Origin of the sequence: Flavobacterium sp., assembly GCF_032153895.1 — a bacterium.
In the GTDB taxonomy this organism is placed as follows: Bacteria; Bacteroidota; Bacteroidia; order Flavobacteriales; family Flavobacteriaceae; genus Flavobacterium.
Genome location: NZ_JALDYN010000004.1, coordinates 1 through 57,671 on the forward strand (window position 1 = coordinate 1; position 57,671 = coordinate 57,671).

At 36.9% G+C, this 57,671-nt stretch carries 58 protein-coding genes and 2 tRNA genes (1 of these 60 running past the window's edge); 29 read left to right on the forward strand and 31 right to left on the reverse strand.

What is annotated here, in order from left to right; translation table 11 throughout:
- The first annotated feature begins 112 nt into the window (after positions 1-112).
- From rpmB to ftsY, 4 genes are all read left to right on the forward strand, one after another.
- Positions 113-349: a 50S ribosomal protein L28 gene (gene rpmB, locus RUH60_RS02745; RefSeq protein ID WP_026981159.1), complete on the forward strand. Its 237-nt coding sequence runs from the start codon at positions 113-115 to the stop codon at positions 347-349.
- Between the two features lie 28 nt (positions 350-377).
- Positions 378-560, forward strand: coding sequence for a 50S ribosomal protein L33 (gene rpmG, locus RUH60_RS02750; RefSeq protein WP_026981158.1), 183 nt, complete (start codon positions 378-380; stop codon positions 558-560).
- A gap of 44 nt (positions 561-604) precedes the next feature.
- Positions 605-757, forward strand: coding sequence for a DUF4295 domain-containing protein (locus RUH60_RS02755; protein ID WP_023570098.1), 153 nt, complete (start codon positions 605-607; stop codon positions 755-757).
- A 331-nt stretch (positions 758-1,088) separates the two neighbouring features.
- Positions 1,089-2,042, forward strand: a complete 954-nt coding sequence (ftsY, locus tag RUH60_RS02760) for a signal recognition particle-docking protein FtsY (protein WP_313805074.1) — start codon at positions 1,089-1,091, stop codon at positions 2,040-2,042.
- Between the two features lie 30 nt (positions 2,043-2,072).
- Here ftsY and RUH60_RS02765 read toward each other — a convergent pair whose 3' ends face one another.
- Positions 2,073-3,149 (reverse strand): serine hydrolase, encoded by a 1,077-nt coding sequence (locus tag RUH60_RS02765; protein ID WP_313805077.1) that lies wholly within the window; start codon positions 3,147-3,149, stop codon positions 2,073-2,075.
- Between the two features lie 108 nt (positions 3,150-3,257).
- Here RUH60_RS02765 and RUH60_RS02770 point away from each other — a divergent pair, with 108 nt between their 5' ends.
- From RUH60_RS02770 to RUH60_RS02780, 3 genes are all read left to right on the forward strand, one after another.
- Complete coding sequence (locus tag RUH60_RS02770) at positions 3,258-3,677, forward strand: hypothetical protein (protein WP_313805080.1); 420 nt, start codon at positions 3,258-3,260, stop codon at positions 3,675-3,677.
- Positions 3,677-3,973, forward strand: coding sequence for a DUF721 domain-containing protein (locus tag RUH60_RS02775; RefSeq protein ID WP_313805083.1), 297 nt, complete (start codon positions 3,677-3,679; stop codon positions 3,971-3,973). The genes RUH60_RS02770 and RUH60_RS02775 overlap by 1 nt, the downstream gene beginning before the upstream one ends.
- 154 nt (positions 3,974-4,127) lie before the next feature.
- The gene (locus RUH60_RS02780) at positions 4,128-4,682 is read left to right on the forward strand and encodes a PepSY-associated TM helix domain-containing protein (protein ID WP_313805086.1); all 555 of its coding nucleotides are present in this window, start codon (positions 4,128-4,130) and stop codon (positions 4,680-4,682) included.
- Between the two features lie 67 nt (positions 4,683-4,749).
- Here RUH60_RS02780 and RUH60_RS02785 read toward each other — a convergent pair whose 3' ends face one another.
- The 3 genes from RUH60_RS02785 to bshC form a co-directional block, all read right to left on the reverse strand.
- Positions 4,750-5,169 (reverse strand): nucleoside-diphosphate kinase, encoded by a 420-nt coding sequence (locus tag RUH60_RS02785; protein WP_313805089.1) that lies wholly within the window; start codon positions 5,167-5,169, stop codon positions 4,750-4,752.
- A gap of 68 nt (positions 5,170-5,237) precedes the next feature.
- Entirely contained in the window at positions 5,238-6,077 is an 840-nt protein-coding gene (locus RUH60_RS02790; RefSeq protein ID WP_313805091.1) for an SUMF1/EgtB/PvdO family nonheme iron enzyme, read from the reverse strand.
- Between the two features lie 139 nt (positions 6,078-6,216).
- A complete protein-coding gene (gene bshC, locus RUH60_RS02795; protein ID WP_313805094.1) occupies positions 6,217-7,809 on the reverse strand; it encodes a bacillithiol biosynthesis cysteine-adding enzyme BshC in 1,593 nt (530 codons plus the stop codon).
- 113 nt (positions 7,810-7,922) lie between these two features.
- On the opposite strand from bshC, the gene RUH60_RS02800 reads away from it, so the two are divergent.
- On the forward strand, positions 7,923-10,112 hold the full coding sequence (locus tag RUH60_RS02800) for a B12-binding domain-containing radical SAM protein (RefSeq protein ID WP_313805097.1): 2,190 nt from the start codon (positions 7,923-7,925) through the stop codon (positions 10,110-10,112).
- Between the two features lie 105 nt (positions 10,113-10,217).
- Positions 10,218-12,317, forward strand: a complete 2,100-nt coding sequence (locus RUH60_RS02805; protein ID WP_313805100.1) for a response regulator — start codon at positions 10,218-10,220, stop codon at positions 12,315-12,317.
- 71 nt (positions 12,318-12,388) lie between these two features.
- Here RUH60_RS02805 and RUH60_RS02810 read toward each other — a convergent pair whose 3' ends face one another.
- Complete coding sequence (locus RUH60_RS02810) at positions 12,389-12,922, reverse strand: YfbU family protein (RefSeq protein WP_313805103.1); 534 nt, start codon at positions 12,920-12,922, stop codon at positions 12,389-12,391.
- Between the two features lie 129 nt (positions 12,923-13,051).
- Here RUH60_RS02810 and RUH60_RS02815 point away from each other — a divergent pair, with 129 nt between their 5' ends.
- From RUH60_RS02815 to RUH60_RS02825, 3 genes are read left to right on the forward strand one after another with little or no spacing between them, the layout of a single operon-like run.
- A complete protein-coding gene (locus tag RUH60_RS02815) occupies positions 13,052-13,537 on the forward strand; it encodes an acetyl-CoA carboxylase biotin carboxyl carrier protein subunit (protein ID WP_313805106.1) in 486 nt (161 codons plus the stop codon).
- Between the two features lie 2 nt (positions 13,538-13,539).
- Positions 13,540-14,985 (forward strand): acetyl-CoA carboxylase biotin carboxylase subunit, encoded by a 1,446-nt coding sequence (gene accC / locus RUH60_RS02820; RefSeq protein ID WP_313805109.1) that lies wholly within the window; start codon positions 13,540-13,542, stop codon positions 14,983-14,985.
- A gap of 2 nt (positions 14,986-14,987) precedes the next feature.
- The gene (locus RUH60_RS02825; protein WP_313805112.1) at positions 14,988-16,532 is read left to right on the forward strand and encodes an acyl-CoA carboxylase subunit beta; all 1,545 of its coding nucleotides are present in this window, start codon (positions 14,988-14,990) and stop codon (positions 16,530-16,532) included.
- A gap of 51 nt (positions 16,533-16,583) precedes the next feature.
- Here the strand turns inward: RUH60_RS02825 and rimO are convergent, their stop codons facing one another.
- From rimO to RUH60_RS02840, 3 genes are all read right to left on the reverse strand, one after another.
- Positions 16,584-17,888 carry a 30S ribosomal protein S12 methylthiotransferase RimO gene (rimO, locus tag RUH60_RS02830; RefSeq protein ID WP_313805115.1) on the reverse strand — a complete coding sequence of 435 codons (1,305 nt, stop codon included), beginning with the start codon at positions 17,886-17,888 and terminating at the stop codon, positions 16,584-16,586.
- A 247-nt stretch (positions 17,889-18,135) separates the two neighbouring features.
- On the reverse strand, positions 18,136-19,698 hold the full coding sequence (locus RUH60_RS02835; protein ID WP_313805118.1) for an outer membrane protein transport protein: 1,563 nt from the start codon (positions 19,696-19,698) through the stop codon (positions 18,136-18,138).
- Between the two features lie 68 nt (positions 19,699-19,766).
- Positions 19,767-20,792 (reverse strand): hypothetical protein, encoded by a 1,026-nt coding sequence (locus RUH60_RS02840; protein WP_313805121.1) that lies wholly within the window; start codon positions 20,790-20,792, stop codon positions 19,767-19,769.
- Positions 20,793-20,893: 101 nt separating this feature from the next.
- On the opposite strand from RUH60_RS02840, the gene proS reads away from it, so the two are divergent.
- From proS to typA, 5 genes are all read left to right on the forward strand, one after another.
- A complete protein-coding gene (gene proS, locus RUH60_RS02845; protein WP_313805124.1) occupies positions 20,894-22,372 on the forward strand; it encodes a proline--tRNA ligase in 1,479 nt (492 codons plus the stop codon).
- 79 nt (positions 22,373-22,451) lie between these two features.
- A tRNA-Glu gene (locus RUH60_RS02850) sits at positions 22,452-22,523 on the forward strand.
- A gap of 23 nt (positions 22,524-22,546) precedes the next feature.
- A tRNA-Glu gene (locus RUH60_RS02855) sits at positions 22,547-22,618 on the forward strand.
- Between the two features lie 158 nt (positions 22,619-22,776).
- Positions 22,777-23,028 (forward strand): 30S ribosomal protein S20, encoded by a 252-nt coding sequence (rpsT, locus tag RUH60_RS02860; RefSeq protein ID WP_313805127.1) that lies wholly within the window; start codon positions 22,777-22,779, stop codon positions 23,026-23,028.
- A gap of 143 nt (positions 23,029-23,171) precedes the next feature.
- On the forward strand, positions 23,172-24,971 hold the full coding sequence (typA, locus tag RUH60_RS02865) for a translational GTPase TypA (RefSeq protein WP_313805129.1): 1,800 nt from the start codon (positions 23,172-23,174) through the stop codon (positions 24,969-24,971).
- 29 nt (positions 24,972-25,000) lie between these two features.
- Here the strand turns inward: typA and RUH60_RS02870 are convergent, their stop codons facing one another.
- From RUH60_RS02870 to RUH60_RS02930, 13 genes are all read right to left on the reverse strand, one after another.
- Positions 25,001-25,249: a GlsB/YeaQ/YmgE family stress response membrane protein gene (locus tag RUH60_RS02870; protein WP_313805131.1), complete on the reverse strand. Its 249-nt coding sequence runs from the start codon at positions 25,247-25,249 to the stop codon at positions 25,001-25,003.
- 82 nt (positions 25,250-25,331) lie between these two features.
- The gene (locus tag RUH60_RS02875; protein WP_313805134.1) at positions 25,332-27,626 is read right to left on the reverse strand and encodes a choice-of-anchor L domain-containing protein; all 2,295 of its coding nucleotides are present in this window, start codon (positions 27,624-27,626) and stop codon (positions 25,332-25,334) included.
- Positions 27,627-27,689: 63 nt separating this feature from the next.
- Entirely contained in the window at positions 27,690-28,529 is an 840-nt protein-coding gene (locus tag RUH60_RS02880; protein ID WP_313805137.1) for an ABC transporter permease, read from the reverse strand.
- 25 nt (positions 28,530-28,554) lie between these two features.
- Positions 28,555-29,451 carry an ABC transporter ATP-binding protein gene (locus RUH60_RS02885; protein ID WP_313805139.1) on the reverse strand — a complete coding sequence of 299 codons (897 nt, stop codon included), beginning with the start codon at positions 29,449-29,451 and terminating at the stop codon, positions 28,555-28,557.
- Between the two features lie 58 nt (positions 29,452-29,509).
- Positions 29,510-31,339 (reverse strand): hypothetical protein, encoded by a 1,830-nt coding sequence (locus RUH60_RS02890; RefSeq protein WP_313805141.1) that lies wholly within the window; start codon positions 31,337-31,339, stop codon positions 29,510-29,512.
- A gap of 104 nt (positions 31,340-31,443) precedes the next feature.
- Positions 31,444-32,502 carry a nucleoid-associated protein gene (locus RUH60_RS02895; protein ID WP_313805144.1) on the reverse strand — a complete coding sequence of 353 codons (1,059 nt, stop codon included), beginning with the start codon at positions 32,500-32,502 and terminating at the stop codon, positions 31,444-31,446.
- A gap of 78 nt (positions 32,503-32,580) precedes the next feature.
- Positions 32,581-33,135, reverse strand: a complete 555-nt coding sequence (locus tag RUH60_RS02900) for an IS1096 element passenger TnpR family protein (RefSeq protein ID WP_313805147.1) — start codon at positions 33,133-33,135, stop codon at positions 32,581-32,583.
- An 85-nt stretch (positions 33,136-33,220) separates the two neighbouring features.
- A complete protein-coding gene (locus tag RUH60_RS02905; RefSeq protein ID WP_313805148.1) occupies positions 33,221-33,610 on the reverse strand; it encodes a VOC family protein in 390 nt (129 codons plus the stop codon).
- Complete coding sequence (locus RUH60_RS02910; RefSeq protein ID WP_313805150.1) at positions 33,610-34,239, reverse strand: DUF998 domain-containing protein; 630 nt, start codon at positions 34,237-34,239, stop codon at positions 33,610-33,612. Before RUH60_RS02910 ends, RUH60_RS02905 begins: the two co-directional genes overlap by 1 nt.
- Positions 34,240-34,287: 48 nt before the next feature.
- On the reverse strand, positions 34,288-34,896 hold the full coding sequence (locus RUH60_RS02915; RefSeq protein WP_313805153.1) for an HPP family protein: 609 nt from the start codon (positions 34,894-34,896) through the stop codon (positions 34,288-34,290).
- Positions 34,897-36,177: a chloride channel protein gene (locus RUH60_RS02920; protein WP_313805155.1), complete on the reverse strand. Its 1,281-nt coding sequence runs from the start codon at positions 36,175-36,177 to the stop codon at positions 34,897-34,899.
- An 87-nt stretch (positions 36,178-36,264) separates the two neighbouring features.
- Complete coding sequence (locus RUH60_RS02925; protein WP_313805158.1) at positions 36,265-36,615, reverse strand: MmcQ/YjbR family DNA-binding protein; 351 nt, start codon at positions 36,613-36,615, stop codon at positions 36,265-36,267.
- A gap of 2 nt (positions 36,616-36,617) precedes the next feature.
- Positions 36,618-37,067, reverse strand: coding sequence for a YciI family protein (locus tag RUH60_RS02930; RefSeq protein WP_313805161.1), 450 nt, complete (start codon positions 37,065-37,067; stop codon positions 36,618-36,620).
- Between the two features lie 145 nt (positions 37,068-37,212).
- Between RUH60_RS02930 and RUH60_RS02935 the strand changes: the two genes are divergently transcribed.
- The 7 genes from RUH60_RS02935 (at position 37,213) to RUH60_RS02965 (ending at position 43,099) form a co-directional block, all read left to right on the forward strand.
- Positions 37,213-39,366, forward strand: a complete 2,154-nt coding sequence (locus RUH60_RS02935) for a TonB-dependent receptor (protein WP_313805164.1) — start codon at positions 37,213-37,215, stop codon at positions 39,364-39,366.
- A gap of 145 nt (positions 39,367-39,511) precedes the next feature.
- Positions 39,512-40,141, forward strand: a complete 630-nt coding sequence (locus tag RUH60_RS02940) for a hypothetical protein (RefSeq protein WP_313805166.1) — start codon at positions 39,512-39,514, stop codon at positions 40,139-40,141.
- 28 nt (positions 40,142-40,169) lie between these two features.
- Complete coding sequence (locus RUH60_RS02945; RefSeq protein ID WP_313805169.1) at positions 40,170-40,337, forward strand: hypothetical protein; 168 nt, start codon at positions 40,170-40,172, stop codon at positions 40,335-40,337.
- 10 nt (positions 40,338-40,347) lie between these two features.
- Positions 40,348-41,685: a histidine kinase gene (locus RUH60_RS02950; RefSeq protein ID WP_313805172.1), complete on the forward strand. Its 1,338-nt coding sequence runs from the start codon at positions 40,348-40,350 to the stop codon at positions 41,683-41,685.
- 1 nt (position 41,686) lies between these two features.
- Entirely contained in the window at positions 41,687-41,992 is a 306-nt protein-coding gene (locus RUH60_RS02955) for a 2TM domain-containing protein (protein WP_313805174.1), read from the forward strand.
- A 2-nt stretch (positions 41,993-41,994) separates the two neighbouring features.
- Positions 41,995-42,318: a 2TM domain-containing protein gene (locus RUH60_RS02960; protein ID WP_313805177.1), complete on the forward strand. Its 324-nt coding sequence runs from the start codon at positions 41,995-41,997 to the stop codon at positions 42,316-42,318.
- A gap of 28 nt (positions 42,319-42,346) precedes the next feature.
- Positions 42,347-43,099, forward strand: coding sequence for a LytTR family DNA-binding domain-containing protein (locus RUH60_RS02965; protein ID WP_313805179.1), 753 nt, complete (start codon positions 42,347-42,349; stop codon positions 43,097-43,099).
- Here the strand turns inward: RUH60_RS02965 and RUH60_RS02970 are convergent.
- Genes RUH60_RS02970 through RUH60_RS02985 form a run of 4 tightly spaced genes read right to left on the reverse strand, consistent with a single transcriptional unit; the run spans position 43,080 to position 47,950 of the window.
- Positions 43,080-44,855 (reverse strand): ABC transporter ATP-binding protein, encoded by a 1,776-nt coding sequence (locus RUH60_RS02970; RefSeq protein WP_313805184.1) that lies wholly within the window; start codon positions 44,853-44,855, stop codon positions 43,080-43,082. The genes RUH60_RS02965 and RUH60_RS02970 overlap by 20 nt on opposite strands.
- A gap of 36 nt (positions 44,856-44,891) precedes the next feature.
- Complete coding sequence (locus RUH60_RS02975) at positions 44,892-45,896, reverse strand: COX15/CtaA family protein (protein ID WP_313805187.1); 1,005 nt, start codon at positions 45,894-45,896, stop codon at positions 44,892-44,894.
- 60 nt (positions 45,897-45,956) lie between these two features.
- Positions 45,957-47,375 (reverse strand): HD domain-containing protein, encoded by a 1,419-nt coding sequence (locus RUH60_RS02980; protein WP_313805190.1) that lies wholly within the window; start codon positions 47,373-47,375, stop codon positions 45,957-45,959.
- Between the two features lie 14 nt (positions 47,376-47,389).
- Positions 47,390-47,950 (reverse strand): L-threonylcarbamoyladenylate synthase, encoded by a 561-nt coding sequence (locus RUH60_RS02985; RefSeq protein WP_313805193.1) that lies wholly within the window; start codon positions 47,948-47,950, stop codon positions 47,390-47,392.
- Positions 47,951-48,116: 166 nt separating this feature from the next.
- Here RUH60_RS02985 and RUH60_RS02990 point away from each other — a divergent pair, with 166 nt between their 5' ends.
- A complete protein-coding gene (locus tag RUH60_RS02990; RefSeq protein WP_313805196.1) occupies positions 48,117-49,190 on the forward strand; it encodes a glycosyltransferase in 1,074 nt (357 codons plus the stop codon).
- Positions 49,187-50,119: a hypothetical protein gene (locus RUH60_RS02995; protein ID WP_313805199.1), complete on the forward strand. Its 933-nt coding sequence runs from the start codon at positions 49,187-49,189 to the stop codon at positions 50,117-50,119. Before RUH60_RS02990 ends, RUH60_RS02995 begins: the two co-directional genes overlap by 4 nt.
- Here RUH60_RS02995 and RUH60_RS03000 read toward each other — a convergent pair.
- The 3 genes from RUH60_RS03000 to RUH60_RS03010 are packed head-to-tail and all read right to left on the reverse strand — an operon-like array spanning position 50,112 to position 52,658.
- The gene (locus tag RUH60_RS03000; RefSeq protein ID WP_313805202.1) at positions 50,112-51,053 is read right to left on the reverse strand and encodes a glycosyltransferase family 2 protein; all 942 of its coding nucleotides are present in this window, start codon (positions 51,051-51,053) and stop codon (positions 50,112-50,114) included. The two genes, RUH60_RS02995 and RUH60_RS03000, sit on opposite strands and share 8 nt — an antisense overlap.
- Entirely contained in the window at positions 51,050-51,847 is a 798-nt protein-coding gene (locus tag RUH60_RS03005) for a glycosyltransferase family 2 protein (RefSeq protein WP_313805205.1), read from the reverse strand. The genes RUH60_RS03000 and RUH60_RS03005 overlap by 4 nt, the downstream gene beginning before the upstream one ends.
- A gap of 58 nt (positions 51,848-51,905) precedes the next feature.
- Positions 51,906-52,658 carry a glycosyltransferase family 2 protein gene (locus RUH60_RS03010; RefSeq protein ID WP_313805208.1) on the reverse strand — a complete coding sequence of 251 codons (753 nt, stop codon included), beginning with the start codon at positions 52,656-52,658 and terminating at the stop codon, positions 51,906-51,908.
- Between the two features lie 78 nt (positions 52,659-52,736).
- On the opposite strand from RUH60_RS03010, the gene RUH60_RS03015 reads away from it, so the two are divergent.
- A complete protein-coding gene (locus RUH60_RS03015; RefSeq protein ID WP_313805211.1) occupies positions 52,737-53,444 on the forward strand; it encodes a polysaccharide deacetylase family protein in 708 nt (235 codons plus the stop codon).
- Here the strand turns inward: RUH60_RS03015 and RUH60_RS03020 are convergent.
- Positions 53,436-54,173, reverse strand: coding sequence for a glycosyltransferase family 2 protein (locus tag RUH60_RS03020; protein ID WP_313805214.1), 738 nt, complete (start codon positions 54,171-54,173; stop codon positions 53,436-53,438). The genes RUH60_RS03015 and RUH60_RS03020 overlap by 9 nt on opposite strands.
- A 54-nt stretch (positions 54,174-54,227) precedes the next feature.
- On the opposite strand from RUH60_RS03020, the gene RUH60_RS03025 reads away from it, so the two are divergent.
- The gene (locus RUH60_RS03025) at positions 54,228-55,046 is read left to right on the forward strand and encodes a glycosyltransferase family 2 protein (RefSeq protein WP_313805217.1); all 819 of its coding nucleotides are present in this window, start codon (positions 54,228-54,230) and stop codon (positions 55,044-55,046) included.
- Between the two features lie 26 nt (positions 55,047-55,072).
- Here RUH60_RS03025 and RUH60_RS03030 read toward each other — a convergent pair whose 3' ends face one another.
- On the reverse strand, positions 55,073-56,134 hold the full coding sequence (locus tag RUH60_RS03030; RefSeq protein ID WP_313805220.1) for a glycosyltransferase family 9 protein: 1,062 nt from the start codon (positions 56,132-56,134) through the stop codon (positions 55,073-55,075).
- A gap of 64 nt (positions 56,135-56,198) precedes the next feature.
- On the opposite strand from RUH60_RS03030, the gene RUH60_RS03035 reads away from it, so the two are divergent.
- The gene (locus RUH60_RS03035) at positions 56,199-56,957 is read left to right on the forward strand and encodes a lipopolysaccharide kinase InaA family protein (RefSeq protein ID WP_313805223.1); all 759 of its coding nucleotides are present in this window, start codon (positions 56,199-56,201) and stop codon (positions 56,955-56,957) included.
- Between the two features lie 60 nt (positions 56,958-57,017).
- Here RUH60_RS03035 and RUH60_RS03040 read toward each other — a convergent pair whose 3' ends face one another.
- Positions 57,018-57,671 carry the 3' portion of a 2,3,4,5-tetrahydropyridine-2,6-dicarboxylate N-succinyltransferase gene (locus RUH60_RS03040; protein ID WP_313805226.1) on the reverse strand. Its footprint extends 162 nt past the window's final position, so only the last 654 of its 816 coding nucleotides appear in the window; the start codon falls outside the window, past its right edge; its stop codon occupies positions 57,018-57,020.

Here is a 57,671-nt window from a genome sequence, read left to right on the forward strand (position 1 = left end):
GAAAAAATTTACAAAGAAATTTTAAAAAACTAATCAGAATAGTTTGTGTATTAGGTTTCTTTTTTGTTACTTTGCACCCTGATTTTGAATAACGAATATAAAGATAAGTATAATGTCAAGAGTTTGTGAACTTACAGGTAAGAGAGCAATGGTTGGAAACAATGTTTCTCACGCTATGAACAAAACTAAAAGAAAATTTAGTGTTAACTTAGTAAAGAAACGTTTCTACATTCCTGAAGAAGACAGATGGGTAACTTTAAGAATTTCTACATCTGCATTGAAAACTATTAACAAAAACGGTATTGCTGCAGTTTTGAAAGAAGCTAAAGCTAACGGATTAGTAAAATAATTCGACACCTATTTAATATATATCAGAGATGGCAAAGAAAGGTAATAGAATCCAGGTTATTTTAGAATGTACTGAGCACAAAGCTTCTGGTGTTCCAGGAACTTCTCGTTACATTACTACGAAAAATAAAAAGAATACTCCAGACAGATTAGAGATTAAAAAATTTAATCCAATTTTGAAGAGAGTAACTGTTCATAAAGAAATTAAATAATTAGAGGTTTTTATTTTAATAAAAATTTCAAATACTTTTGAAAAATGGCAAAGAAAACCGTAGCAACGTTACAGACAGCTTCAAAAAGATTAACTAAAGCTATCAAGATGGTAAAATCACCTAAAACTGGTGCTTATACTTTCGTTGAGTCAGTTATGTCTCCTGAAGAAGTGGATGCATTCTTAAGCAAGAAATAATTCCGTTATACAAGATATAGGAAAGCTACTTTCGTTAGGAAGTAGCTTTTTTATTTTTATATTTTTTTCTTTAGCATTATTTAGCCTAAGGAAGAAAAGAACCTCATAAAAAATTTATATTTTTGAACTGAAATAAAAATTTATTTCGGTTTGTTGATTGTTTAGAAGCCAGTCGTTTGGGCTTTTTTTAGATGTAATTCCTGCTGTCCGCTATATCTTTTTAGGAGGCTTCGAGAGCCTCAGCCACCTAAAAAGGATGCCGCTTCCATCAGGGCTAGAGAAAACTATAGGCTTCTTTTAAACTTGTAAATACTAAGTCATACTTTAAAGAATGAGCTTTTTTAAAAAATTATTTTCTTCCGAAAAGAAGGAAACGTTAGATAAAGGTCTTGAGAAATCAAGTTCATCGTTTTTGTCAAAATTGACCAAGGCTGTTGCCGGAAAGTCCAAAGTTGATGATGATGTTCTCGATAATCTGGAAGAAGTTTTGGTTTCTTCCGATGTTGGGGTGAACACCACTTTGAAAATCATTGAGCGCATCGAAAAGCGTGTTTCCGAAGACAAATACTTAGGAACGGATGAATTGAATAAAATCCTTCGCGAAGAAATTGCTGGATTATTATCTGAAACCAATTCCGGAGAAGCCACTGAGTTTGAAATCCCGGCCAACAAAAAACCATACGTTATCATGGTAGTTGGTGTTAATGGTGTTGGAAAAACCACAACTATCGGGAAATTAGCCTATCAGTTCAAAAAAGCTGGCAAAAATGTCGTGCTTGGAGCAGCTGATACGTTCCGCGCCGCCGCTATCGACCAATTACAGATTTGGGCGGATCGAGTAGGCGTGCCAATCGTACGTCAGCAAATGGGAAGTGATCCGGCTTCCGTTGCTTTTGATACTTTGCAATCTGCCGTGGCACAAAACGCCGACGTGGTTATTATTGACACAGCCGGTCGTTTGCACAATAAAGTAGGTTTAATGAATGAGCTTACCAAAGTGAAACGTGTGATGCAAAAAGTAGTTGAAGATGCACCACATGATGTTTTATTAGTGTTAGATGGTTCAACTGGACAAAATGCCTTCGAACAAGCCAAGCAATTTACGGCTGCGACAGAAGTTTCCTGTTTAGCCGTAACCAAATTAGACGGAACCGCAAAAGGAGGAGTAGTAATAGGGATTTCAGATCAATTCCAGATTCCGGTGAAATATATCGGTGTTGGAGAAGGCATCGAAGATTTACAAGTATTCAATAAATACGAGTTTGTGGATTCCTTTTTTAAATAATAAAAATATCTTTTCAATATTACAAAAGCGCTATTCGTATAGCGCTTTTATTTTTTGCCAAAGTATGTCGTCGAAATCGGATAAAGCAAAATTGCTTCCATCGGCAGCATCACCCATGCGAATGATTACCATTTTTTTACTAGGAACGACATAAATCTTCTGATCGTTTTTCCCTAATGCACAATACATATCATTTGGAGCAGACGGAATTAAACTTCCTGAAAACTGAATTTGGGTTTGCGGCATATGATAGGATGTTTTTCCGTTCAACCACCACAAATAGCCATAAGCCAAATTGATGTTTTGTGAAGTTGTTGTCGCTTCCGTATGATAGCTGGAATTGATAATTTGTGTTCCGTTCCAGTTGCCGTTGTTTAGTGCTAATAAGCCAAAACGAGCCATACTTCTGGTGTTACTCCAATACACACTCAGATCACCATTTGGAATCCAAGCGCCATTCATTCCGATTTTATCTCTTAATTTGGTGTTGAAGTAATTGTTCCATGTCTGATTGGTAGCTTCGGCAACCACATCCTGCAATTTTACATAAGCGTTGTGATACGCCCATCTCGTTCCGGCATCAGCTACATATTGAAGGTTTGTTGGGGAAACATCGTCACCTAGACTATCATCTAAGCCAGATGTCATCGTTAAAAGATGTTTACTTGTAATAAGATTTTCTTTGGCGATTGTGGCACTTGTCCATCCATCACCTAAATAATCAGAAACGGGATTGTTGATGTTTAAATAGCCTTCCTGCTGTGCAATTCCTGTGGTTGTTGCGGTAAGTGTTTTTCCGGCACTGGCCCAATACCAATTGGATGAAGCGGTATGGCCGTTAAAATATTCTTCCAAAACAATTCTCCCATTGACCAAAATAATAAAGCCTTTGGTGTGTTTTTCTTCCAAATAGGACAATAGAGGAGTGACAGCTGTTCCATCCCATCCTAGTGAATTTATGGATTTTGTTTCCCATGTCGATCCGGTTAAGGGTGGAAAGTACATGGCTTCAGGATTGGGCTGCGGTGTTGTAATGGCATCTGATTCGGAACTGCAACCACAACAAATTCCGATAAAAAGTACAAGGGCTGGGAATAGCTTTTTCATGATGTGATTTTCTACTTTGACTTTAAAACTACAAAATAGTTTAACGGCAATTATTTTTTAAGAATGGATTTTCAGAGTACATTTGTGAGACTAATCTAGGAAGTAATTATGAAAAGAATCGCACTTGTTCTTTTACTGGCAATTTTGAGCGTAGGCTGTAAAAAAGAAATCAATGAGCAAGAATTGACAAAACTCAACGGTTATTGGGAAATTGAAAAAGCCGAATTGCCGGACGGAAGTCATAAAGATTACACTATAAATCCAACAGTAGATTTTTTTCAGATTAAGGATAAAAAAGGTTTCCGAAAAAAAGTCATGCCGCAGTTAGACGGTAAATACCTGATGAATGATTTAAGCGAAACAGTTGAAATTACTTCAGACAACGGTACAACCTTTCTTTCTTATAAAACACCATATGCGAAATGGAAAGAAGAACTTGTAGCGCTTTCAGACGACAAAATGGTGGTTAAAAACGAACAGGATATCGAATATTATTACAAACGCCCTCAAAAATTTTCTGTAAAATAATGGCAAAGCGTTTTAGCGATGAACAATCCATCAAACAAGTTTTAGGACAGTTTATTGATGATAATAAATTGCAATCCGGAATGGATAAAATCCATGTAGCAGAAGCGTGGAAGAATTTGATGGGGCCAGGAGTCAGTAATTATACAACCGAGATTTTGTTAAAAGGGACAACGCTTTATGTAGCGCTATCGTCGGCTGTTTTGAGGGAAGAATTGGCTTATGGTAAAGAAAAAATCATTCAAATGCTAAACGACGAATTGCGAAAAGATATCATCAAAGAGCTGGTTTTACGATAAATGTTAAATAATTTTTATTTATTCTAAATAAATTGGTTTTCTAAAAAGGCTTATTTAGTTTTGCAGTTCAAATTTGAAGTTAAAAAAATACTTCCTTTTGTTTTTAATTAAACAGAAGGATTTTTTTTTGAGCTATTTTAATTTTATAAATCAGATGAAAAAAAGAAACAAAAACATCAGAGCCATTCACCGCGAATTTGGATATTTTTATTTGGGATTAATCATTTCGTTTGCCTTTTCAGGGATTCTTATGAACCATAGAGATAGTTGGCATCCTGAAAAATATACCACACAAACAAAAGAGATTACTGTTCAATTGCCATCGGAAGATGCAATTAGTGAAAAATTTGCCGAAAATCTAGGGAAAGAGTTGGGCGTGGAAGACAAATTCCGTCGTCACAGTATCAAAAAAGGAGCTTTGCGAATTTCATATGAAAATACCGATGTTGAAATTGACTTAGAAAGCGGTAAAGGTGAAATAGTTTCCTTTTTAAAAACACCAATTATCAGCCAGACGATGAAATTGCATAAAAACACTTCGAATTGGTGGATATATTATTCCGATGTTTTTGGATTGTCGCTTATCACAATTGCTGTAACTGGAGCCATGATGATTACAGCCGGAAAGAATACGTTTAAACGAAGAGGCTGGAAATTAGCATTAGCAGGAATTATTTTCCCGTTAATTTTCTTGTTGTTTTTGGCTTAGTCAATTGATTGTATAAAAAAAACCGATTCACGTGAATCGGTTTTTTTTATTTATTATGATGTTCGGATTAGAACTGCTCTCTTCCTGCAAAGTGGAATGCACCTTCGATAGCTGCATTTTCATCACTGTCAGAACCGTGAACTGCATTTTCTCCGATAGAAGTTGCATATCTTTTACGGATAGTTCCCTCAGCTGCTTCAGCCGGGTTTGTAGCACCGATTAAAGTTCTGAAATCCTCAACAGCATTGTTTTTTTCTAAAATAGCAGCAACGATTGGACCTCTTGTCATGAATTCTACTAATTCTCCGAAGAAAGGTCTTTCACTGTGCACAGCGTAAAATTTTTGAGCATCCGCTACAGTTAATTGCGTCAATTTCATTGAAACAATTCTGAAACCAGCTTCAGTAATCATATTTAAAATTCCCCCGATGTTCCCTTTTTCAACCGCATCAGGCTTAATCATTGTAAATGTTCTGTTAGTTGCCATTTTCCTTAGTTTAAATTTCGCGCAAAATTAAGGCTTTCTTATTGAAAAACAAGTTACTTAACAGAAAATTATTTTACAGTTCTAACCAATCTGAATCCGAAAAATTCATTAGTCGTTTTAGGATTCCAGTTCAATTGGTTTTTTGCTGGATTTAAATAATCCAATTTACTGCTGTCCCAAGATCCTCCACGAACGCAACGTTTTTCACCACGGTCCGGTCCAGATGGATTGTTTCTTTTTTCTACTTTGTGATAAATAGGGCTGTAGTAGTCCCAACACCATTCCCAAACGTTTCCGCTCATGTCATAAAGACCAAGCTCGTTAGCTAATTTGGTTCCGATTTCTTTAGGTGCTTTTTCACTATTTGTTGCATACCAAGCAATTAGGTCTAAGTCGTTTCCGCCAGAATAAGAATATCCTTTTGAAGCATTTCCACCTTTTGCGGCAAATTCCCACTCAGCATCGGTTGGTAAACGGTATCCGTCAGCCGTGAAATCACAAATGTATTTGTCTCCTTTTTTAGTGTAAGCCGGTTTTAAGTTATTTACTTTACTTAACCAGTTACAATAGTCAATTGCTTGTACCCAAGTGATATTTGTAATCGGGAATTCATCTTTCCAACCCCAAACTGGTCTAGCTGGCATGTTGATTTTGTTTGCAGAGGTGTATGATTTCCAATCCGCAACGGTAACTTCATATTGCGCCATTTCGAATGAAGAAACGGTTACATCATAAACAATTTTCTTTTTGGTTTTAGCATCAACTGCATTTTCTTTTGGGGTCATTTTTACTGTTCCACCTTCTACCATAACCATTTTAGGTTTGGTGTTTGCAGCCTGATAGAATGAGAAAGAGCATAAAAAAAGTGCCAAAGCACTCAAACTAAGCATTACGTAATTTTTCTTCATGGAGATAATTTTAACGTTTTATTAATTTTATGTTGCGAAAATAACAATTTAAAGTTACCAACCTAATTTAAAACAAAAAATGTTAGACGAAACGCTTAAAAAAATCGACAAAATGCAATAATTTATATTTGATTATATATTATTGTAGGGGAATTATGCTAAAATCTGATGATAAAGGATTTAAGCTTCCATATAAAGTTGTAAATAAACTCTCTCCTTCCGTAAGAAAAAATTCTGAAAAGTTAGCTTTTCGTTCCTGAAGTGATTGATTTGGAAAGAGTTGCTCCTGAATTTCAATAATTCGTTTGAGCTGCTCCTGATGTTTTTTCTTCTCCGCTTTTAAGAGTCTTTTTTCAAGATTTTCCAATCCTTTGAGTTGTTTGGCTTCCTGTGCTTTTACTGCTCCTGAAAAGGAAGCGTCGGTTTTGGAAGCAATGTCGCGAAGTTTGTTGAATTGATTGGTTAAAAACTTTTTTTGTTCCGTGAAATCTAGGTTGAATTCGGATAGCTCTTTAGTCTTTTTGGAAATAAGATTGGATTGTTTTGAAAATAAATCAGCCCAACTTAAACCTAATTTATCAATTTTAGCCGCTTGTTTTTCGGAAACCAATAACACAGAATTTCGAACCAATACCATAGGGAAAGTAATCTCATATGCTTCAAAGTTGGATTTCAACTCCAGCCAATAAGCAATTTCGCCGCCGCCGCCGATGTAACATAAATTTGGTAAAATTACTTCCTGGTACAAAGGTCGTAAAATGACATTCGGGCTGAATTTCTCCGGATGATTATCAACTTCCTGTAAAAGTTCTGCTTCCGAAAATTGAAGCGTAGTGTTGTTTACCAGAAATTTTCCGTTTTCATAAACAATTCGTTCCCGCAAAGTATTTTCAATGTAAAACAAATTGATTTCACGAGGATTTACCTGAACAGCATAATCACCAAAATTAGTAACGGTTTCAGAAACGGTTTTAAACGATTTTTGCTCAAGCAACTCCTGTTTTATATAAGGAATGAAAAGTTTTTTCAAATCTGAATCATCACCATCAATAATAATCAAACCTTCATTTTTGAACAATTCATTAGCGATAAAACGAGTTGCATCAGCCAGGTTTTGATGTTCTAAATACGCTTTTTTGAAAAGATTCTTTAGGAAATCAGCATTTTGTCCAGGGCCAAGTTCTATTGAAAAAGCGTTGAAAACAGCTTCTAATCCTTCAGTGGAATATCGTCCAATCGGACCATTACTTTCGCGATTCCAAACAATTTTTTTGTCTTTGAACTGAAAATGATTGATTTCCTCAAAGTCATGATCTTCCGTAGCCATCCAATAAACTGGTACAAAATTAAAATCTGGATAAGATTTTTTTAGTTCTTTCGCCAGATTAATGGTGTTGATGATTTTGTATAAAAAGTACAACGGTCCGGTAAATAAATTCAGTTGATGTCCGGTCGTTATTGTAAACGTATTTGCTTCGTTTAAAAGTTCGATGTGACTTAGGGTAGAATCAGACATATCGAAATTCTGATACTGATTTTTTAAAGATGCGACCAGCGTTTTTCTATGTTCTGAAGGAAAATTGACGTTTTTCTCCGCAATCTGATCCTTGAAATTTTCGATGGAAGGAAACCGATGGTAAAACGACTGTACTTCAGGACTTTGATTCAAATAATCCACAATTAATTTTGAAAAATATCCCGAATTTTGATAACTGATACAGTCTGATGGCATAACGATTCTTTTCTTTCTGCTAAAGTAGCAAAAATAAAGGTAGGGAAAATCGGTTTAACAAAGGCTTAGGATTTTGATTTTTCGCGTTACTTTTGTAGTCAAATTGCAAGGCTTTGAAAAACATCTTCTTAATCACACCACCCTTCACCCAACTGAATACTCCGTATCCGGCAACAGCCTATTTAAAAGGCTTTCTGAATACGAAAAACATCAGCTCGTTTCAGATGGATTTGGGCATCGAAGTGATTTTAGAATTGTTTTCAAAAGAAGGTTTAATGAAAATTTTCAGAGAATCTGAAAGTTATAAAAGTGACTTTTCAGAGAACTCACAACGCATTTATGCACTTCAGAACGACTACATAAAAACCATTGATTCGGTTATCGCTTTTCTGCAAAGTAAAAATCCAACCTTGGCACGACAGATTTGTCTGGACGGTTTTCTGCCCGAAGCGTCCCGTTTTGCACAATTGGAAGACATGGATTGGGCGTTTGGTTCCATGGGATTGCAGGACAAAGCAAAGCATTTGGCTACGTTGTATTTAGAGGATTTATCCGATTTTATTGTCGAAAACATTGATGAAAATTTCGGTTTCAGCCGTTATGCGGAGCGATTGGGAAGAAGTGCGAATTCTTTTGATGAATTATACGATTATCTGCAATCGGAGCCAACTTATATAGACAAAATCACTCTTGAACTTTTAGAAGAAAGGCTGAAAGAAATCAATCCGAGATTAGTTTGTTTTTCCGTACCGTTTCCAGGGAATTTGTACAGTGCATTTCGATGTACTCAGTTTGTTAAAGCGAATTATCCTCAAATTAAAGTGTCGATGGGTGGCGGTTTTCCCAATACGGAATTACGCGACTTAAAAGATAAACGTGTTTTTGAGTTTTTCGATTTTATCACTTTAGACGATGGCGAATTACCGGTTGAATTGTTGAATTCGCATGTAAATAATCCGGAACATCACGAATATAAAAGAACCTTTCTTCTTGAAAATGAAGCAGTAATTTACAGAAACAATACGCTGCGTCACGATTACAAACAAAGCGAAGTCGGAACACCGGATTACACCGATTTGCTTTTAGAAAATTACATTTCGGTTATAGAAATTGCCAACCCGATGCACAGTTTATGGAGCGATGGTCGTTGGAACAAACTGACGATGGCGCACGGCTGTTATTGGGGAAAGTGTACGTTTTGTGATATTTCCCTCGATTATATCAAAGTTTACGAACCTATTCATGCCAAAACTTTGGTGGATAGGATGGAAGAACTTATTGCGCAAACCGGTCACAACGGATTCCATTTTGTAGATGAAGCTGCACCGCCGGCTTTGATGCGAGAAGTGGCTTTGGAAATTCTGCGAAGAAACTTGACTGTTACTTGGTGGACGAACATCCGTTTTGAAAAAAGTTTCACGGCTGATTTATGTGTTTTACTGAAAGCTTCCGGTTGTATTGCGGTTTCCGGAGGTTTGGAAGTTGCATCCGACCGATTGCTAGAGCTCATTAAAAAAGGTGTAACTGTAGAACAAGTAGCCAAAGTAACCCGAAATTTCACCGAAGCGGGAATTATGGTGCACGCCTATTTAATGTACGGTTATCCGACACAAACTATTCAGGAAACGGTTGATAGTTTAGAAATGGTGCGTCAGATGTTTGAATTAGGAATTTTGCAATCGGGATTTTGGCATCAGTTTGCCATGACAGCGCACAGTCCGGTTGGTCTGCATCCGGAAGAATTTGGTGTGATTCCGCAGTTAAATGAAATTACGTTTGCTAACAACGACATTCAGTTTAAGGACAAAACCGGAATCAATCATGAAAAATTCAGTTTCGGGTTGAAAAAATCGCTTTTCAATTACATGCACGGCATTTGTTTTGATTACCCGTTGCAGGATTGGTTCGATTTCAAGATTCCGAATACTAAGGTGAATTCAGACTTCATTTACAATTGTCTTCAAGACGAAAATCATCTGGAAACTAAGGCTAATGCGAAAATAGTCTGGTTGGGAGGAGTACCTTTTTCAGAAGTCTATACGAAATCAAAAAAAGGGAATTCCTGGGAAATGATGCGACTTTCTTTTCATACCAAATTAGATGCTTTTGAAATTAATTTGGAAGCCGATAAAGGAAAGTGGTTGTTTTCCATTTTGCAGAAAATAGAATCGTCTTCTGAGAAATGTTTAAGTTACAATCAAGTCAAAGCTGATTATGAAACTTTCGGATTGGAAGATTTTGAACTTTTCTGGTATTCTAAAAGCATCGAAAAACTCAGAAAGAACGGACTTTTAGTGCTTTAATCTAAAAATTAAAATTATTTGCTTAAAAATGTATTGTGGTTAGAGATAAGTTGTTAAATTTAGTAAAAGATTAAAAATCAATTTGCTATCTGAAAAACAACTACTTTGAAGCAATTATTTTTTAAGAAAAAAGTTTCTACCTTTTCGAAGGTTATTGCCTTGCTTTCTTCGGTAACAATAGGACTGCTCTTGTTAGTGTTATCGCTGTATTTCTATACAAGATATCAGGAAAAACAAATCTTCAAATCGAGTAAGGAACTGTATACGAATGAAATCAATTCGTTGTTAAAACTTAATTCAGAATCTTACGCTTCTGTAATCACGGATGTAACTTATTGGGATGAATTTGTCGATTTTACCAAGACAAAAAATTTAAAATGGTTCAACACTTCGGTAGCTAATATTTTAGATGCGTATAAAGTGGAATACTTGTGTGCCTATTCGGTTGATGGAGAGTTTATTACTAAGGTTTCCTCAAACAAAATTCAAACGAAAGAGTTTATTCCTAAAGAAGTTTTTTCAAAATTATATGAGAAACGTTTCGATCGTTTTTTTCTGAAAACACCGGAAGGAATTGTTGATGTTTATGCCGCAACGATTCATCCGTCTGACGATCCCTTTAAAAATAAAGCGAAGCCTTCCGGATACTTTTTTATGGCTCGTCTTTTAGATTCGGATTATTTCAACAATATTGAAGAAATCTGTAGCTCCAAAATTAAATTTTACACCGGAAAAGAAACAGCTGAAAAAACGGTATTTACCACTGTTCCGTTGCTCGATTATAAGGGTGAGGAAGTGTCGACTTTGTATTTCAAAAGGGCGTATGATATTGATTTTTCCATTACCAAAAGAATTTTACTGATAACCGCGTTAGCATTGATATTGTCGTGTCTGATTTACTTCTATTACGCGAACAAATGGTCCCGATTACCGATAAGTTTTATCAAAAAAATCTTAGTCAATCAAGACGAAAGCGCGATTAATTCTTTGAAAAATATTAAAGGAGAGTTTCGTTATATCGGTAAATTATTTGAAGAAAATAAAAAGAAAACCGAAGAACTCGCAATCGCCAAAAATAAAGCCGAAGAAAGCGATAAACTGAAATCGGCGTTTTTGATGAATTTGTCGCACGAGATTCGGACGCCGATGAATGCAATCATTGGTTTTTCGGATTTACTGTCCAATACGAAGCTAAGTGAGAAAGAACAGCAGGATTATATTCGGATAATTCAGCAAAGCGGCAAAAGCCTCATTGCGATTATTGATGACTTAGTGGAAATGTCTAAGATTGATTCCCAACTTATTAAGCCGAATTTATCTTCAGTTAATTTAAATCAGTTAGTTCAGGAAGTATACGATTCGTACAAAATTATTCAGAAACCAAAAGTCACTTTTAAATATGTTGGTCCGGAGCAGCCTATTAAAGCCAATGTGATTACTGACAGTACGAAGTTGAGAGAAATTCTAACGAATCTTATTGATAATGCGTTTAAGTTCACAGACGAAGGTTACATCCTTTTGGAATTTATGGTCAATGAGAAGGCTAAAAAAATTGAATTTCAGGTAAAAGATTCTGGGATTGGGATTGAAGAAAAATTTCAGAAAAAGATTTTTCAGCGTTTCAGTAAATTGAATTTCAAAGGAATTTCCGCTAACGAAGGGTTAGGTTTGGGATTAGCAATTTCCAAAGCATATCTGGAAATGTTAGGTGGAGATATTAGCTTCCAGTCGCAGGTTGGAGTTGGTACCGCATTTACGTTTACTGTTCCTTTGGAATATGATTCAGACAAAATTGTAGTTGAGAAAGAAGCAAAATCAATCCAAATTACAACTGATTTAGGCAATGAAAAACTGATTTTGGTTGCCGAAGACGATAACATCAATTTTATTCTGATTGAACGAATTCTTAAAATGATAGGTTTTAATGTTTTAAGAGCAAAAGATGGTGTGGAAGCTGTTCAGTTTTTCAAAGAAAACAGTGAAATTGACTTAATTTTTATGGATATTAAAATGCCGAATATGGACGGATATGAGGCTTTTGAAGCGATTAGAAAGTTCAATTCAGGAATACCGATAATTGCACACACTTCATATTCTTTTCCGGAAGAAATTCAGAAAATAAAGGACATAGGTTTTACAGATTATATTTCAAAACCACTGAGTAAAGAAGCAGTTGTAAGTATGGTGAATAAGTACTTTGCTTAAAAACAAAATCCGGCTTAGCCGGATTTTCCCCAAATTCAAATTACTACTAAATCTATGTGGCGTGTATTCCTTTACGCAAGTAAAGTTTCTTTTTCAAGCATAATAACTAACTTTTTTAAATCGTCGTTTGTAATGTCGTATTGGTCGTTTTCCAGTAAAAACTCTTGATATTCAAGCATTTTTCGGTATTTTGATAAGGCGTTTTTGCTCTTGTTTTCTAAATCAAAAAAGCGGTATTCACGCCATAAATTCATTTTTTCAATCATGAAAGTCATGTATTGATTGTGCAGATATCCGTTAGCTCCAAAACCTTCAAAGGCAATTGCGCTAAGATTTAATGTGTTTTTTTCGCTTTCCGAAAGTTTTTTAATGCAGTTGTTTATACGACGGTACATGTTGAGAATTTGCGTTGTTTCTTCGCAAACTTCTAATGGTACTTCTTCTGTACTTACATCAAATACTTCATAATACTGCTCCGTAAAACCACTTTCTAAAATTTCGATTTTAGTTTCATACTCCGGATTGTCGCTTTCCAGTTTGGAAAGAATGCGGTACTGATTGGTCAAGATCTGACGTTCAATAATGGATAAACTTTCTGGTATCATAGCCTTTCTAATTTGATAGAGCAATATTATTGACAACAAAAAAAAGACTGTTGCGGAAAATCCTCAACAAATGTTAAAATAAAGTTTCCGATTAATTACTTAAATTTACGACCGAGAAAAACTAACCAAATGAGTGCAAACTATAAAATTACGGTAAATAAGAATGTTACTGTTGATGTGTCAGAAGCAGATGCGGCTTCTTTTGACGCTTTGTCACTGGGAAATTCGAAGTACCATGTGCTGAAAGAAAGTGTCCCGTACAATGCTGAAATCATTGATGCAGATTTCAACGCCAAAAAATACACAGTTCGAATCAATAACACTGATTATGTGGTTGATATCGCCAATCCGTTAGACCAATTGATCAAAGAAATGGGATTTGCTGTTGGAGCCACCAAACAAGTAAATTCCATCAAAGCACCAATGCCGGGACTTATTCTGGAAATTAACGTGGAAGTTGGTCAGGAAGTAAAAGAAAACGACCCAATCCTAATCTTGGGAGCGATGAAAATGGAAAACAGTTTTCTTTCGCCAAGAGACGGAGTTATCAAAGCTATTGCTGTTTCGAAAGATCAAGCTGTAGATAAAGGTCAATTGTTAATCGAATTCGAATAATCATGAAGAAAATATTAGTAGCCAACCGTGGGGAAATTGCCCTACGTGTCATGAAAACGGCTCGTAAAATGGGAATCAAAACGGTAGCGGTTTATTCGGTTGCCGACAGAAATGCACCTCACGTTAAATTTGCCGATGAAGCCGTTTGTATCGGGGAAGCACCATCAAATCAGTCTTATTTATTAGGCGATAAAATCATCGAAGTCGCTAAATCACTTAATGTAGACGGAATCCACCCGGGTTACGGTTTCTTAAGTGAAAATGCCGATTTCGCAGAATTAGCAGAAAAGAATAACATCACCTTCATCGGACCAAAATCCAAAGCGATTCACATCATGGGAAGCAAATTAGCAGCGAAAGATGCTGTTAAAGCTTATGATATTCCAATGGTTCCCGGTGTAGATAAAGCCATTACCGATATTGAAGAAGCGAAACAAGTAGCCAAGCAAATCGGTTTTCCTATTTTGATTAAAGCTTCTGCCGGTGGTGGTGGAAAAGGAATGCGCGTTGTAGAAAACGAAGCCGAATTTGAATCGCAAATGAATCGTGCCATCAGTGAGGCGGTTTCTGCTTTCGGAGACGGTTCGGTTTTTATTGAAAAATATGTGGGTTCGCCGCGTCACATCGAAATTCAGGTGATGGCTGACAGCCACGGAAATATTTTGTACTTGTTTGAAAGAGAATGTTCAATCCAGCGTCGTCACCAGAAGGTGGTTGAAGAAGCGCCTTCAGCAGTTCTAACTCCGGAAATTCGTAAAGCCATGGGAGAAGCTGCTGTGAAAGTGGCACAATCGTGTGATTATTTAGGAGCCGGAACGGTAGAATTCCTTTTGGATGAAAACAAAAACTTCTATTTCCTTGAGATGAATACGCGTTTGCAGGTAGAACATCCTGTAACCGAAATGATTACCGGTATGGATTTGGTGGAAATGCAAATTCGTGTGGCTCGTGGCGAAGCGTTAAGCATCAAACAGGAAGATTTAAAAATCAACGGTCATGCGATGGAATTGCGTGTGTACTGTGAAGATCCGCTAAACGATTTCCTTCCGAATGTGGGAACTTTGGATGTTTATCAAGTGCCACAGGGAGAAGGTATTCGTGTGGACGACGGTTTCGAAGAAGGAATGGAAGTGCCGATTTATTACGATCCGATGTTGTCAAAACTAATCACTTACGGAAAAACCCGCGAAGAATCCATCCAAAAAATGATTGAAGCGATTCAGGCGTATAAGATTGAAGGCGTTCATACGACGTTACCATTCGGAACTTTCGTAATGGAACACGAAGCGTTTAGAAGCGGTAATTTTGATACCCATTTCGTGAAAAAATATTACGACAGCGAAGTTTTGAAAGCGCAAATGGACAAAGAAGCTGAAGTAGCAGCTTATGTAGCTTTGAAACAATATTTAGAAGATCAGAAAATCTTACGCTTACCAACACAGTTATAATCATGGAAACCAATAAATTCGACATATTAAATAAGAAAATAGCCGAATCCAAATTAGGAGGCGGTGAAAAAAGAATTGCAACCCAGCACGCCAAAAAGAAATTAACGGCTCGTGAGCGCATCGAGTACTTCTTTGACGAAGGTTCGTTTGAAGAAATCGGCGCTTTTGTAACCCACCGTACGAAAGATTTTGGTATGGACAAAGAACATTATCTAGGCGATGGTGTAATCACAGGTTACGGAACAGTTAACGGTCGTTTAGTGTATGCCTTTGCTCAGGATTTTACCGTTTTTGGTGGTGCATTGTCCGAAACACACGCGGAGAAAATCTGCAAAGTGATGGACATGGCTTTGAAAGTGGGTGCGCCAATGATTGGGTTAAATGATTCTGGTGGAGCTCGTATTCAGGAAGGTGTTCGTTCGTTGGGAGGTTATGCGGATATTTTCTTCAGAAATGTTCAGGCTTCTGGAGTGATTCCACAAATTTCTGCAATTATGGGGCCTTGTGCCGGTGGAGCAGTTTATTCTCCGGCGATGACCGATTTTACCATGATGGTGGAAAATACTTCGTATATGTTCGTAACCGGGCCAAACGTTGCAAAAACAGTTACCAATGAAGAAGTAACTTCGGAAGAATTAGGAGGCGCTTCAACACATTCATCTAAATCGGGAGTTGCTCATACTACTTCTGCCAATGATGTAGAATGTTTGGAAGATGTAAAACGTTTGTTGAGCTATCTTCCGCAAAACAATACAGAAGTTGTAGAAGATTTACCATACGAATTAGGTTCTGAACTTCGCGACCAATTGAATTCGATTGTTCCGGATAATCCGAACAAACCTTACGATATGCACGATGTGGTTAATGCCATTATCGATGAGGAAAGTTTCTTCGAAATCCATAAAAACTGGGCGGAAAACATCATTGTAGGTTTTGCCCGAATCGGAGGAAAAAGCGTTGGAGTAGTAGCAAACAACCCAATGTTTCTTGCCGGATGTTTAGACGTAAACAGTTCGATTAAAGCGGCACGTTTTACCCGTTTTTGTGATGCGTTCAACATTCCTTTGCTAGTTTTAGTTGATGTACCAGGTTTCTTACCGGGAACTGACCAAGAGTGGAACGGAATTATCGTTCACGGAGCAAAATTATTGTACGCTTTATCCGAAGCAACCGTTCCGAAAGTGACTGTAATTACACGAAAAGCTTACGGTGGTGCTTACGACGTAATGAACTCGAAACACATCGGAGCAGACATGAACTTTGCATGGCCGGGAGCGGAAATCGCGGTTATGGGAGCGAAAGGTGCATCGGAAATCATCTTCAAAAAAGAAATTGCAGAAGCCTCTGATCCAGCAGCTAAATTGTTGGAAAAGGAAACCGAATACGCTGAAAAATTTGCAAATCCGTATAGAGCAGCACAACGAGGATTCATTGATGAGGTGATTTTCCCACAAGACACGCGCAGAAAGTTAATCAAAGCCTTCAAAATGTTAGAGAATAAAGTCGTGGACACGCCAAAACGTAAACACGGAAATATTCCTTTATAAAATTAAAAAACCGCCTTTTTAGGCGGTCTTTTTATAATAGTTTTTTGAATGTTATTGAACTGGTTCTCCGTAAAGATCAAATTCCGTAGCATCCGTAATCGTAACATTTACAAAATCGCCTGTTTTTAAGTAGAATTTCGCCGCATCAATCAGTACTTCATTGTCTACATCTGGGCTGTCAAATTCAGTTCTTCCGATGAAATATTGCCCTTCTTTTCTATCAATGATACATTTAAAAGTCTGACCGATTTTCTCCTGATTCAAATCCCAAGAAATCTGCGCCTGAATGTCCATGATTTCAGCAGCACGTGCTTTCTTCACTTCATCCGGAACATCATCCACCAAACTGTAAGCATGCGTGTTTTCTTCGTGAGAATAGGTAAAACATCCCAAACGCTCAAAACGCATTTCTTCTACCCAGTTTTTCAGAATTTGGAAATCTTCTTCGGTTTCGCCCGGATAACCTACAATCAAAGTCGTACGAATCGCCATTTCTGGAACCGCCGCACGGAATTCTTTCAACAACTTCGTAGTTTTCTCGTAAGTGGTTCCACGACGCATCGATTTCAATACGTTATCAGCAATATGCTGTAATGGAATGTCTAAATAGTTACAAATTTTCGGCTCGCGCTTCATCAAGTCCAAAACTTCCATCGGGAAACCTGTTGGGAAGGCGTAATGCAAACGAATCCACTCGATGCCTTCCACTTTTACCAAAGCTTCTAAAAGCTCGGCTAAGTTTCTTTTCTTGTATAAATCTAAACCGTAATATGTTAAATCCTGAGCGATAAGAATCAATTCTTTAACGCCATTTTTCGCTAATTTCTCCGCTTCAATTACCAAATGTTCAATTGGAGTCGAAACGTGTTTTCCTCTCATCAAAGGAATTGCACAGAAACTACAAGGCCGGTCACAACCTTCCGAAATTTTTAAATAAGCGTAGTTTTTCGGTGTAGTCGTCAAACGTTCTCCGATTAACTCGTGTTTGTAATCGGCACCTAATGCTTTTAACAACAAAGGTAGTTCCGTAGTTCCGAAATATTGGTCAACATTCGGAATTTCTTTCTCTAAGTCCGGACGGTAACGCTCGCTCAAACAACCAGTTACGAAAACTTTGTCTACGATTCCCTGTTCTTTTTTATCGGCATATTCCAAAATCGTATTCACCGATTCTTCTTTAGCGTTGTCAATAAAACCACAAGTGTTAATCACCACGATATTTCCTTCCTGCTCGTGTACAACCTCTTTGCCATTGGCTTTCAGTTGTCCCATCAATACTTCACTGTCGTAGGTGTTTTTGGAACAGCCTAACGTAATCACATTAATTTTATTCTTCTTTAACGACTTGGTTCTCATATGTTTACGAAACTTATTTTAAGAAAGTGTGCAAAATTACGGTTTTTATAATTAGGAGCACCATCGTTTGGGATTTTTTTAAGGGTTCGGTCCCGCCATCCGTTATATCTTTTCAAAATGGACATTTCGAGAGCCTCAACGTCCGTTTAGAAAAGGATGCCACTACTGTCGGGGCTGGGAGCGAGGTTCGGGAATAAAAAAACCGCTCATTGCTGAACGGTTGATTTAGTATTTGAAAACCAGATTTTTAAAAATCAATAGTATAGGAAACTAAAATATTGTTGTTCTTAGAACTGATTTTAGCAGCATCCGTCATACCGGAAGAAACAAACTGCATTTCCGAATCACGTTTTGAGAACGAATACGCCAAATCCAAGCGAGAACCTTTAAAGTTATATCCTAAGCCAGCGGTATATCCGGTTAAATCACCAATAGTTCTTCCGTTTTTGTATGGGCTTTCTTCATAACGATATCCAGCGCGTAAACTAGCTTGTTTAATACGGTATTCAGCTCCAATTCGGTATTCGCTTGCTGTTGTAAGCTGGTCAGACATTAAAGAGTTTAAATCTCTGAAGGCTTGTTCTCTTTTTGGTCTAAACTGTGTATTACTGTAATCTTTAACCGCATAATCAAAACTGATTAAACCATTTTTACCGAAAATATAAGCTAAACTTCCAGTAAATTTCCCTGGAGTCTGAATTTTATAAGGTTCGTATATATTGATTACGCCTGGATCTGCAGCGTCTGTATAAACATCCGTTCCATCTGTACTAACAGCTATTAGTCTTTGTGATAATTCGTCATTCAAACGGTACCAAGTTGGAGATTCATAAGCTAAACCAGCTCTGAATTCTTTCGTAAGATTAGCGATTAAACCCAGGTTAAATGAAAATCCACCGCCATACGTATATAATTCGTTGTCAAACTGTATTTCCTGAACTCCTAATGCAGGATTATTGGTGTTTCTTTCGTAAACCGATGAACTCTTTCTGAAATCTGTAAAATGAGCATTTAAGTTAATTCCTAAATACAATTTGTCATTATACTGTGTAGCGACATTTGCAGTGATTTTTCCGTTGTAACCCGTTGTCATTACGTTGTTTTCCTGATAGAAAGTTCCGGGAGGAATATTGGAAGTGTAAATATTATTAACATTGTCGTAATCGTACAAAAAAGCCTGATAACCTAACATTGCTTGTTGCGCATTGAAACCGTTAATATTAGGATAACTTCCGTTAGGTAAAGTAGCAAGATAGGAGTATAGCTCTGAGATGGTTTCTCCAGGTTGTGTTTCTACTAGCTCTACCGGAATGGCATTGCCACTATTTGCTCCATTGGCAAACCCTAAGAAATAATTTCCAATTGATGTGTCCGGATTGGTTCCTCTGGAATAGAAGCTATTGTCAAAATTATTATTCATTTCGTAGTTGATGGCTACGGCAATTTTTTTCCAATCGGTTTTCTGACTGTTGTCGTTGAAAACAAAAACGGCTCCTAATTGATTGATGTCGAAGATGCTTTCTGAATCTGAAGAAGACGTACCGAAATAATTGGAGTTGTTCTTTGTGTTGAAAAGACCAACTGTCCCAGTTCCGGAATTGTGGCTAAAAATTGCAGATCCCGCCGGATTTATGTTGATGGCTGATAAATCACCACCAACCGCACCGAAAGCACCGCTCATTCCTCGAAAACGTGCTGTTCCGTTCAAATCGGTAATTGCAAGACGCAAAGCATCTGCAGGCGTGGTTTGTTGGGCAAAAGAAGCAAGTCCGATTGCCATAAATATCGTTGAAAGTAGTTGTTTTTTCATGATGTGTTTATTTCAAATGAGCAATAAAAATCCCAAGCGAAGTAATTGCGACTTGGGAAAATTATGTTTTATCGTCTTCCGCCACCGCCACCAGAGCGACCGCCTCCGCCAAAACTACCGCCTGATGAACCTGAACTTCTTGGGCTAGAGTAGCTTCCTGAACTTGGAGCGCTGTAGCTTCTAGGTGAAGAGCTTCTTGGTTCGCTATATGTTCTAGGAGTTGTAGTTCTAGGCTCGCTGTAATTTCTTGACGGGCGAGGTGTTGATGTACCGTTTTCGTTTCTCGGATTAGAGAATGTTCCTCTAGGTCTTGGTGTACTTCCTTGGTTTAAAGTGCTGTTTGAATTGCTTCTCGGTGTATTTGTATTTGAGAATGTGTTTCTTGGTTGTCCAGTTCGAGGTGTTACCGCAGATCCGTTTCTTCCTGAGTTGTAATTGTTTCTTCCGCCTACAGTATAACCTGATGCATAACGACCTCTGGTTCCGTTATTGTAGGCATAGTTGTTATAGTATCCGTGATAATGGTTATGCCATCCCCAACCCGGACCATAGTATCCATAGTAAGGAGAATTCCATCCCCAACCCCAATAAGGTGAGTTCCATCCCCAGCCAACATTCCAATAGCTACCGTAGTAGGAGTTCCAACCCCATCCCCAGTTCCAGCCCGGAGAATACCAGTTGTTCCAACCCCAGCCAGAGTTCCATCCGCCCCAGTAATCGTTACTGTACACATTGATGGTTACATTATCGGTGTTGTCTCCCCATCCAGCATAATTCTGTCTGTTGTTAACAGTATAAGTAGAATCGTTATTCTGAGAAGAATAATTTTCTACATCCGTAAAAGTTTCAGTGTTATCAGGATATTCGTTTCGGTACGATCCGAAATATTCTTTGTATTTGTTGGATTGAGCGACATTTTCTTCGCTGTACTTGTTTTCAACCTCATTTCGTGGTCTTTCAGAAGAACCGTACACGCCATCATTATCATAATACGACGAATTCTGGTACGAACCGCACGATGAGACTAAAAGTCCTACTAGTCCAAATAGAGTATAAATGGATAAATTTCGGCCGGATAGGTAATTAGTTTTCATATCACTGGTATTTTTATTGTTGGACATAACAAAAATAGTTAGTTTTGTCGAACTATTTTATCAAAGATAAGTTAAACAATATTTGTGCCAAACTTTTAGAAATGAGCAAGAATTTGACAAAAAGATCAGAAGATTATTCCAAATGGTATAATGAACTGGTTGTGAAAGCCGATTTAGCGGAGAATTCAGGTGTGCGTGGTTGTATGGTAATCAAGCCGTACGGATATGCAATCTGGGAAAAAATGCAGAAAGAATTAGACAGAATGTTTAAAGAAACTGGTCATAGCAATGCGTATTTCCCCTTGTTTGTGCCCAAAAGCATGTTCGAAGCTGAAGAGAAAAATGCAGAAGGATTTGCAAAAGAATGTGCCATTGTTACCCATTATCGTCTAAAAAATGATGAAGAAAACAAAGGAAAACTTATCGTTGATCCGAATGCGAAGTTAGAAGAAGAATTAATTGTACGTCCAACCAGTGAGGCGATTATCTGGTCTACTTATAAAGGTTGGGTACAATCCTATAGAGATTTACCGCTATTAATTAACCAATGGGCGAATGTTGTGCGTTGGGAAATGCGTACGCGTTTGTTTTTAAGAACTGCGGAATTTTTATGGCAGGAAGGACATACTGCTCACGCAACTAAAGCAGAAGCAATTGAGGAATCAGTGCAAATGATGGATGTGTATGCGGATTTCGTAGAAAACTTCATGGCAATTCCGGTTGTAAAAGGTGTTAAAACTGAAACCGAGCGTTTTGCTGGAGCTGAAGAAACCTATTGTATTGAAGCTTTAATGCAAGACGGAAAAGCGCTTCAGGCAGGAACTTCACACTTTTTAGGGCAAAATTTTGCCAAAGCTTTTGATGTGAAATTTGCTAACAAAGAAGGAAAACAAGAACATGTTTGGGGGACTTCTTGGGGTGTTTCAACTCGTTTGATGGGAGCATTGGTGATGACACATTCTGATGATAACGGTTTAGTGTTGCCTCCAAATTTAGCGCCAATTCAAGTGGTGATTGTTCCTATTCACAGAACTGACGAGCAATTGGAAGCAATTTCAGCTCAGGTAAAAGAGTTGATGAAAGAATTGCGTAAAGTAGGTGTTTCGGTTAAATATGATGATAGAGATACTCAGAAACCAGGTTTCAAATTCGCGGAATACGAATTAAAAGGTGTGCCGGTTCGTTTGGCTATCGGTCCGAATGATTTGGAGAATGGAACGTATGAAGTAGCTCGTCGCGATACATTAACCAAAGAAACAGTTTCCAAAGACGGAATTGTGGGTTATTTACAAAGTTTATTAGAGCAAATTCAGAACGATTTGTTTAATAAAGCCTTGGATTACAGAAACTCACACATCACAGAAGTAAATTCGTTTGAAGAATTTAAAGATGTTTTGGAGAATAAGACAGGTTTTGTATCTGCACATTGGGACGGAACTCCGGAAACAGAAGAAAAGATAAAAGAGCTTACAAAAGCGACCATTCGTTGTATTGCATTAGACCGAAAAGAAGAGGCGGGAAGCTGTGTTTTTACAGGGAAACCTTCTTCCGGAAGAGTGCTTTTTGCTAAGGCTTACTAAGAAAAATATATTTTTTTTCTCAGAGTATTGTGGGAATAAAAAATAGTTGTATTTTTGCAACCGCAATTAGAGAAAAGAAGGCCCGTTCGTCTATCGGTTAGGACGCCAGGTTTTCATCCTGGTAAGAGGGGTTCGATTCCCCTACGGGCTACAAATCTTCTTTCGCTCTAATATGGCCCGTTCGTCTATCGGTTAGGACGCCAGGTTTTCATCCTGGTAAGAGGGGTTCGATTCCCCTACGGGCTACAAAATTAGTTGTGAAATAGTTTTATGAAATAAAAGTTCAGTGTCTCGAATTTTTGTTTTATTAGTTAAAACCAAAGTGATTGCTTTAGTAATTGTGGGAGGTTTTTCTTTTTTAACTAATAGTTTAAAATAATTATTACAATTAAAAAAAGAGTAAAATGGCAAATCATAAGTCAGCTTTAAAAAGAATCAGAAGCAACGAAAAGAAAAGAGTATTAAACAGATACCAACACAAAACTACGCGTAATGCTATTAAAGCAATCCGTATGGCTACTGATAAGTCTGAGGCAACTGCAAAATTATCAACAGTTATCTCTATGATTGATAAATTAGCGAAGAAAAACATCATTCACGCTAATAAGGCATCAAACTTGAAATCAAAATTAACAAGACACGTAGCTGCTTTATAGTAGTCGTTTCCTGAAAAATAAGAAGCTCTCAGTTACTGGGAGCTTTTTTTATATTATAAAATGATTAAAATTTGCTAACCACTTCATAATTAGTCTTTTTAATCTAAAAAATAGTTGTACTTTTGCACCTTCAAAATTTGTATATGACTTCAATTAGAAACATCGCGATTATTGCCCACGTTGACCACGGTAAAACGACATTGGTTGACAAAATCATGTATCATTGCCAATTGTTCCGTGACAACGAGAACACTGGTGATTTAATATTAGACAACAACGATCTTGAGAGAGAACGTGGAATTACTATTGTTTCCAAGAACGTTTCCGTAACGTACAAAGGGACTAAAATTAATATTATTGATACTCCGGGTCACGCCGATTTCGGTGGAGAAGTAGAGCGTGTTTTGAACATGGCTGACGGTGTTTTATTGTTAGTTGACGCTTTTGAAGGACCAATGCCGCAAACCCGTTTCGTGTTGCAAAAAGCAATCGATTTAGGATTAAAGCCTTGCGTAGTTGTAAATAAAGTGGATAAAGAAAACTGTACTCCGGAAGAAGTTCACGAGAAAGTTTTCGACTTAATGTTCGAATTAGGTGCAGAAGAGTGGCAGTTGGATTTCCCAACAGTTTACGGTTCCGCTAAAAACAACTGGATGTCTACAGATTGGAAAAACCAAACAGACAACATCGAGCCGTTATTAGATATGGTATTGGAGCACATTCCAGCACCAAAAGTATCAGAAGGGACACCTCAAATGTTGATTACTTCTTTGGATTTCTCATCGTTTACAGGACGTATCGCTATCGGTCGTTTACAAAGAGGAGAGTTGAACGAAGGTCAGAACATTTCGTTGGTAAAACGTGATGGGAAAATCATCAAATCTAAAATTAAAGAATTGCACACTTTTGACGGTTTAGGTCGTAAAAAAGTAGAAAGTGTAAAAGCTGGAGATATTTGTGCGATTGTTGGATTGGAAGGTTTTGAAATCGGTGATACGGTTGCAGATTTCGAAAATCCGGAAGCATTAGCATCTATTGCTATTGACGAGCCAACAATGAGTATGTTGTTCACGATTAACGATTCGCCTTTCTTTGGTAAAGAAGGTAAATTTGTAACGTCTCGTCACGTAAAAGATCGTTTAACCAAAGAGTTAGAGAAAAACTTAGCATTACGAGTTAACGAAACAGATTCTGCGGATAAATTCATGGTTTTCGGACGTGGAGTATTGCACTTATCGGTTTTAATTGAGACCATGCGTCGTGAAGGATATGAATTGCAAATCGGTCAGCCACAGGTAATCATCAAAGAAATCAATGGTGTGAAATGTGAGCCAATCGAGGAATTAACTATCGATTTACCAGAAAATGTTTCCGGTAGAGCTGTTGAATTCGTAACGGTTCGTAAAGGTGAAATGTTGAGCATGGAACCAAGAGGTGAGCGTATGATTATCAAATTCAACATTCCATCTCGTGGAATTATTGGTTTGAGAAATCAGTTGTTGACTGCTACGGCAGGTGAGGCTATTATGGCGCACCGTTTCTTGGAATACCAACCATACAAAGGAGAAATTGCAGGTCGTATCAACGGTTCGTTAATTTCTATGGAAAACGGAAAAGCGATTCCTTATTCAATCAACAAATTACAGGATAGAGGTAAATTCTTCGTAGATCCAAATGAAGATGTGTACGAAGGTCAGGTTGTAGGTGAAAACTCTCGTGGTGATGATATGGTAATCAACATTACTAAAACCAAACAGTTGACTAACTTCCGTTCGGCTGGAGCTGATGATAAGACGAGAATTGTACCGGCTATCAAATTCTCTTTAGAGGAAGCGTTGGAATACATTCAGAAAGATGAATATGTTGAAGTAACACCAAAATCGTTGCGTTTACGTAAAATCTACTTGAATGAAAACGACAGAAAACGTTATAAAATAGACTAAGAAAAAAGCCGCTTTTAAAGCGGCTTTTTTTATTTTGATCTGAATATTAAATTGATGAGGGCGAGAATTACTATAGCGCCAATTGCTCCGGTAAGTATCGAACCAACTATTCCGGTGCCTAAACTGACCCCAAGTTTCCCCAGCAGCCAGTAACCGACGAAACTGCCTAGAATTCCAACAATAATGTTTCCGATTAAACCCAGACTGCTTCCTCTGAAAATCTGACTTCCTAACCAGCCGGCTACGGCTCCAATAATTAATGTGATTACAATTTCCATAAATGATTGTTTTATAGGTTGATACTTTTAAAAGTACGAATCTATTTTCAAAAAATGGAATTTGTAGTCGAATAATTATCAACTATCGTTTTAAAGAAAAGTGACCTTTGACTGTTCTTCCATTCTTCAAATCAAGCACAAACCAGTAATCAGTAGAAGGAAATTGTTGTCCAGCAATTTGTCCATCCCAGCCAATTCCTGAAGGAGAAAGCTGTTTTAAAAGACGTCCGTAACGGTCGAAAATGAACAGTTCTGAATTGGGATAATCGATATCTAAATTCTTAATCATCCAGCGGTCGTTGAAGCCATCACCGTTTGGCGTAAAGAAATTAGGATAGTCTAAAACATAAGCGTATCCTGGAGGTGCCATTCCACAACCATTTTTATCCCGAACATAAATAGTATATTCTCCGGCAAAGACACCGTAAAAAACATTACTGTCCTGATAGGTTACATTGTCTAAGGAATATTCATAATCACCGTTTCCGGTTGTGATAACAGTTATAGAATTCCCGCTTCCGTTAGAAGAGAAACTCACCACTTCGATACTGGTAATTGTCGGAATTTCAGAAACGGCTACGATAAATTTCTTGGTTGCCTGACAGCCATAAGCGTTGGTCACGGTTACATTGTAATTTCCAGCTGTGTTAACTGTAATAGTCTGTGTAGTTTGTATCGGAGTTGTATCCCAGGAATAGTTTGAAAATCCGCTACCGGCATCTAAAGTTACAGCTGTGTTTTCACAAATCGGAAACAATTCGTCTTCAAAATCCTCAGGATCAAAGGAGTTTACTTGTAAAACTATCGGTAAAACTTCATAACAGGTTGTGCTGTTGATTACTTGCGCATATATCGTTTGCGTATCTGGTTGAGTATTTGAAAATGGAGATGAAAGCGGATTGTTCAATATTGTGGCATCGGCTTCTGATAAAAAATATTGAATACTCGCCCCTGTAGGCAGAACATTAACATCTTCGATATCTTGGGTAATTTCCGTTAAATCAAATTGATGCAAACCATCTTGAACACTATCTTCATCGCAAGTTTTAAAAGGATTAATAGGATTTAAGGCATTACTGTTTAATACCTGAAACGAAACAGTCGCATAGCCAACACAACTAAAATTATTTTCAATACGTGCCACAACCGAATTACCACCCGTACCTGAATAGTTACTCGGATTGGTTATGCTGTTTTGAAGATTTTGAGCGTTGGTAAGATTTGTATAAAACCCTTGAATGGTCATAGATGTATCGCCGCCGGTTATTGAGTTACCTGCATCGTTTAGATTGAATGAAGCGATATTGTCGTTATTGTCGTCACATTTACTTAGCGATGAATTCACGGCCGTTAATTGAGCATATTCCACATTGATATAGCCGTTTACGGTACAGCCAGTTAAATTTGCCTGAACTTTATAAACTCCTGGTGATGTAATGGTATATGTTGGTGAACTTACATTTGAATATCCCGGAATAGGAGTTCCGTTTTTAAACCAAGTATAATCTATTGTGCCTGGAACAATATAATCAGGTGTCACAGTTAATGTTTCTCCAGGACAAAGCGGATTTCCAGCGGCAAGTAAACGATCATCTCCAAGAGCAAATTCGTTACTGAAAGTATTCCCACCAATAAAAATAGCCGAATCGTATAAATTGTTTTGTTGATCTGCAATTACCATTTTGATATGGTAAGAAACCCCAGGAATAATATCGGCTTCGGCTACTAAAACTTTAGTCTGTCCGTTAAAATTAGTTGGATGGTTTGTGCCGTTAAAAGCATCGAAATATTGTTGATTTGCAGCAGGACAAATTGTTCCGCTACCGCGAACCGTAGTTACTTTTACAGGAATATTGGTTCCCGGAACAACCGCCAAATTCTGATAGGAAGGCTGACTGTTCTGTTTCAGCAAAAAAGCAAATCCATCGGAATAATTACATTGGTTAGACCCCGGATTCGACAAATATTGCTCCGACGAGAATATGTAATTGAAACTCATGTAATTGGTCACCGCAACAAAATCAAATTCTACAATGGTGGCATTAACAGTGTTTGATTCATTTATGGCTGCTTCCAAATCATTATCGCCAGCCCATGACATTGGTCCTTCGCTTAATAAGGAAGTGTTAGGACCAATAGCAGAATTAGCTTTTCCGGTAGAAATGACCAAACCGTTTTGTAGCGGAAAACCAGAGCCGTTACTTTCAAACCAGGCATAGCTTTGTTGTCCGCTTCCAAAATTATACCCGTTGATGGTAATATTTGTAGGTTGAACACAACTTCCCGTATTGAATAAGCCTTGTATAAGCTGATCCGGAGTTTTGGAGTTGTCAATACTAATCTGTTGTGCTGAAGTAATGGTTGAGATTACCAGCAAAACCAATAGGTAGAGATATGTTTTATATTCACGCATAGCATCTGCAAAGATACTATAAAGATACTACAAGTCTCTTTTTTGAAGAATTTTAAACGATAAGAATATAAAAATACTAGTCCAAATTAAAACAATCAATATCGAATACCAATGTACATCATAATCTTTGATGAATTTTTCACCACCAATCATTTCCCCAGCGCTTTTAATTACAGACAATCTTGTGAAAGGCTCTTTGATCAGGTTACTCATCGATTCCAATGGTAAAAACATTCCGATTTTTTCATAAAGATTAGTACCGACACTGATTTTCCATCGGGTTATTCCAATCACGAACCATTCGAAAATATTCCAAACGAAAAGAAAACCTAATGCGAAAGCAGATCGTTTGACCAAAATCCCCAAAAACAAACAGAACGAGAAGAAAGCCGTAAGTTTTACAAAGTAAGCCAAAAGGTATTCTAAATCTGAAAATACGATACCGATTTCATTGTAAGAAGAAAAACTGTAGCCTAAAATCAGCGACATGATAAAGATGAAAACTGTTGAGCCGAAAGCAAATAGAACGACTGTCAAAAATTTAGACTGTATAAATTCTTTTTTACTCAATCCATCGATAAGATTCTGTTTCAGAGTTCCATAGCTGTATTCGTTAGCCATCATCGAAACAATAACAATAGCTAAAAATAATTTTAGAATTGCCGCGATATACGTGTTGAAATGCCAGATATACGGGAAATTAAAAATACCTTGTTCAGCAATGTGCAACTTAAATGCACCGAACTCAAATTTTATCGAAGCAATTAGCGCGATGAATGACAAAAGCACAAAATAGGCGATAATTAAAACTTTACTTGAGCGGTTTTTCCAGAGTTTTTGTAATTCTATTGTTAAAAGACGTTTCATGTGGATGGGTATAGTTGATGGATGATTATTGATGATTGGTTAATTGTAAAAACTGTTCTTCCAAGCTGTGTTTGCGCTTCACCAGATGATTCAAGCTAACATTTTGCTGGAATAAATAGCGATTTAGTTCTGCTGCTTCCAATGGCGCTTTTAAGTAAACGATTAAGCGGCCGTCTTCTTCTTCAATTTTATCGATAGCATTGTGTTGAGAAAGAATGGAGCGCAGTTGCGAATTATCGTTAGCCTGTAATTCAAAGAAACCGTCGCTGGAAACCATGCCGTCTACAGTGCCGGAATATAAAATTTCTCCTTTTCGAAGTACAACTACATGCGAACAGACTTTTTCCACTTCATCTAAAAGGTGAGAAGCCAGTAAAATCGTAGTTCCTAAAGAAGCGATATGTTTAATGATGTCACGAATCTGACGAATTCCCTGTGGATCCAAACCGTTAGTAGGCTCATCTAAAATCAATATTTCCGGATCGTTTAACAAGGCTGATGCAATCGCTAAACGTTGTTTCATCCCTAAAGAAAAAGTTCGGAATTTACTATCTTTTCGTTCCAATAAACCAACAACTTCTAACTTTTCAGCGATTTTGGAATACGGAATTTCTTTGATTTCGCAAACCAATTTTAGGTTTTCTTCCGCAGTCATGTACGGATAAAAATTAGGTCTTTCGATGATGGCACCAACTTTTTTTAAGGCGTGATGTGTATCAATTTTTCCGTCAAACCACTGATATTCTCCAGACGTTTTGTTGACCACATTCAAGATGATTCCTAAAGTGGTAGATTTTCCACTTCCGTTTGGACCTAAAATACCGTAAACATTTCCTTTTTTGATTTCAAAGGAAACGTTTTTCACCGCCTGAAGTTTTCCGAAAAATTTATTGAGATTGTCAATTTTTAAGATAGTTTCCAAAATATGCTGTTGTTTTTTGATTGTTATAAATAGGACGAGCAATTCCAGAATTTGTTACTTACTGAAACGGAATTACGTAAGGTTTTTCAATTTGAAAATCAGGTAAACGAATATCATCATTTTTAAACGTATTGGTTTTGAATAAGTTATCGCCACTTCCTGGAATTGTCGGATAATAAGCAAAAGAAATCTGAAAACTGTTAAAAACCAGGTAATCGTTACTGATTAATACGCCAATTCCAAATTTGGAATAGAGTTTTGAGGCGAATAGCGATTGCGAATCATTTTCCAGCATTCCAAAGGAAGCATTGATAAACGGACTTGCCCTAAAACCGTATAATTGCCCCGGAACATACGTTTGGGTTTGTAAGCCGATGATGAGTTTTTTGGTCCCTAAAAAAGTGTCGCTAAAGCCCTGAATTCCGTTAGGTTCTCCTAAATTCAGCTGGTCGTTTTTTATAGGAATTCTGTTTTCGCCAAAAACGAGTTGCGGCATTACAAATTGCCGTAGTTTCCATTTTCCGATTTCAAACAAATCCGTAAAATAATTGGCTTCAAACCGAATGGTGGTCTGTTCAGAATTTCCATTTGAAAAATAAGATCCCACTTCGACACCACTACTGAAATATCCCCAATCATAATAGCTTCCAAAGGAAAACTTTCCGCCAAAATAAGCATCTTTTCGGTTGTTTTTGTTTCTAAACCCTCCGGTTAAGGCATATGTTTTACCAATTTGTATGTATTCCGGGGAACCATTATTGAAAAGATATTTGGTTTCAATATACTTTCTCGAAGTTATACCGATGCTGGCCAAGTAAAGCTTACTTCCTGTAAAATATTGAAGTGTATCGTAACTGGGTAATGGTTTTTCCAAATATTTGATGTTGGCAAAACGAAACGTTGTGACCAAATTGGAAATACGATCGTCTTCAGTTCTTCCTTTAAAAATATTGAAAGAATGACCTGCCCAAAAATCCTGAGTTTCACTTTTAAAATGGAAGATTTGCCTGTTGTTCAAACCATCGGTTAAAGAGTCTTTGTAAAAACGTTGCAAAAAACTTGCACCCGCAGCCCAACGCGTATACGGTGAAAAGAAGGAACGATTTATATTGACGCCTTTCAGATAATTGTTGTCAAAATCAATATCGTAGATAAATGTGGATGAAATGAAAGTGTTTTTAAAGTTAGGAATTGTGTACCGCATCGAGTACGTGTTTTCGCTATCGGTAAAACGCTGTCTGAAATTGTTTTGAAATTCATGTCCTATTCCTAAAAAATTTCGTTCGGTTACTTCAAGATTTCCTTGGGATGTGGAAATTGATCCGGTGGGAATCAAACTCCAAGAATCCAAAGCGCGAATTTCAATATCGACGGAATCTTTGCTTCCGGGAATGGCAACAGGTTTGATGGAAACGTTTCGGATAAAGCGCTGCTGCTCCAGTAAACGTTCCGATTCGCGAATTAGTAAAGAATCAACTTCATCATTTTTTTTGAAAAGCAGATAATTGCGAATGGTCCATTTTTGAGATTTTATGTGGATGTTGTTTCCAGTTCTTTCTCCCCAATTTTTGGGCTTTTTTTTAAGATTGTCAACAGAATAGCCAAACGGATCCAGCGTTTCGATATTGATGTTTCGGATGATTTTATGTTCAAAAGCCTTTAAATTTGTTTTTTTTGGAAAAACTTGCTTTTCCTGACTCACTTTTGAAACCCGATGAGTTGGTTTGAAAATTAACCGGTGAATGAACTTGGTGAACTTTCTTTTTTTAGAATAATCTTCTAAGTTGTTGTATACAGCTGTCGAATCTTTTTTTGTAGGCGTAACCTGTGCAGCTGCTCCAATGCTCCAAAAGAAAAATAAAATACAAAGAATACGGAGTATCGTCATCTGAACTGCTAAAAAGTAAATATACTAAACTCGGAAATATAAATTGTAGTATAAAAAAAATCCTCAGACATAAGTTGAGGATTTTGTTGTAGTTGTTATTTTGTTTAAGACTTCTGCTCTTTGTTGAAATAAACCAAATAATAATACATCTGTTTTTCTTCGTCCCAGCCTTTTTCTACGAATTTTTCGGCACTTTCCGGGTTGATGAAATCGAGTTTGATTTGAATATTTGTGTCCAGTTCAATTACGTTTTTCATCTTTTTACGCGCATCGGAAACGGCAGCATTGGCAATAGGGAAGGTGGTTAAATCTTCAATGCTGTATTTTTCACCCTTGTCAACTTTGTAGTTTTTGAATTCCGAAATCAAATCCGGATTGTCGATTACTTCGTTTAAAAATAAGGATTCCTCAAAGTTGTCGTTTTTCGCGAAGTGGTTAACTGCGCGGTTCATGAACATTACTTCTTCTTTTTTGTCTTCGGCAGGTAAAACCACTTCTTTGGCGAAGTCCTGACAGAATTTTAAGTATTTTTTCGTGATAAAGTTCTCATCCTGAAAAGCATCGACAGAAAGGAAATGTTCTAACCAATAACGCGCATCGTAACGGTTGCTATCTACAGTTAAAATTTTGTAGCCTTCTTCTTTTTTGTAGTTGAAGATTAAACAACCTTTGTCCAATTTATTTAAGTTGATTCCTTGTTGTAGAATCATATCCAAATTGGCATCTTTTTCTTCAAACTGTAGGAAATCGGCTTTCAATTCACTTTTAAAAACACCGATAGCATCGACAACATTGTTGTCGATAGAAACATTCGTTAAATACGTTACATAAACCTCTCCGTTCTTGATGTGTGGATGATTCGACTGCTCAAACAAATGCTTGGTTATCTTTTTGGAAACCTCGTGAATACTACCCGGATTCGCGAAAACTTCATTAGCGAAGTTGTACATTTCATTGTAATCCAAATCGACATCGTGTGCAAACTGATAATAATTTTCCTCTTTATCACGAAACGGTTTGAAGAAAAATTCTTTTAAAAGCGGCATGATTTCATCGTTCAGACTATAGGGTTGTTCTGAAAGAAAAATAGCTTCGTTACGGCTTTTGTTTCCAACACGGTGGATGGAAAGGTTATCGATGTGCGTGTTAAAAAGGTTAATCATTTTGATTGTATTTTAGATAAAAAAACCAAGAAAAAGAAAGGTCTAAATCTTGGTTCTAATAATTGTTGTTGCTAATTTTTAGTTCCAATTGTTGTCTTCGTAGCCAAAATCTTCAAACGAATCGTCGCCGTCAAACATATCCATATCATCTTCGTCTAAATCATCTTCGAAGTCACCGTAGATGTCGTCATTGGATAAATCACCACCTCGGAATCCACTGCTGGCAGCTTCTTCGGGTAATTCACCATGGGAGAACAATAAAGCTGGATACGATTCACCGTCTTCTTTTTCTTCAATCGCGGCTAATTCCAAAAAGAAAGTCCACATGCTAAAAAAATCGTAAACATAAACCATTTTGGTATTGTCACGGTGTAATAAATCATTGATTTTGAAATCAACCATGGTTCTCATTTCGCCCGGTACATCTCCCGTGTCAAAAAGCGGAATTTCATCTTCTTCGTTCCAGGTCCAATCGTCTTCACAAGTAAAGAATGACCCCGTCTCGGTGCCGTCAAAGCCAAAAGCGTTTACAATTGCGTTGTGTAAATCTTCTAATGTATCGTCTTCAAGGATGGCAATGTCGCGAAAAATATCTTCTTCGGCATCTAATATCGCTCTAAATTTATAAACCATGATGCTGTAATTTTTGGAAAGTTCAAAGGTAAAATTTAATTGCGAATTACGAATCCCGATTTGCGTTTTGTTGATAAGATTTTAATCAGCTCGCATAGAATTCGATAGGTAAACCGTCCGGATCAGCGATGAAGAAAAAGGCTTTTCCGGTGTATTCATCAATGCGGATGGTTTCGGCTTCAATTTCGTTTGCAAGAATTAAACTTCGTGTTTTTTCAATATCATTTACTTCAAAAGCCAAATGGCGTAATCCGGCAGCTTCTGGTCTGGAAACGCGTTTGGGCGGATTTGGAAAAGAGAACAATTCTATAACATAAATTCCGTTTAACGCCAAATCTAATTTGTACGACTGACGTTCTTCCCGAAACACTTCCTGTATAATTTCCAAGCCGAGAATCTGCGTGTAAAAATGCTTCGATTGCTCATAATCGGAGCAAATAATAGCAATGTGATGTATTTTGTTGAGGGAAAGCATTACGAAGTTCGTTTGTTGTTAAGAAGGTAATACGAACAGCACACAATCCAAAGTAAAATACAACCTTCAATAACCCGTTGAATTAAGCCTTTGTATGGAGAATGCAGGTTCGCATTCAGCAATCCGACAAAACAAAAACTGATAAGCGCGAGAATAAAACTCATGTTGGAAAGGTACATTCCTTTTCGCCATTTTCGAGCTGCAAATGCCAAAAGAAAAATAGCCACCGGACAAATCGAATAGGTAATAAAACCGATGAAATTATGAATGATTTGCGATAAACTCGGATTGATAAAATGAGGATTACAGCCAGCGTCACAGTTGAAGAAGCCACAGATGATGGTACCTAAACCGTATCCAATTCCGATGCCTAAAAAACCTACGGTTCTTAAAAGCGATTTCGAAGTTTCCATGATGGCGAAAACTGAAAATAACATGAACAAAATACCGCTTGGAATATAACCGAAAAACCTCAGAAAATCTGCTCTTGGTGCATCAACCGCATACAACTCACTGATAAATTGTGAAATATGATTGTAATCGGAATCCAAAAAACCTCCTAATAAAGTGGTTGCAACAAAAATTAGTACTCCAATAATTCCAGTCCAAAAAGCTTTTGATTTTCGCATGTATTCTATAAATCTCAGTTTTATAGCTTGCAATTTAAGAAAACAGATTTAATTGTCTTTATCAAACTTTATCTGATTCAGAAATTTGGTTTTCAGTTTGGTGAATTTTTTATTGGTCGGATATTGCCTGTTCGCTGTCATGTTGTTGAAAATCAAGGCTACCACAAAAAGAATCAAAGCGCCGCTCAGAACAGGGGAAAGAACATACCAATAACCTAAATCAAGGATTGCCGGAGAACCCGTAACCGCAATTAAAGCCGTTGCTCCACCAGGCGGATGAAGCGTTTTGGTTATCTGCATCATAACAATGGCGGAAGCCACAGCCACAGCCGAAGCCAACCAAATCATATCCGGAAAAAGTTTTACTGCGGTAACACCAACAAGCGCTGAAATGACGTGTCCGCCAATTAAATTTCGAGGTTGAGCCAACGGGCTTTGAATTACGCCATAAACCAAAACACAGGAAGCGCCAAACGAACCGATTAAGAAGACAAAATCTTCCTTCGGGAAAGCGTTGTACTGCAAATAGGCGATAATTCCCATTCCCACAAAAGCACCAACAAACGCCCAAAAATGCTCTTTAAAATCGACTAAGGTTTCTTTGTAAAGAATGTACTTTGTTTTTCGATAGCCGCGTTTGATTTTTTTGGTAGGCATTTATTTTACAGATTTAGGCTGATAAGTATAAACAGTATACGGATAAATAAATTTGGCAGTAGTTTTGGAAACCAGACTCACCACTAAAATAGGGAAGAATAAGGTGTAATCGTTGATCAATCCGCAGATGAGAAATAACGCTGTAAAAGGAGCGTGAATACTGGCGCTTAACATGGCTGCCATTCCGATAATCATAAAATTCAACGGAATGACATTTGAGTCAAAGAAAGTATTCAGAATTATGGCTAAAAACAATCCTAAGAAAGCTCCTAAAAACATGCTCGGTGCGAAAACTCCTCCGTCACCTCCTGAAGCCAGTGTTATGGAAGTGATAATCGGTTTCAAAACTAAAATGCCTAAAATAGTCAGTACAAAAGATGTAGTTAATGCAATTGAACCTGATGTGTTAAATAAAGTTTTTACGGCATGATATCCTTCGCCATACAATTGTGGTAAAACCAACAAAGAAACGCTAATGATTACCGAACCGATAAGAATTCGGTAGGATTGTTTGTCGATTTGAGCAAAACGATTTTTAATATAAAGCACCGATTTGGTCAGATAAACTGAATTTGCTCCAGCCAAAATTCCCAACAAAATAAAATAAGGAAAGGCGTGCAAATGCCACGTTGAAACCGTAACCGCAAACAAAGGTTTTTCATCCAATACAAGAATGAATCCGTAGGCAATGGCGACCGCTACTATTGTTGTAAAGGCAAAGGTTTTCGTGATTTTCTTTGAAATGACTTCTAAAGCAAACAAGATTCCGGCGATTGGACTGCTGAACAATGCGGTAATTCCGGCTGCAATTCCGGCGCAAATGAGTTCGGTTTTGTATCGTCGGAACATGTTTTCCTTTTGTTGTGCTACGGAACCAATCGCCGCTGAAGCAACAACTGTGGAAACTTCAATTCCGGTGGAACCTCCAAAGACTACGGTTAGTAATCCGTTGAAAAAATGCGAAGGAACTTTGTAAACCGGCAGTTTTTTATTGGTATTTGCAGTAGTTTCAAAAATTTCTTTAATGCCTTTGTTTTCTTTCTTTTTGAACAAATATTGGCGTAAAAAGTAGATAATGGAAAGTCCGAAAATCGGGAAAATCAAAAAGAAAATCCAATTCACGCTGGCTTTGTGGAACAAGATTTCTTCATAATGTTCGGTCAGCCGTTTTAGGGAAACCGCCATAAAAGCGCATAAAAAACCAATCAGTAATGACGCAACGGTCAGTTTTTGAAGAACAATCCACTTGTGATTTTTACGAAGTTGTGCAGTTTTTGTCATGAGAATAATCAGAACTGATTTTCAGTCACAAAAGTAACTGCTGTACAGCTAAAAAGCCATTATAAAATGTTAAAATCCTATTCGAATTCAGGAATTTTCAAACTGCTTTTTAATTTTTGCGGGAAGTTTTGCCTTTACTAAATTATACGATTGCGTAGCATAATGTTGCCATTCTTTAGCCGATAAAGTACTGATGTCTTCCACCAAAACCCATTTATAGCGGGCAACATAAGGAGCTGGTACAAAACCTTTTCGGGTGGAAAGCTCCTCGAATTCTTCATCCAAAACTTTAAAAGAAGCCGAAGTTGGCGATTGATTCAATCCAACCACACAAAACATTTTTTCACCGATGCAAAAACACAAATCGTTACCCCATTTTACATCTTCGGTTACATGTGGGAGTGAAGTGCAAAGTTGTTGTAAATCTTCAATATTCATAATTAGATTTTCGTTTTGGCAATTTTGTCGTGATTTTTCGAAATTTCCATCAAAGCGGCGCTGCTGTACCATGGCGTCAATTCTACTTCGAAAATTTTAGCTTTTACTGCTGGGTCGGTCTCGACTAATTTCTGTGCTTCTTCCACAGTCGAACAATTGAAGATGAAAATACCGCGATAGTTTCGGTCGTTTTTCATGAATGGTCCGGCAACGACCAATTTTCCTTCTTTTGCCAAACGGTTGATGTTCGCCATATGACCTTCAAAGTATTTCGCTTTTTCTTCTTTGGTTGCCGTGGTATTGCTTCCGGTTTTTAGAATGCAGAAGACGTAGGTTTTCATGCCGTATTCATCGGCACCTAATTCTTTGGCTAATTTTTCATCGTAAGTGGTATTGGTTTCCTGAGCAAAAGCGGAGAAACTTATAAATAAAAGGAATAATATCTTTTTCATAATTGTCAAATTAAGAATCAAATGTACAAATAAGTTTGATAAATCAACGGTTTACAATTCATCCTTAAAAAATTACATTTCGGTATTCTTTTTTATTTTAGGAAAAAAATCTGGAGGAAATTTGCTCTATCAAAAATCAACCAAAATGAATAAGTTAGTAATCTTTCTTTTTTTAATTTTCAGCACAGGAATTGTTGCTCAAACCACTATTTCTGGGAAAGTCGTTACTCAAAAAGGAAAACCAATTGAAGGCGCCAATGTTTTTATTGAAGGCGCCTACGATGGAGCAACTTCCGATGCCAACGGCGATTTCTCTTTTGCAACAACCGAAACCGGAAGCCAAACGTTGGTCATCACTTATTTGAGTTTTGAAACAACTCGTATTTCGATTGTGATTGAAACCTATCAGCCACAGGAATGGAAACTACAAGAAAGTGTAAATACAATTGATGCCGTGGTTATTTCAGCCGGAAGCTTTAAAGCGGGCGATAATTCAAAAGCTTCTGCCTTGAAACCTTTGGATATTGTAACCACAGCCGGAGCGGCAGGAGATATCATTGGAGCATTACAGACTTTGCCTGGGGCACAAATTGTAGGCGAAAGCGGAAGATTGTTCGTGCGCGGTGGTGAATCCGACGAAACACAAACCTATATTGACGGAATTCGCGTAGCACAACCGTATGGCGCAACAGCCAATAATTTGCCAACTCGCGGAAGATTTTCCCCTTTTTTGTTCAGCGGAATGACGTTTTCAACCGGTGGTTATTCGGCGGAATTTGGCGATGCGCTTTCCAGCGTTTTGTTGTTGAATACCATCAACGAAGCCGAACAAGAACAAACCGATTTGTCGTTTATGACTGTTGGTTTAGGCTTAGGGAATACACAGAAATGGGAAAAGAGTTCGTTAAGTTTCAATTTGTCGTACATCAATTTAGAGCCATATCAGAAAATCATCAAACAAAATGTAGATTGGAACAAACCCTATCAGTCGATGTCTGGAGAATCCGTTTTTCGTCGTCAGTTTGAAAATGGCTTGTTTAAATTTTACGCGGCTTTCGATTATGCTACTTTTGATTTGAATCAGAAAGATATTAATTACACGGAACCAATTCGTGTCGATACACAAAACAATAATTTCTACTTAAATTCTTCGTACAAGGGAACTTTCGGAATGGGTTGGCACTTGCAAACAGGTTTGAGTTTCGGATACAGTCAGAGCAAAATCGGTTTGGATTTGAATCAGGTTTACAATCGTGAAAACGCATCGCATCTTAAAGCTAAACTGACCAAGAAATTCACGAGTAAGTTCCATTTGACGTTTGGTGGTGATTATTTCATCACGGATTTCGACGAAAATTATAACGAATACAATGCTGGCGATTTTCAAAGCGGCTTCCGAAACAATATTGGAGCATTTTTCGCCGAATCGGATATCTTCTTCTCCAAAAACTTCGCAGCCAAAGTAGGCGGACGAATGATGCACAGCGATTTAATCGGTAAAACGACTTTCGATCCGAGAATTTCGTTGGCTTACAAAACCAGTAAGAATGGTCAGATTTCGTTGGCTTATGGCGATTTTCATCAGAATCCGAGACAAGATTATCTGAAGTACAATTCGGATTTCAATTACGAAAAAACATCGCATTACATTCTGAATTATTTATACGGAAACAACGGGAAAACTTTGCGCGCTGAAATTTTCTACAAAGATTATTCGGATTTGGTCAAATATGATACGGATGTTGCGATGTTCAATAGCGTTTATAATAACAACGGTTACGGTTTTGCAAAAGGTTTGGATGTGTTTTGGCGTGACAGTAAATCGATTAAGAATTTAGATTATTGGGTTTCCTATTCGTATATTGACAGCAAAAGAGATTACAAAAATTACGAAGCAAAAGTTACACCGAATTTCGTCGCGAATCACACATTGTCAATTGTTGGGAAATATTGGATTAATGATTTGAAATCACAATTGAGTGTTACGAACAGTTTTGCCACCGGACGACCATATGACAACCCGAACGAAACCGCTTTCATGAATGGAAAAACCAAATCGTACAACAGTTTAAGTTTGAGTTGGGCGTACCTGCTTTCTCAACAAAAGATTTTGTATTTCTCGGTTTCGAATGTGTTGGGGAATGACAATGTTTTCGGTTACCAATACGCAAATTCGCCGGATTTGGCAGGACAGTTTCAAAGACAGGCAATTACTCAACCGGCAGACCGATTCTTTTTCATCGGATTCTTCTGGACGATTAGTAAAGACAAGTCGAAAAATCAATTGGATAATCTTTAATACGGTTCATCCGCAAAATCCGACAGTTCAGTAACTATAAATTTATTAGGTGTAAAACCCGATGTACTTTTGAAGTATAAATTAGTAAGAGTTTCAATCATCATCTTAAATTAATCAAAAATCAATCACTTAAAAACATTAAATCATGACAAGAGTTATCACAGCATTAGTATTATTCATCTGCGGATTAGCTTTCGCACAAGCTCCATCAAAATATGAACAAGGAATGGAGAAAGCCTTAAAATTATGGGGCGAAAACAAACCAGCAGAAGCAACAGCCATTTTCGAGCGCATCGCTTCAGTAGAAAAAACAAATTGGTTACCGAATTATTATGTGGCTTTAGTAAACACAATTGAGACGTTTAAATCGGAAGACAAATCGAAAAACCCGGCGTATTTGGAAAAAGCGCAATTAGCTTTGAATGATGCAACGGCAATCAGTCCAAACAATCCGGAATTAATGGTAGCACAGGCATTAATTTACACCGCTTGGATTGTACAAGATCCGATGACTAATGGAATGAAGTATTCTTCGAAAGCTATGGAGCAGTATTACAAAGCACAGGCGATTGCTCCGGAAAATCCGCGAGTTGTATTTTCTAAAGCAGAATTTGAAATCGGTGGCGCTAAATATTGGGGAACCGATACTAAGCCAATGTGTAAAGAAATCGAGCGTTCTATCGAACTTTTTGCTAAATTTAAACCAGAAACGCCGTTTCACCCGAATTGGGGATTAGACAGAGCTAAAGAAGTTTTGGCTACTTGCGGTAAATAACTTGTAATCATCAAAAAACAATATACAAATGGAAACTCAAAATCAAAATAAAAACAAAATTGCAGGAGCTATTTTCGTAGGATGTATGTTTATAGGTATGGGAATAGGAATGTTTTTCGATAAAATGACAGTAGGTGTTTTGGTAGGAATGGGAGTCGGTTTTTTATCTTCTGCGATTGCTAAAGCCAAATTATAAATAAGGTTTAATGAATATTTTTCTGCGACATTTTCTACGTTCCATAGCTTTAGGATTAGGAATTTTCATCGTACTGTTGTTTTTACAATGGATTTCCGGACGCAACATTCAATGGGATAAAGACTTACTGCTTAACTTTCAGTACACACAATTGTATACGATGGGCTTGTACTTGGCAAACGCATTTTTGTTCATTTTTTTAGACAAAGTATTCGTAGAAAACCGATTCTCTATTAAAAGAATTGCCATCAGTTTTTTTCTGTCGCTGTTTCTAACGGTTGCCGTAATGTTTTTGTTGGGGTTTTTCCAAAAAGTAATTGTAAATGCCAAATCGATAGATGAGTTTTTAGCCGAAGAATACGCCGCAAATTATATTGTTCCGGTTGTGATTACTATCATTATCAGTTTGTTCATTCACGCGGTTTATTTTTATCGTTCGTATCAGGAAAATAGAGTTAAGGAACAGAAAATCATCGCAGGAACGGCATCGGCTAAATTTGAAAGTTTAAAAAATCAGATTGATCCACATTTTCTATTCAACAGTTTAAATGTACTAAGTTCTTTGATTGAAGAAAATCCGGAAAGCGCGCAAAAATTCACATCATCATTATCCAAAATTTACCGCTACGTTTTAGAACAGCGCGATAAAGAATTGGTAAGTATTGAAGAAGAACTGAATTTCGCCAAAACCTACATGAACCTATTGAAGATGCGTTTCGAGAACAGTATTTTCTACGAATTGCCTGAAAAAGTGAACAATCCGGAAGCGAAAGTAGTTCCGTTGTCGTTGCAGTTGTTGTTGGAAAATACCGTGAAACACAACGTAGTCAGTGAAAAGAAACCGCTTAAAATTCGAATTTTTGAACAGGGAAATTCCTTATTGGTTCAAAACGATTTACAGAAAAAAGAAGTGTTGAAAGACAGACAAGGCGTCGGATTACAAAACATCGTCAGTCGTTACGCGATTCTCACAGACCGAAAAGTGAAAATTACACAAACCGAAAAAGAATTTACGGTGGAATTGCCACTATTAACCAAACAAGTTGTCACCATGCAAACAGCATACGATTATAAAGAAGAAACGGCTTATTACAAAGCCAAAAAGAAAGTGGAAGCCATTCGCGGGTTTTACGGCAGCTTGTTGTCGTACTGCGTAGTAATTCCTGTACTGATATTTATTAATCTGAAATTTTCATCCAAATTCCAATGGTTTTGGTTCCCGATGCTGGGTTGGGGAATGGGCTTGATTTTTCACGCTTTCGGAGTTTTCGGATTAGGGTCTAACTGGGAAGAAAGAAAGATCAAACAAATCATGGACGAAGGTTCCAAAAAACAAAATTGGCAATAACATGGAAACGAAATATACCGAGCGCGAGCAATATGAAATTGCCAAAAAACGCGTCAAAGAAATAAAAGAATTTTACAGTCATTTGCTGTCGTATGTGGTAGTGAATCTGTTTTTAATGGCGATTAATTTACTGACTTCACCAGAACATTTATGGTTTTTCTGGCCAATGTTAGGTTGGGGAATTGGGGTGACAGTTCACGCAATTAGTGTGTTTAATTTAATGCCTTTTTTAGGTGAAGACTGGGAACAGCGTAAAATGAAAGAGTTCATGGAAGAAGAAGAACGTCGTAAAAATCAATGGAAATAATCATGGAACAGTACAATAACAATTTCGACGAACGCTATGAGGATGCTCAAAAGCGTGTTAAAAAAATAAAAGGATTTTACACGCATTTGCTAGCGTATGTTGGCGTGAATATCATGATTGTTTTTCTGAATATCAGTAATTTGAAACCGGGTGAAAGTTATTTTCAGTTTGAGAACTTTTTTACGGCTTTCTTTTGGGGATTAGGACTTCTGGCGCACGGACTGAGCGTTTTCGGTCATCACCTGATTTTTGGAAAAAAATGGGAAGAGAAGAAGATTAAAGAGTTCATGGAAAAAGAACGTCAACAGCACGATAAGTGGGAGTAAGTAAAAGTCAGAATTAGAAGCATTTAAAATGAATATCATCATCATCGAAGACGAAAAACCAGCTGCTCGTTTGTTGCAGCGTAAAGTTGAAAAATTAGGGTTGACTGTAAACACCATGCTGCATTCGGTTGAAGATGCCTTAGAGTGGTTTCAGCACAATTCCCACCCGGATTTGATTTTTCTCGATATTCAATTATCTGACGGTTTGTCGTTTGAAATTTTCGAACAGATTGACATTAAAAGTGCAGTGATTTTTACTACGGCGTATGATGAATATGCGTTACGCGCCTTCAAACTGAACAGTATCGATTATCTTTTAAAACCGATTGACGAAGACGATTTGGAAGTTGCCGTCAACAAATTCAAAGCCCGAAATCAGCCGCAGAATCTTTCGTTGGATTTTGAAACGATTAAAAAGATGCTCGTCAATCCGATTGATAAAAGTTACAAAAAACGCTTCACGGTTAAAATAGGACAACAATTAAAACTGATTAATGTGGAAGATGTCGAATGTTTCTATAGTGAAAACAAAGGAACATATCTTCACACTTTGGACAATCGCAATTATCTGTTAGACGGAACTTTAGAGCAACTCGAAACCGAACTCGATCCGAAGGATTTTTACCGCATCAACCGTAAATTCATTGTACCGATGAAAGCGATTAAGGAAATCCAATTACACAGTAATTCGCGGTTAAAAGTTATGCTTCCAACCTATTCCGATGACGAGGTTGTTGTCGCCCGCGAGCGCGTGAACGATTTTAAAGAGTGGATTGGTTAGTAAACAGTTCTTTTTTCTCCCGTTCTCCAATTTGCTGACGCCACATCGCGAAGTACAAACCTTTTTTCTCTAATAATTCCGCGTGGGTTCCTTGTTCGGAAATTCTACCTTTTTCGAGTACAATAATGGTGTCGGCGTGCATGATTGTGGAAAGACGATGCGCAATCAGAATCGTCATTTGCTGTTTGTTGGCAGAAATCTCTTTGACTGTTTCCGTGATTTGTTCTTCGGTTAAAGAATCTAAAGCGGAAGTGGCTTCGTCAAAAATCAATAATCTCGGATTTCTAAGCAAAGCTCTCGCAATTGAAAGTCGTTGTTTTTCTCCACCCGATAATTTTTTACCGTTCTCTCCCAAAATCGTATCGAGTCCGTTTTCAGTATTGTTGAGAATGTTTAGTGCCGACGCTTTTTTAATCGCTTCCATCATTTCTTCTTCCGTGGCATCAGGTTTTACAAACAGAAGATTTTCGCGAATCGTTCCGGAAAATAATTGAGTGTCTTGCGTTACAAAGCCTAATTGTCGTCGGATTCGGTTATAACGCAATTCGTTGATAGAAATGCCGTCGTACAAAATATCACCTTCCACCGGACGGTACAAACCAACCAGCAATTTCACCAAAGTCGATTTTCCCGAACCTGATGGACCAACAAACGCAATCGTATCGCCTAATTTGGCTTTAAAGGAAATGTTCTGAATGGCATTCTGGGAAGCATTCTTATGTCGGAAAACCACATTGTCAAAATGTAAATGTTCAATTTCACCAACTTCGACAGGCTCTTCCGGACTGAATTCTGGTTTTTTCTGCATCAGTTCGTTGAAGAGTTGTAGCGCGGTTTCTGCTTCCCGATACGAAAGGATGATGCCGCTCAATTCTTGTAATGGCGCAATAATTCCGGTTGATATGAATTGCATCGAAATCAATTCTCCTGCTGAAAGGACGTTTCTGAAAATTAGCCACAATAACACAAAAAGTATCGATTGTTTTAAAATGGTTAAGACACTGCCTTGTAAAAAAGATAAGGTGCGCATCCGTTTGACCTTTTCCATTTCCAAATCGTAAATTTCCTGTGTATGAACGCGAAGGCGCCGAATTTCAGGATAGGTTAGTCCTAAACTTTTGACCAATTCGATGTTGCGTAAACTTTCGGTGATGGTTCCGCTCATTTGTCGGTTTTGCCGAATTAAGGAACGTTGCAAAGTTTTGATGGAACGACTCAAAATACTGGTGAGTCCGCCCAAAAGCACTACACCAATTAAAAACACTGGAATCAATGCCCAATGTTTGGTAACCGCATACCACATTAAAAATCCAATACCAACAATTGTAGAAAAAAGAACGTTGATGAACGAAGAAAGGAACTTTTCAATGTCGCTTCTCACTTTTTGGAGAATGGATAGAATTTCACCGCTGCTTTGATCTTCAAATTCCTGATAGGGAAGTCTGAGCGTTTGTCGTAAGCCATCGTTAAAAATCTGCATTCCGAATTTTTGAACAATCATTCGTAATACATAATCTTTAAAGGAAGAAACCAAACGGGAAGCCAAAGCAATTCCAACGGCTAAAGCAAGCAGTTTTAAAGCGCCGGAAACCAATTCATCCTGATTATGATGCTTCGGATTTAAAGCGTAATCATCAATAAGTTTTCCAAAAATAATCGGATCGTAAAGTGATAGTATCTGCGCAATTCCAGCGAGTGATAACGCTAAAATAACCCACCATTGGTAAGGTTTGAGGTATTTCCAGAGTAAATTCATGCAATAGCTGATTTACTCAAATTTAAGCAAATCTTTTTAGTTTTTCTTCGCTTCCAAAATCAGGTAAAACTGTACACCAAATAAAATCGAAGCTAAAACCAAGTGAATTGTCTGGCTTCCGAACGGAAAGTGAAGATAATACATCGCAATTCCGGAAAGTATTTCGGCAAATAGCAGTAACATCACCCAATTGATTTTATTGAAACCTAATCCTAAACGTTTGTTTCTAAGATATAAGAAGAAGTTGGCGAATAAAACGATAAAAGAAAAGGTTCTGTGGAAGTAAAAACTCAATTCCGGCTTGCTTAGCCAAAGCGTTTCGTTTCCGATGCCGGATTTTACCTGTTCGTCTACAAACTGACGTACTTGTGTTCCTAAAACGACTTGAATCAACGTAAAAAGTAAGGAAACCCAAAGAATATTTCGGAACATAGCGTTGAAAATTTTGGTTTCTTCAATCGGTTTGGCTAGTCGGATGATGTATAAAATCACAGCCACAATCACTAATGCCATTACCATGTGAATCGTAATCTTCACCGGATTTAAAACACTGTAAACCACAGTAGCGCCCAGCCAAGCCTGAAAGCCCATCATGAAAACCACTAACCAAGAAAGCAGCGTGATTTTTTTGTCTTTTTTCCATTGTCCGAAAGATGCGATTGCCATAGCAAAACAAGCCATTCCAGCCAAAGCGCCAAACAAACGGTTGATGTATTCCACCCAAGTGTGCGTCGGATTGAAAACTGCATAATCGTGTTTGGTATATTTTTCCCAATGCGAAGCATCATATTCGTTTCCGGAAGTGAAAGTCTCTTTGGCAACCCACAAACTTTCATTCTTAATAATAACCTGACCTTTTTTGAATTCGTGATTTTCGCTCCATGTTAACTCTTTAACATCCGTTGGCGGAATATAGTAACCGAAACATCTCGGCCAATCCGGACAACCCATACCAGAACCGGTCATGCGCACCAAAGCACCTGCAATGATTACGAAATACACTAAAACTAAAGCGGTTTTGGCAATTTTATTGAAGTTCATGGTTTGAGGTTTTATAGGTACAAATGTCTATGGTTTTCTTTAACTAGAATATGATAAATGTTAGGTGGTTCTTTTTAAACCCATTTTTTCCGCTTTCATTAATACAAAATCGTAAGCGGCCTGATATTCATTTGGAATTTCACCTTCTAAAATCGCTTCTTTTACGGCTTCTTTCAAAACACCAATTTCACGTGATGGTTTCAGGTTGAAAATTTCCATGATTTCTTCACCGGAAATTGGCGGCTGAAACACACGAACTCGGTCGCGTTCTTCCACTTCGACAATTTTCTCTCGTACGATTTTGAAATTGTTATGGTATTTCTGGAATTTCTTTGGATTTTTTGTAGTGATATCGGCTTCACACAAAGTCATCAGGCTTTCCACATCTTCTCCGGCATCAAATACTAAACGACGTACTGCTGAATCGGTTACAATATCCTGTGCCAAAACAATCGGTCGGGAGCTCATCATCACCATTTTCTGGACGAATTTCAGTTTTTGGTTTAACGGCATGTGCAGTCGTGTGAAGATTTTCTTCGCCATTTTTCCACCTAAAAACTCGTGTCCGTGAAAGGTCCAACCTTGCTTTTTGTTATATTTTTTGGTTGGCGCTTTACCGATGTCGTGTAATAAAGCAGACCAGCGTAACCATACGTCATCTGTATTCGGACAAATGTTGTCGACTACTTCCAACGTATGATAAAAGTTGTTTTTGTGCGTGTGGCCTTCCACTTCTTCCACATTGTTCAATGCGGTAAGTTCAGGTAAAATAATGTCTAACAATCCGGTTTTGTACAGCAATAAAAAGCCGACTGAAGGTTGTTCCGACATTAAAATTTTGTTCAGTTCGTCAACAATGCGTTCGCCAGTAATAATGTTGATGCGCTCTTTGTTACGGGAAATAGCTTCTAACGATTCGGCTTCGATTTCAAAATGCAATTGAGAAGCAAAACGAATCGCGCGCATCATGCGTAATGGATCGTCAGAATAGGTAATATCAGGATTTAACGGAGTTCGGATAATTTTACTTTCCATGTCCAGCAATCCGTTGAAAGGATCGACTAAATCTCCGAAATTCTTTTCGTTCAAAGAAAGTGCTAAGGCATTAATCGTGAAGTCACGACGGTTTTGATCGTCTTCCAGAGTGCCGTTTTCCACCACCGGATTACGACTTTCAAACTGGTAGCTTTCTTTTCGGGCGCCAACAAATTCAATATCAATATCCTGATAGCGTAGCATGGCTGTTCCGTAGGTTTTGAAAACCTGAACTTTGGGTTTATGCGGTAGTAATTCAGATACTTTTAAAGCCAATTCAATGCCACTGCCCACGGCAACAATATCAATATCTTTTTTGTGATTGCGTTGTAAAATTAAATCGCGTACAAAACCGCCAATAACGTAGCTTTCCACGTTGAGTTCTTTGGCTGCTTTAGTAATGATTTTGAATATTTTATCTTCTAAATGTGATTTGTAATTCATTTTGGAAGTTTAATCTATTTGCGGATAATTTTTACCTGACTGTCAGACGTTAATTTGATGATCGTCGAAGGTTTGTCGCAAATTTTATCGTGGTGCAAATTTACCACATAGTCTACACCTTTTAAAATTTCGGGACTGATTTCTTTAAAGGATTTTGGTGTTGGCTCTCCAGATATATTTGCTGAAGTGGAAACTAATGGCTTTTTCATTCGCTCCATCAACTTGAAACAGAAGGGTTCATTTACCAAACGTACGCCTAAAGTTTTGTCATCTGCAATTACGTTTTCAGCTACATTTCTAGGGTTGTCGAGAATTAATGTGGTTGGCTTTTCGGATAAATCCAAAATCTGCCAAGCAACTTCAGGAATGTCTTTGAAAACGGTGTACATCATGCGGTCGGAGTTCATCAACACAATCATGCTTTTGCTTTCTTCGCGTTGTTTTAAAGCATAGATTTTTTTTACGGCTTCAGGATTGGTGGCATCACAGCCAATTCCCCAAACCGTATCGGTAGGATAAAGAATGATGCCGCCATTTTTGATGACTTCGTAGGCGTTATGAACTTCGGTATTCATGATGAAAATTATTATACATTTGTAAAAAAACAAAATTACATTAAATTCAATAACAATTGTTGTTACTTGTTTTGGTAATAAAATTTAAGCCATGCGTGTCCTTTATTTTTTTCCGGATAATCCTTTAATTTTGAATCAAGGTAATAATGCCAGAGCTTTAGCGGTTTTGAATTATTTTAAAGAGCGTAGAATTTCTCTTGATTTTGTTGCTGAGCGTTCAGAGACAATGAATGATGATGCAGTACATATCATGAAAGAAAAGGGATTAATCCAGAACGGATTTTTGCTCGACAGGTTGAGTATAAAAAAAAACAGGTTTAAATATTTGTTATTGCATTCAATCCCAAGAAAATTCTTGGGCGGTGTAAGAGATTTTGACCGAACCAAATATAAGCAGAAAGAGGCTTTTAGAAAGATTTGCGAATCGAATGAGTATGATTATATAATTATTTCCTACGCCTGCTGGGCACCTCTGCTGGATTGTTTACCGAAGAAAAGTAAAACAAAATATATTATCGATACTCATGATTTTCTTACTTCACAATTTAAAAACTCTAAAAGATTTAGATTGGGGAAATACTTCGAGGAAGAAATCAGAATGTTGAATAAATTTGACCGGGTTTGGGTAATTTCAAATGATGAGAAATATTTGTTTTCTCAGTTTTTGTCAAAAGAAATTGATTTGATTCCGCATAGTTTGCCAAATAATTCAAGTTTGAATGTGCAAGAAAAATCGACTGATATTTTGTATGTTGCCAGTGATAACATCCACAATAAAAAATCAGCAGATTGGTTTTTCAGTAATGTTTATCCACTATTGGAAAAAGATTATAGTATTACAGTGGTAGGAAGCATAAATAATCATATTCCTGATTTCGATAATATTACTAAGGTTACTTATGCTGAAGATTTGACCAAAATTTACAGTGAATCCAGAATCACGGTTTGTCCGATGCTTTCCGGTACTGGTTTGAAGATAAAAGTTGTTGAATCGTTATCGTTTGGTCTTCCGGTTGTATGTACTGAAAAAGGAGTTGATGGTTTGCCCAATAAGACAAATAATGGTTGCCTAATTGCGGATGATGTATCGGTTTTTGCATCTTATGTAAGTAAATTATTGGAAGATAATCAGTTTTATCAGGAGCAAGCAGGTGAGGCAAAATCTTTTTTTAATGCATTTTTTGACATAGAAACGAGTTATAAAAAACTTGATACTATTTTTAAATACAAAGACAAATGAAAAAACTTACGATAGAGTTGCGAAAATTTTGGTTCAGAATGTTTGACAAGAAGCAATATCATGACTATAAAGTATCGCTTAAAGAGCAGAAATATTTGGATAGATTTAATGTAAGCCTCAAAAATGAATACAATAAAATCTGGAAAGCTGTTGAAAATGAAGAAGAGTTGAACTTTAAACATTCTGGTCATTTGGGGGATATTTTATATGCCCTTCCTGTGATTAAAGAACTTTCGAAAAATAAAAAATGTAATTTGTACCTGCATACGAATCAATCGGAAGGTGGGAATTATTATAAACATCCTTCCGGAAATATAATGCTGTCCAATCGTTCGGCGCAGATGCTTTTGCCTTTGTTGGAATCACAATCATATTTGAATAAGGTTGCAGTCTATAATGACGAAGCAATTCATGTAAACCTGGATTTGTTCAGAAAATTGCCTATTTCACACAGTTTTCATTCTGAAAGATGGTATTTTCATTTAACAGGAGTTCATGCAAACATGTCTGATTGGTATTTAAATGTCACTCCACACGATACTATCAAAAATAAAATTGTTGTTGTACGTACCTTCAGATCCCGAAATCCATTTGTTGATTACAGTTTTTTAAATTCTTACAAGGAAGTATTGTTTTTAGGAACAAAAGATGAGTATGAAGATTTTAGTAAAAATGTACCGAACAGCGAATTTTATGATGTAAAGGATTTTCTTGAGATGGCCAGAATCATTAAATCGTCACGATTTGTAATTGCCAATCAAACGTTTGCTTATGCTATTGCCGAAGGTTTGAAGCATCCACGATTGTTAGAGGCAAATCCTGATATTCCTGTGGTGTTTCCAATTGGTAACACTTTAGGTTTTGATTTTTATTTCCAGGAGCATTTTGAAAAGCTAGTCCAAAAAATGGATGAAATTTGTCCTAAATAAGCGTTTTTATTTTCTGTTTCGTTTTCAGGGAATCGCTTAATGAGGCACCTTTGAGTAATACTTTGAATAGTGGCCAATATTTAGGTTTGAAAATGCTTTTAAAGAAATATTGAATCTGAAGATAATGCAGTAAAATAAAATGCCAAATTACCCCATAGTGTTTTCGGATGATATACAGGAAAGAGATTTTGAGTTCGGTTTTAATTAAAATTGAACTCGGAGTGCTTACTCCATGATAATGAATGAATTGTGCCTCAGGAATGAGAAAAGCTTTTTTACCTATTGCAAGTAAACGCTTGCACAAGTCTGTCTCTTCAAAATAAAGAAAAATATTGGTGTCAAAACCGCCAACTTCGTTGAAATCTGCTGTACGTACCATCATAAAGCTGCCAGAAACAAATTGTGCTTGTTGAGGTTTCTCGTAATGTTTTTTTCGATTTGGATATTTAACAGGATTGCTTTTTTCAAGAAAATTTCTTCCTAAAAATTCTTTTGCCGGAGAAGCAAAATGATCGATAGTTGGAAGTAACGTCATATCTTCTTTAAAACACAATGGTCCGCAAATTCCAAATTCGGGATTGTTTTTCATCGCGTTTAAAAGAATAGAGATACTATCATTAAGTAATATGGAATCATTGTTGATAAAAGCCAAATAATCTGCATTTGCATACTGTACACCGTGCATATTTCCACCGCCGAAACCGGTATTTATTTTGCTTCTTACTAATGTTAAATTTGGATTGTTAAGCGTTTTACAGAATTCATATAGTTTACTGTAGTCTTCACTTTCGGATGCATTATCAACAACCACAATTTGATAAGAAAGTTCAGTTTTAGTTTTTTCAATGATTTTTTGAATACAGCCAATTGTAAATTCAGCCGAATTATAATTAATCAGAATTGCTGCAACTTCATATTTCTTTAATTCCGTCATAGATATTGGTTTATGCCTTTGTCAATAGTGGTGATTTTTTTTTCGGTAGTTTCTTTCTCAATCAAATTATTGATTTCAATATGGCTTTTCGACTGTTCTTTATGGTAAATATGGTATGCCAAACCTGCAAATTTTAATCGTTTGCCATGAATACCGATATTGTGCAAACGCTGAATCATTTCTGAATCATCAATTCCCCAACCGACCAAATTTTCGTTAAATCCATTTACTTTGATGAAATCTTCTCTCCAAAAAGACATATTGCATCCTCTTAATTTTTCAGAACGCTCATGGTGGGTTTTAGAAAAATTCATCAGAAAAGGGAAGTATAATGTTCTCCCTCTTTTTTTTATTCCCTCTGAAAAATAGTTAAAATGGATGATTTTATTTTTGAAAATTTTATCTAAAATATTAGCTTGAATATTTACGCGTGAACCAAACAGGTAAAAACCTTTTTGCGCATAGGTTAAATGATCTTTTACGAAGTCTTTATGCATGATGATATCACCATCAATTTCAACGATATAGTCGTATTTTGCTTTTGCAATTGCCTTATTCATTATTTTAGGCTTCTGATTGCCGTTATCTTCATGCCAAATATGAATTAGCGGAACCGGAAAATTCTTCTGGAATTTTTCAATCAGCTGCCTTGTTTCTTCTCTGGAACCATCATCGGCTATAATCACTTCATTAGGTAAAACAGATTGCTTTAAAATACTCAAAAGTAAAAGTTCTAATGCCTGAGGCCAATTGTACGTAGGAGTAACTAAGGAACAAGTAGGAAGGTTTTTCATAATCAGGGAATTATCGTCAAAATTAACTGAAAATTATGAGCGAAACAATAATGAAGGTTTAATCAATTTTTCGGTACATCATCCATAATTGCAAATAACGTTTGAATACCGAAAATGCATGTACATACGCTAAGATGAATCCTTCTTTTCCGTCCAAAAAACCTAATCGATACAAATATTGCCACAAAAAACGATATTTAGGACGAATGAAAAAATGATAAGCGTTTGGTCTTTTATTTTTTAAATAAAGTGTTTCAGCCTGCAGTTTACTATATAAATTCAACTTGTTGTTATAGTTGTCAAAACTTCTGTAACTGTAATGGTTAACACGTTCTTTTAAGTAGCCTACTTTTCCGTTTGCTGAAACTGTTTCGTGAACCAATCCGTTGTACTTACAATAGTTTTTGTTGAAAACTCTAATGGCTTTATCTGATTGCCAACCACCGTATTTTATAAGTTTCCCTAAAAAATAAAAATTTCTTTTTACAAAAAAAGCTACATAATCCGTTCCAGAATTTATTACAGAAAGCAGTTCTTCTTCAAGTTTTGGAGTGACAATTTCATCTAAATCAAAAAACACAATCCACTCATTTTTGGCTTGAGAAATAGCGTAATTTCTTTGATTTGAAAAATTATCAAAAGTGCGTTGTAAAACTTTAACACCAAGACTTTCAGCAATTTCAATGGTTTTGTCTGAGCTGAATGAATCAACAAAAATAATTTCATCCGCAAAAGACAAACTTTCCACAAAGCGGGTTACGTTTTCTTCTTCATTTAAAGTAATGGCTAAAGCGGTAATCTTTGGTTTCAAATTATTTTGGCTTCTATTGGTATGCTATACCGACAAAAATAATAAATTTACGGACATTTACTACTATAAAATAAGGAAATGGCTAGATTACCAATTTTAATGTATCATAACGTATCTGAAGCGAAAACCAATAGTCATGGTTTGACAATTTCCAAAGAGCTTTTGGAGCGTCATTTTCAATATCTTTCAGAGAACAATTTCACAACTTTTCATTTGGGAGAGTTGGAGGGTTTGAACAAAATTCCCCAAAAGAGTATTGTGATTACGTTTGATGATGTAACCGTTAATCAGCAAATGGCAGTAGAATTATTGCAGAAATATAATTTGAAGGCTACTTTTTTCATTCCTTTTGCTTACGTTGGAAAAACTGACGAATGGAATCAGGGAAAAGAGCCAATAATGACCTATGACCAATTAAGAAATTTACCTGAAAATATTGAGTTAGGACTCCATTCGTATTCGCATCCAAAATATTCTGATTTGTCTGAAGCTGAAATTGTTAATGATTTTCAGAAATGTTTTGAAGTAATAGAAGGAAATGGTTTAAATGTGCATTATTCGCTAGCATATCCTTATGGGAATTATCCCAAAAAAGAACCACTAAAAAGTCAGTTTCAGAAGTTGCTGATACAAAATGGAATTAAGATGGGATTACGAATTGGTAATGGTATAAATGTTTTTCCATTTAAAAATCCATATGAAATCAAACGGATTGATATCAAAGGTGAAGATAATCTTTTGCGTTTCAGAATTAAACTTCGCTTTGGGAAATTGAAATTATTTTAAGCCTTTCTGTATCAGAATCATTTTAGCATAACGAGAAAAAACCCCATAAGCATTTACACTAGCCAAAGCTAATCCGGGAACTCCATCCATAAAGCCTCGTTTCAAAATATAAGAGGAAAAGAAACGATATAATGGTTTGAAAAACAAATGTAAATAAGTAGCTTTTTTTCCTTTTTTTACTGATGTATTGGCCTGAAACCAAGCGTAAGAATCTTTTTTCTGCAGCAAATGAAACAAACCTTTGTAGGTGTAATGAATCATGAAATTTTTTAATTGTCCGATTGATCCGTTAACGTTTAGTTTTTCATGGACATCTCCAGAAAAATGAATGTTATTGTTTTTGACCAAACGAGTTACACGATCTACTTTATGATATAAAAAGCGATTCATGTAAAAATGTGGAAAACGGATTTTATATCCAGCATGCTTCGGATTTCGGATTACCGATAAAATTTCGAATTGTAACTTTTGGGTGACGCGTTCATCAGCATCGAGAAATAAAATCCAGTTTCCTTTTGCTGACGAGATAGCATGGTTCTTTTGACTCGAAAAATTGTCGAATTTTCGTTGTAAAACAGTACAATTTAGGCTTTTGACTTTCTCATAAGTACCGTCATTGCTGAAAGAGTCAATTACAATGATTTCATCAGCAAAAGCTACCGATTTAATAGCATCTTCAATATAATCTATTTCGTTATATGTGGGGATAATTACGGAAAGCGTACTCATTATTTCAATTTAGTAAAAACAAATTTAACAAAATTAGGTTACCTTTGCAGCATTATGCAAAAGAATATTTCTGTTGTTATCAGTACGTATAATTCTCCTGAATGGCTTAAAAAAGTAATTTGGGGTTATAATACGCAAACCTACCGCAACTTCGAAATGGTAATAGCCGATGATGGTTCTCGTCAAGAAACTTTTGATTTAATTGACGAGTTAAAAAAAGAAGTTTTCTATCCGATTATTCACGTTTGGCATGAAGACAATGGTTTCCAAAAGTCCCAAATTCTGAACAAGGCAATTTTAGCATGTACGACAGATTACATTATGATGTCTGATGGCGATTGTATTCCGCGTCCGGATTTTGTGGAACAGCATATTAAATTCCGTGAAGAGGGCTATTTTCTTTCGGGAGGTTATCATAAGTTGCCAATGGATTTGTCCAAGAGTATTACTAAAGAAGATATTTATTCCGATAAGTGTTTCGATGTGAAGTGGTTGAAAACGAATGGGATGAAAGCTTCCTTCAAAAATCATAAGGTTGATGCGATTGGTCTAAAAAGCTGGTTTTTAAACTTGTTTACACCGACCACGCCAAGTTGGAACGGTCATAATGCATCTGGGTGGAAGAAAGATATAATTGGCATCAATGGTTTTGACGAGCGCATGCAATACGGCGGTCAGGATCGGGAGTTAGGGGAACGTTTAGTAAATTACGGTATTGTACCCAAGCAAATCCGTTATAGTACAACATGTTTGCATTTGGATCATCCGCGAGGATATGCAACTCCGGAGTCTATCAATAAGAATCTGAATATTCGTAAAGAAACCAAAGAGCAAAAGAGAAAATGGACGGATTTTGGTATTGTAAAAAAATAAAAAGCAACTCATATGAGTTGCTTTTTTTATAAGTTGTTTTTTAAAAATTTGTCAAGTTCGGGAAGAATCAGTTCAGGGGTTAGCTGTTTGTAAAGCTCATCCGGATTGGCTTCTATTTTTTTGCGTTCTTCAAACGTAAAACTGTCAAACAAATTTGGCTTCATTTCCAATAAATGTACAGAATGATGAAACTTTCCGTCTTCAAAACTTGCCCAGTGGTCTTTGTTCACGTAAGGCGAAAAAATAGTAAATGTAGGCTTGTTCAAGGCTTTTGCAATATGAACCGTTCCGCCTTCATTAGAAACCAAAGCATCACACTGGTGCATTAATTTGATAAAATCGCGAATACTTGGTGCGTAAATATCCAAAATGATGTTTTCCTTCTTTTGGCACATTTCGTAAATTTTCATAGCTTCTTCCTTCTGATGTGGTGCATAATTGAATAAGATGTTTACATCATAATGATTAGCAATGAAATCACACATTTCGGCCACATATTCGTAAGGCATGGATTTTTGTGGTGTACTTCCTAAAACACCCAGTACGATTACTTTTTTATTGGCATACTTTCCCAACCAATCTTCTTTTTTTTCAGCTTCGGATAAGAAGATTCTTGGTTCATAATCAATAGGTTCGAAATTGCCAGTTTGGTTTAAAAGATGGATTCGGTCTTCGATTGCTTTTCCACAGATTTTGGTTTTCTCTTTGGAGATTTCCACCGGATTGGTGTAATAACCCCAGTTTCCGAATTTCTTGCGGCTTTTGTGTCCGACGGTTTGTTTTGCTCCCGAAAATTTACAGATTAAACGGCTTTGCGTTTTGGAATACGGATCGAAAATCACATCATATTTCTCTTTTCTGATTTGACGGATTAGTTTTAAAAGTACCGGAATTTTTTTCAGTTCTTTGTCGTTGATCGAGATGATTTTATCAATATTCGAATTGTTTATAATTACCCCGTGTGTAAAATCGTAAGCGAGGAAATGTACTTCACTGTCCGGATATTTTGCCTTAAAATTGTTGGCAATTACCGAACTGATTAAAACATCGCCAATTCGTTTGTTCTGGATGATTAAAATCTTCTTCATACAACTAATTCTTGGTGCAAAGTACTATTTTTTATACTTTTAAACCAAAATATTCTACAGTACGGTGCGAATTATCACTCATTCGAAATATAAAGGAAAGGAAAAGGCTCTGCTTCAGTTGGTTGCTTCTTTTTTTAATGAAGGAAATCTGATTGTAAAAGGTTCTCGTAATACCATCAAATCGAATGTTTTCGAGAATGAGAAAGTTAATATTAAGTATTTTAAGAAACCCGGAATAGTAAAATCAATTATTTATTCTTTTTTCAGAAGTACTAAAGCCAAGCGTTCGTTCGATTACGCAAATTATCTTTTGGAACATAATATTCCAACGCCATTTCCGATTGCTTATATGGAAGAGCGCAGTGGTTCAGGGTTATTGGGAGATAGTTATTATGTAAGCCAGCAAATTGATTATGATTTTACCATTCGGGAGTTAATTCACAATCCGTTGTTTCCGGAGCGCAATATCATTTTAGAGCAATTCACGGAGTTTACCTTCAAAATGCATGAAGCGAATGTGAATTTCTTAGATCATTCACCAGGTAACACATTAATAATCAAAAAAGGTGAGGGACAATATGATTTCTATCTGATTGATTTGAACCGCATGAAGTTTGAAAATCTTTCCATTGAAGCAAGAATGGACAACTTTAAGAAGATGTGGCTTTCCAAAACCATGGTAAAAGTAATTGCCAAAAAATATGCGGAACTAAGTGGCGATTCAGAAGCAAAACTCCATAAAATCCTTTTAGAGAAAACGAAAGGTTTCAAACGAAATATCACTAAAAAGAAGTGGTTGAAACGCAAACTGAAACGTAAATAAAAAGAAAAACTCCAAATTGAGAAATTTGGAGTTTTTTTATCTGTAAAACTTGTGACTAAACTATACTGCTACATCATATTCACGTAGTGCATTGTTTAAAGACGTTTTTAAATCTGTTGAAGGTTTGCGTTTTCCAATGATTAAAGCACAAGGCACCTGATACTCTCCCGCTGCAAATTTCTTAGTATAACTTCCCGGAATTACTACAGAACGCGCCGGAACCACACCTTTCATTTCAATAGGTGTATCACCGGTTACATCAATAATTTTTGTGGATGCGGTCAAACAAACGTTAGCCCCTAAAACCGCTTCAGTTTCAACGCGAACACCTTCTACCACAATGCAACGCGAGCCAATAAATGCACCATCCTCAATGATAACAGGAGCGGCTTGCAAAGGTTCTAAAACGCCACCGATTCCAACACCGCCACTTAAGTGAACGTTTTTACCAATTTGAGCACAACTTCCAACGGTTGCCCAAGTGTCAACCATAGTTCCTTCATCAACATAAGCGCCAATGTTTACATAACTCGGCATCAAAATTACTCCACTTGAAATATAAGCTCCGTGACGCGCTACGGCATTTGGAACCACACGAATTCCTTTTTCAGCATAATTACGTTTTAATGGCATTTTATCGTGGTATTCAAAAATTCCCGCCTCTAAGGTTTCCATTTTCTGAATAGGGAAATACATTACTACGGCTTTCTTTAC

Bases quoted from the DNA above. Each gene is read 5' to 3' on its own strand.
- rpmB (WP_026981159.1), top strand. From the start codon at position 113: ATGTCAAGAGTTTGTGAACTTACAGGTAAGAGAGCAATGGTTGGAAAC.
- rpmG (WP_026981158.1), top strand. From the start codon at position 378: ATGGCAAAGAAAGGTAATAGAATCCAGGTTATTTTAGAATGTACTGAG.
- RUH60_RS02755 (WP_023570098.1), top strand. From the start codon at position 605: ATGGCAAAGAAAACCGTAGCAACGTTACAGACAGCTTCAAAAAGATTA.
- ftsY (WP_313805074.1), top strand. From the start codon at position 1,089: ATGAGCTTTTTTAAAAAATTATTTTCTTCCGAAAAGAAGGAAACGTTA.
- RUH60_RS02765 (WP_313805077.1), bottom strand. From the start codon at position 3,149: ATGAAAAAGCTATTCCCAGCCCTTGTACTTTTTATCGGAATTTGTTGT.
- RUH60_RS02770 (WP_313805080.1), top strand. From the start codon at position 3,258: ATGAAAAGAATCGCACTTGTTCTTTTACTGGCAATTTTGAGCGTAGGC.
- RUH60_RS02775 (WP_313805083.1), top strand. From the start codon at position 3,677: ATGGCAAAGCGTTTTAGCGATGAACAATCCATCAAACAAGTTTTAGGA.
- RUH60_RS02780 (WP_313805086.1), top strand. From the start codon at position 4,128: ATGAAAAAAAGAAACAAAAACATCAGAGCCATTCACCGCGAATTTGGA.
- RUH60_RS02785 (WP_313805089.1), bottom strand. From the start codon at position 5,169: ATGGCAACTAACAGAACATTTACAATGATTAAGCCTGATGCGGTTGAA.
- RUH60_RS02790 (WP_313805091.1), bottom strand. From the start codon at position 6,077: ATGAAGAAAAATTACGTAATGCTTAGTTTGAGTGCTTTGGCACTTTTT.
- bshC (WP_313805094.1), bottom strand. From the start codon at position 7,809: ATGCCATCAGACTGTATCAGTTATCAAAATTCGGGATATTTTTCAAAA.
- RUH60_RS02810 (WP_313805103.1), bottom strand. From the start codon at position 12,922: ATGATACCAGAAAGTTTATCCATTATTGAACGTCAGATCTTGACCAAT.
- RUH60_RS02815 (WP_313805106.1), top strand. From the start codon at position 13,052: ATGAGTGCAAACTATAAAATTACGGTAAATAAGAATGTTACTGTTGAT.
- accC (WP_313805109.1), top strand. From the start codon at position 13,540: ATGAAGAAAATATTAGTAGCCAACCGTGGGGAAATTGCCCTACGTGTC.
- RUH60_RS02825 (WP_313805112.1), top strand. From the start codon at position 14,988: ATGGAAACCAATAAATTCGACATATTAAATAAGAAAATAGCCGAATCC.
- rimO (WP_313805115.1), bottom strand. From the start codon at position 17,888: ATGAGAACCAAGTCGTTAAAGAAGAATAAAATTAATGTGATTACGTTA.
- RUH60_RS02835 (WP_313805118.1), bottom strand. From the start codon at position 19,698: ATGAAAAAACAACTACTTTCAACGATATTTATGGCAATCGGACTTGCT.
- RUH60_RS02840 (WP_313805121.1), bottom strand. From the start codon at position 20,792: ATGAAAACTAATTACCTATCCGGCCGAAATTTATCCATTTATACTCTA.
- proS (WP_313805124.1), top strand. From the start codon at position 20,894: ATGAGCAAGAATTTGACAAAAAGATCAGAAGATTATTCCAAATGGTAT.
- rpsT (WP_313805127.1), top strand. From the start codon at position 22,777: ATGGCAAATCATAAGTCAGCTTTAAAAAGAATCAGAAGCAACGAAAAG.
- typA (WP_313805129.1), top strand. From the start codon at position 23,172: ATGACTTCAATTAGAAACATCGCGATTATTGCCCACGTTGACCACGGT.
- RUH60_RS02870 (WP_313805131.1), bottom strand. From the start codon at position 25,249: ATGGAAATTGTAATCACATTAATTATTGGAGCCGTAGCCGGCTGGTTA.
- RUH60_RS02880 (WP_313805137.1), bottom strand. From the start codon at position 28,529: ATGAAACGTCTTTTAACAATAGAATTACAAAAACTCTGGAAAAACCGC.
- RUH60_RS02890 (WP_313805141.1), bottom strand. From the start codon at position 31,339: ATGACGATACTCCGTATTCTTTGTATTTTATTTTTCTTTTGGAGCATT.
- RUH60_RS02895 (WP_313805144.1), bottom strand. From the start codon at position 32,502: ATGATTAACCTTTTTAACACGCACATCGATAACCTTTCCATCCACCGT.
- RUH60_RS02900 (WP_313805147.1), bottom strand. From the start codon at position 33,135: ATGGTTTATAAATTTAGAGCGATATTAGATGCCGAAGAAGATATTTTT.
- RUH60_RS02905 (WP_313805148.1), bottom strand. From the start codon at position 33,610: ATGCTTTCCCTCAACAAAATACATCACATTGCTATTATTTGCTCCGAT.
- RUH60_RS02910 (WP_313805150.1), bottom strand. From the start codon at position 34,239: ATGCGAAAATCAAAAGCTTTTTGGACTGGAATTATTGGAGTACTAATT.
- RUH60_RS02915 (WP_313805153.1), bottom strand. From the start codon at position 34,896: ATGCCTACCAAAAAAATCAAACGCGGCTATCGAAAAACAAAGTACATT.
- RUH60_RS02920 (WP_313805155.1), bottom strand. From the start codon at position 36,177: ATGACAAAAACTGCACAACTTCGTAAAAATCACAAGTGGATTGTTCTT.
- RUH60_RS02925 (WP_313805158.1), bottom strand. From the start codon at position 36,615: ATGAATATTGAAGATTTACAACAACTTTGCACTTCACTCCCACATGTA.
- RUH60_RS02930 (WP_313805161.1), bottom strand. From the start codon at position 37,067: ATGAAAAAGATATTATTCCTTTTATTTATAAGTTTCTCCGCTTTTGCT.
- RUH60_RS02935 (WP_313805164.1), top strand. From the start codon at position 37,213: ATGAATAAGTTAGTAATCTTTCTTTTTTTAATTTTCAGCACAGGAATT.
- RUH60_RS02940 (WP_313805166.1), top strand. From the start codon at position 39,512: ATGACAAGAGTTATCACAGCATTAGTATTATTCATCTGCGGATTAGCT.
- RUH60_RS02945 (WP_313805169.1), top strand. From the start codon at position 40,170: ATGGAAACTCAAAATCAAAATAAAAACAAAATTGCAGGAGCTATTTTC.
- RUH60_RS02950 (WP_313805172.1), top strand. From the start codon at position 40,348: ATGAATATTTTTCTGCGACATTTTCTACGTTCCATAGCTTTAGGATTA.
- RUH60_RS02955 (WP_313805174.1), top strand. From the start codon at position 41,687: ATGGAAACGAAATATACCGAGCGCGAGCAATATGAAATTGCCAAAAAA.
- RUH60_RS02960 (WP_313805177.1), top strand. From the start codon at position 41,995: ATGGAACAGTACAATAACAATTTCGACGAACGCTATGAGGATGCTCAA.
- RUH60_RS02965 (WP_313805179.1), top strand. From the start codon at position 42,347: ATGAATATCATCATCATCGAAGACGAAAAACCAGCTGCTCGTTTGTTG.
- RUH60_RS02970 (WP_313805184.1), bottom strand. From the start codon at position 44,855: ATGAATTTACTCTGGAAATACCTCAAACCTTACCAATGGTGGGTTATT.
- RUH60_RS02975 (WP_313805187.1), bottom strand. From the start codon at position 45,896: ATGAACTTCAATAAAATTGCCAAAACCGCTTTAGTTTTAGTGTATTTC.
- RUH60_RS02980 (WP_313805190.1), bottom strand. From the start codon at position 47,375: ATGAATTACAAATCACATTTAGAAGATAAAATATTCAAAATCATTACT.
- RUH60_RS02985 (WP_313805193.1), bottom strand. From the start codon at position 47,950: ATGAATACCGAAGTTCATAACGCCTACGAAGTCATCAAAAATGGCGGC.
- RUH60_RS02995 (WP_313805199.1), top strand. From the start codon at position 49,187: ATGAAAAAACTTACGATAGAGTTGCGAAAATTTTGGTTCAGAATGTTT.
- RUH60_RS03000 (WP_313805202.1), bottom strand. From the start codon at position 51,053: ATGACGGAATTAAAGAAATATGAAGTTGCAGCAATTCTGATTAATTAT.
- RUH60_RS03005 (WP_313805205.1), bottom strand. From the start codon at position 51,847: ATGAAAAACCTTCCTACTTGTTCCTTAGTTACTCCTACGTACAATTGG.
- RUH60_RS03015 (WP_313805211.1), top strand. From the start codon at position 52,737: ATGGCTAGATTACCAATTTTAATGTATCATAACGTATCTGAAGCGAAA.
- RUH60_RS03020 (WP_313805214.1), bottom strand. From the start codon at position 54,173: ATGAGTACGCTTTCCGTAATTATCCCCACATATAACGAAATAGATTAT.
- RUH60_RS03025 (WP_313805217.1), top strand. From the start codon at position 54,228: ATGCAAAAGAATATTTCTGTTGTTATCAGTACGTATAATTCTCCTGAA.
- RUH60_RS03030 (WP_313805220.1), bottom strand. From the start codon at position 56,134: ATGAAGAAGATTTTAATCATCCAGAACAAACGAATTGGCGATGTTTTA.